41 protein-coding genes and 1 pseudogene (1 of these 42 running past the window's edge) are annotated in these 57,671 nt (G+C 57.2%); 16 read left to right on the plus strand and 26 right to left on the minus strand.

The annotated features are described in order from the left end of the window. Positions 1-300 precede the first annotated feature (300 nt). The 11 genes from AO242_RS15365 to AO242_RS15415 all read right to left on the minus strand — a co-directional run bounded on the left by AO242_RS15365 (position 301) and on the right by AO242_RS15415 (position 14,907). A complete protein-coding gene (locus AO242_RS15365; protein ID WP_099269402.1) occupies positions 301-1,386 on the minus strand; it encodes an ABC transporter ATP-binding protein in 1,086 nt (361 codons plus the stop codon). 130 nt (positions 1,387-1,516) lie between these two features. Further along, the gene (locus AO242_RS15370) at positions 1,517-2,977 is read right to left on the minus strand and encodes an NAD-dependent succinate-semialdehyde dehydrogenase (RefSeq protein WP_099269403.1); all 1,461 of its coding nucleotides are present in this window, start codon (positions 2,975-2,977) and stop codon (positions 1,517-1,519) included. Positions 2,978-3,203: 226 nt separating this feature from the next. Then, on the minus strand, positions 3,204-4,001 hold the full coding sequence (locus tag AO242_RS15375; RefSeq protein ID WP_099269404.1) for an ABC transporter permease: 798 nt from the start codon (positions 3,999-4,001) through the stop codon (positions 3,204-3,206). Continuing rightward, on the minus strand, positions 4,002-4,931 hold the full coding sequence (locus AO242_RS15380; protein ID WP_099269405.1) for an ABC transporter permease: 930 nt from the start codon (positions 4,929-4,931) through the stop codon (positions 4,002-4,004). Positions 4,932-5,972: 1,041 nt separating this feature from the next. Continuing rightward, complete coding sequence (locus tag AO242_RS15385; protein WP_027900148.1) at positions 5,973-7,025, minus strand: ABC transporter substrate-binding protein; 1,053 nt, start codon at positions 7,023-7,025, stop codon at positions 5,973-5,975. A gap of 378 nt (positions 7,026-7,403) precedes the next feature. Then, the gene (locus tag AO242_RS15390) at positions 7,404-8,192 is read right to left on the minus strand and encodes an ABC transporter ATP-binding protein (protein ID WP_099269406.1); all 789 of its coding nucleotides are present in this window, start codon (positions 8,190-8,192) and stop codon (positions 7,404-7,406) included. After that, entirely contained in the window at positions 8,189-9,274 is a 1,086-nt protein-coding gene (locus AO242_RS15395) for a FecCD family ABC transporter permease (RefSeq protein ID WP_099269407.1), read from the minus strand. The genes AO242_RS15390 and AO242_RS15395 overlap by 4 nt, the downstream gene beginning before the upstream one ends. A 9-nt stretch (positions 9,275-9,283) precedes the next feature. Continuing rightward, complete coding sequence (locus AO242_RS15400) at positions 9,284-10,429, minus strand: ABC transporter substrate-binding protein (protein WP_099269408.1); 1,146 nt, start codon at positions 10,427-10,429, stop codon at positions 9,284-9,286. A gap of 319 nt (positions 10,430-10,748) precedes the next feature. After that, the gene (locus AO242_RS15405; protein ID WP_099269409.1) at positions 10,749-12,545 is read right to left on the minus strand and encodes a methyl-accepting chemotaxis protein; all 1,797 of its coding nucleotides are present in this window, start codon (positions 12,543-12,545) and stop codon (positions 10,749-10,751) included. Positions 12,546-12,687: 142 nt separating this feature from the next. Further along, positions 12,688-14,382 carry a sensor domain-containing diguanylate cyclase gene (locus AO242_RS15410; RefSeq protein ID WP_099269410.1) on the minus strand — a complete coding sequence of 565 codons (1,695 nt, stop codon included), beginning with the start codon at positions 14,380-14,382 and terminating at the stop codon, positions 12,688-12,690. 69 nt (positions 14,383-14,451) lie between these two features. After that, on the minus strand, positions 14,452-14,907 hold the full coding sequence (locus AO242_RS15415) for an NUDIX hydrolase (RefSeq protein WP_099269411.1): 456 nt from the start codon (positions 14,905-14,907) through the stop codon (positions 14,452-14,454). A gap of 479 nt (positions 14,908-15,386) precedes the next feature. On the opposite strand from AO242_RS15415, the gene AO242_RS15420 reads away from it, so the two are divergent. The 4 genes from AO242_RS15420 to AO242_RS15435 all read left to right on the plus strand — a co-directional run bounded on the left by AO242_RS15420 (position 15,387) and on the right by AO242_RS15435 (position 19,695). Continuing rightward, entirely contained in the window at positions 15,387-15,950 is a 564-nt protein-coding gene (locus tag AO242_RS15420) for a TRAP transporter small permease (RefSeq protein ID WP_099269412.1), read from the plus strand. After that, entirely contained in the window at positions 15,947-17,227 is a 1,281-nt protein-coding gene (locus AO242_RS15425; RefSeq protein WP_099269413.1) for a TRAP transporter large permease subunit, read from the plus strand. The genes AO242_RS15420 and AO242_RS15425 overlap by 4 nt, the downstream gene beginning before the upstream one ends. 51 nt (positions 17,228-17,278) lie before the next feature. Beyond that, on the plus strand, positions 17,279-18,304 hold the full coding sequence (locus AO242_RS15430; protein WP_099269414.1) for a TRAP transporter substrate-binding protein: 1,026 nt from the start codon (positions 17,279-17,281) through the stop codon (positions 18,302-18,304). A gap of 137 nt (positions 18,305-18,441) precedes the next feature. Further along, positions 18,442-19,695, plus strand: a complete 1,254-nt coding sequence (locus AO242_RS15435) for an OprD family porin (RefSeq protein ID WP_099269415.1) — start codon at positions 18,442-18,444, stop codon at positions 19,693-19,695. Between the two features lie 1,020 nt (positions 19,696-20,715). On the opposite strand, the gene AO242_RS15440 is transcribed toward AO242_RS15435, so the two are convergent. Genes AO242_RS15440 through wecB form a run of 7 tightly spaced genes read right to left on the minus strand, consistent with a single transcriptional unit; the run spans position 20,716 to position 31,407 of the window. Next, on the minus strand, positions 20,716-21,519 hold the full coding sequence (locus AO242_RS15440; protein WP_373562226.1) for a hypothetical protein: 804 nt from the start codon (positions 21,517-21,519) through the stop codon (positions 20,716-20,718). Positions 21,520-21,575: 56 nt separating this feature from the next. Continuing rightward, entirely contained in the window at positions 21,576-22,568 is a 993-nt protein-coding gene (locus tag AO242_RS15445) for an alginate O-acetyltransferase AlgX-related protein (protein WP_099269416.1), read from the minus strand. Between the two features lie 8 nt (positions 22,569-22,576). Next, positions 22,577-23,230 carry an alginate O-acetyltransferase AlgF gene (locus AO242_RS15450; RefSeq protein WP_099269417.1) on the minus strand — a complete coding sequence of 218 codons (654 nt, stop codon included), beginning with the start codon at positions 23,228-23,230 and terminating at the stop codon, positions 22,577-22,579. An 8-nt stretch (positions 23,231-23,238) separates the two neighbouring features. Continuing rightward, on the minus strand, positions 23,239-25,806 hold the full coding sequence (locus AO242_RS15455; protein ID WP_099269418.1) for an NfrA family protein: 2,568 nt from the start codon (positions 25,804-25,806) through the stop codon (positions 23,239-23,241). After that, complete coding sequence (locus AO242_RS15460; protein WP_099269419.1) at positions 25,803-27,917, minus strand: glycosyl transferase family protein; 2,115 nt, start codon at positions 27,915-27,917, stop codon at positions 25,803-25,805. Before AO242_RS15460 ends, AO242_RS15455 begins: the two co-directional genes overlap by 4 nt. Positions 27,918-27,929: 12 nt before the next feature. After that, positions 27,930-30,140 (minus strand): cellulose biosynthesis cyclic di-GMP-binding regulatory protein BcsB, encoded by a 2,211-nt coding sequence (locus AO242_RS15465; RefSeq protein ID WP_099269420.1) that lies wholly within the window; start codon positions 30,138-30,140, stop codon positions 27,930-27,932. A 34-nt stretch (positions 30,141-30,174) separates the two neighbouring features. Further along, positions 30,175-31,407, minus strand: a complete 1,233-nt coding sequence (gene wecB, locus AO242_RS15470) for a non-hydrolyzing UDP-N-acetylglucosamine 2-epimerase (RefSeq protein WP_099269437.1) — start codon at positions 31,405-31,407, stop codon at positions 30,175-30,177. A 939-nt stretch (positions 31,408-32,346) separates the two neighbouring features. On the opposite strand from wecB, the gene AO242_RS15475 reads away from it, so the two are divergent. The 11 genes and pseudogenes from AO242_RS15475 to AO242_RS15515 all read left to right on the plus strand — a co-directional run bounded on the left by AO242_RS15475 (position 32,347) and on the right by AO242_RS15515 (position 46,572). Continuing rightward, positions 32,347-33,990: a ShlB/FhaC/HecB family hemolysin secretion/activation protein gene (locus tag AO242_RS15475; RefSeq protein ID WP_099269438.1), complete on the plus strand. Its 1,644-nt coding sequence runs from the start codon at positions 32,347-32,349 to the stop codon at positions 33,988-33,990. A 23-nt stretch (positions 33,991-34,013) separates the two neighbouring features. After that, positions 34,014-41,024, plus strand: coding sequence for a two-partner secretion domain-containing protein (locus AO242_RS15480; RefSeq protein ID WP_099269421.1), 7,011 nt, complete (start codon positions 34,014-34,016; stop codon positions 41,022-41,024). Positions 41,025-41,032: 8 nt separating this feature from the next. Next, on the plus strand, positions 41,033-41,401 hold the full coding sequence (locus AO242_RS15485; RefSeq protein WP_257153447.1) for a hypothetical protein: 369 nt from the start codon (positions 41,033-41,035) through the stop codon (positions 41,399-41,401). A 288-nt stretch (positions 41,402-41,689) separates the two neighbouring features. Then, positions 41,690-41,866 (plus strand): annotated as a pseudogene (locus AO242_RS30200) (deaminase domain-containing protein); the annotation flags it as partial. A 39-nt stretch (positions 41,867-41,905) separates the two neighbouring features. Further along, positions 41,906-42,367 carry an SMI1/KNR4 family protein gene (locus tag AO242_RS29740; protein ID WP_141562221.1) on the plus strand — a complete coding sequence of 154 codons (462 nt, stop codon included), beginning with the start codon at positions 41,906-41,908 and terminating at the stop codon, positions 42,365-42,367. A gap of 325 nt (positions 42,368-42,692) precedes the next feature. Further along, positions 42,693-43,559 (plus strand): PoNe immunity protein domain-containing protein, encoded by an 867-nt coding sequence (locus AO242_RS15495; RefSeq protein ID WP_099269424.1) that lies wholly within the window; start codon positions 42,693-42,695, stop codon positions 43,557-43,559. 223 nt (positions 43,560-43,782) lie between these two features. Beyond that, entirely contained in the window at positions 43,783-44,187 is a 405-nt protein-coding gene (locus AO242_RS15500; RefSeq protein ID WP_099269425.1) for a hypothetical protein, read from the plus strand. A 254-nt stretch (positions 44,188-44,441) separates the two neighbouring features. Beyond that, positions 44,442-44,774 carry a hypothetical protein gene (locus AO242_RS15505; RefSeq protein ID WP_099269426.1) on the plus strand — a complete coding sequence of 111 codons (333 nt, stop codon included), beginning with the start codon at positions 44,442-44,444 and terminating at the stop codon, positions 44,772-44,774. A 211-nt stretch (positions 44,775-44,985) separates the two neighbouring features. Then, the gene (locus AO242_RS29315) at positions 44,986-45,369 is read left to right on the plus strand and encodes a hypothetical protein (RefSeq protein ID WP_141562222.1); all 384 of its coding nucleotides are present in this window, start codon (positions 44,986-44,988) and stop codon (positions 45,367-45,369) included. A 61-nt stretch (positions 45,370-45,430) separates the two neighbouring features. Beyond that, positions 45,431-45,841, plus strand: coding sequence for a contact-dependent growth inhibition system immunity protein (locus AO242_RS15510; RefSeq protein ID WP_176560637.1), 411 nt, complete (start codon positions 45,431-45,433; stop codon positions 45,839-45,841). Between the two features lie 488 nt (positions 45,842-46,329). Next, positions 46,330-46,572: a DUF6124 family protein gene (locus AO242_RS15515; protein ID WP_095102120.1), complete on the plus strand. Its 243-nt coding sequence runs from the start codon at positions 46,330-46,332 to the stop codon at positions 46,570-46,572. Between the two features lie 340 nt (positions 46,573-46,912). Here AO242_RS15515 and AO242_RS15520 read toward each other — a convergent pair whose 3' ends face one another. After that, the gene (locus AO242_RS15520; RefSeq protein WP_099269428.1) at positions 46,913-49,336 is read right to left on the minus strand and encodes a glucose/quinate/shikimate family membrane-bound PQQ-dependent dehydrogenase; all 2,424 of its coding nucleotides are present in this window, start codon (positions 49,334-49,336) and stop codon (positions 46,913-46,915) included. A 448-nt stretch (positions 49,337-49,784) separates the two neighbouring features. Here AO242_RS15520 and AO242_RS15525 point away from each other — a divergent pair, with 448 nt between their 5' ends. Continuing rightward, positions 49,785-50,510 carry an ABC transporter substrate-binding protein gene (locus AO242_RS15525; RefSeq protein WP_099269429.1) on the plus strand — a complete coding sequence of 242 codons (726 nt, stop codon included), beginning with the start codon at positions 49,785-49,787 and terminating at the stop codon, positions 50,508-50,510. Positions 50,511-50,640: 130 nt separating this feature from the next. Here AO242_RS15525 and AO242_RS15530 read toward each other — a convergent pair whose 3' ends face one another. The 7 genes from AO242_RS15530 to AO242_RS15555 all read right to left on the minus strand — a co-directional run. Next, positions 50,641-51,966, minus strand: a complete 1,326-nt coding sequence (locus AO242_RS15530; RefSeq protein ID WP_257153449.1) for an NTP/NDP exchange transporter — start codon at positions 51,964-51,966, stop codon at positions 50,641-50,643. 23 nt (positions 51,967-51,989) lie between these two features. Then, complete coding sequence (locus tag AO242_RS15535; RefSeq protein WP_099269430.1) at positions 51,990-52,916, minus strand: aldo/keto reductase; 927 nt, start codon at positions 52,914-52,916, stop codon at positions 51,990-51,992. A gap of 360 nt (positions 52,917-53,276) precedes the next feature. Beyond that, positions 53,277-53,408, minus strand: coding sequence for a hypothetical protein (locus AO242_RS29745; protein ID WP_257153450.1), 132 nt, complete (start codon positions 53,406-53,408; stop codon positions 53,277-53,279). 151 nt (positions 53,409-53,559) lie between these two features. After that, positions 53,560-55,200, minus strand: a complete 1,641-nt coding sequence (locus AO242_RS15540) for a dipeptide ABC transporter ATP-binding protein (protein WP_099269431.1) — start codon at positions 55,198-55,200, stop codon at positions 53,560-53,562. Further along, positions 55,197-56,114, minus strand: coding sequence for an ABC transporter permease (locus tag AO242_RS15545; RefSeq protein WP_099269432.1), 918 nt, complete (start codon positions 56,112-56,114; stop codon positions 55,197-55,199). Before AO242_RS15545 ends, AO242_RS15540 begins: the two co-directional genes overlap by 4 nt. A gap of 4 nt (positions 56,115-56,118) precedes the next feature. Next, positions 56,119-57,069 carry an ABC transporter permease gene (locus tag AO242_RS15550; protein WP_099269433.1) on the minus strand — a complete coding sequence of 317 codons (951 nt, stop codon included), beginning with the start codon at positions 57,067-57,069 and terminating at the stop codon, positions 56,119-56,121. Then, positions 57,066-57,671: the end of an ABC transporter substrate-binding protein gene (locus AO242_RS15555; protein ID WP_099269434.1), read on the minus strand. It continues 1,026 nt past the right edge of the window; the window shows 606 of its 1,632 coding nt (coding positions 1,027-1,632); its start codon lies off the right edge, out of view — the gene reads right to left on this strand; it ends in the stop codon at positions 57,066-57,068. The genes AO242_RS15550 and AO242_RS15555 overlap by 4 nt, the downstream gene beginning before the upstream one ends.

Raw genomic sequence — 57,671 nt, forward strand, 5'->3', positions numbered from 1 at the left:
CGCCCCGGTGTCCCTGACACCACGCTGTCGCGCAGCAAACACGGACCCTGTAGGAGTGAGCTTGCTCGCGATTCGGCCTGTCAGTCGATGAATATATCGCCTCTACTGGAGCTATCGCGAGCAAGCTCACTCCTACAGTAAAAAGCATTCCAAATCAGATAGTTATATTTTGTTTGATAGNGCTTGCTCGCGATAAGGCTGGATGCAGTTCACTTTAAACCGCGACGTTCTTATCGCGAGCAAGCTCTGCTCCCACAGGGGAATAGCATTTGAAATGGGTAGATGTTTTTGGTTGATCAGTCAAACCACTGCCCGCGGCACAACAATGGTGTCTTCCGGGTGCAAGCGCATCAGCAGCGGAGAGCCAATGGGCGGCAGGCTAAGGTTACCTTCGTGATGGCTTGGCTGACGCAGGCTGACGGTCGGGCCGCCTTCCAGATCGACGAATACCTTGAGGCTTTCACCCTGGAACACGATGTCCGAAACCCGTCCGCGCAGATGATTCCACTCGGGGCCTGAACTGTCGTTGTCCAGCAACAGCTTTTCCGACTGTAACGCGAGGAACACATCCCCCGACGGCGGGATTGGACGGGTTGTACGTAGCGCCGTCGCGCCCAGGTTCAGGCCGCTTTCACTGCGTTGCAACGGAATCAGCGTGCTTTCGCCAATGAAGCTGGCGACGAAGTCATCGGATGGATGATCGTGCAAGCGACGCGGCGTATCGACTTGTACCAACTGGCCGCCACGCATGATCGCGATACGGTCGCTCATGGTCAGTGCTTCACGCTGGTCGTGGGTGACGTAAATCATTGTTGCGCCGAGGCGTTTGTGCAGGGCGCGCAGCTCAATCTGCATGGTTTCGCGCAGTTGTTTATCGAGCGCGGAAAGAGGTTCGTCCATCAGGATCAATTTGGGTTCGAAGACAATCGCCCGGGCCAGTGCCACCCGTTGTCGCTGGCCGCCGGAAAGCGCTGCGATGGAGCGGTTTTCGTAGCCGCTCAATTCAACCGTTGCCAGCGCCTGTTTCACGCGGCCGAGGCTTTTGGCGGCGCTCTCACCTCTGGCGCGCAGAGGGAAAGCAACGTTTTCGCCCACCGTCATGTGCGGGAACAGCGCGTAGTTCTGAAAGACCACACCGATTTCGCGTTTGTGCGGTGGCATCAGCGTGACGTCGCGCTCGCCAAACAGGATGTTGCCGGAGCTGACCCGGATAAAGCCGCCCAGAATGCTTAGCAATGTGGTTTTGCCCGACCCGGAAGGGCCTAGCAGGGACATGAATTCTCCCGCTTCCACCTTGAGGTTCACGTTGTTTAGCGCCTTCAAACTGCCGTAGTCCTTGCAAACCTGATTGACGCTGACTGATTCAAAACCTTCGGTGAAATTCATGAAGCGTCCTCCTGTGCAGAGCGGGTGTCTGCATCCATCTGAACACAGGCGCTGGCCGTGTTCGTGCCGTTTTGAGCCGCCGGGAAGACAGGATCTGCTGCCCGGCGGTATCCGTGTCCAATGCTGGCCGTCAGTCCAGACCGCCGATATGCCAGGCCTTCACTTCGAGGAATTCGTCCAGGCCGTACTTCGAGCCTTCACGGCCGGTGCCTGACTGCTTCATGCCGCCAAAGGGGGCGACTTCCATGGAAATGATCCCGGTATTCAGACCCACCATGCCGAACTCCAGTCGCTCACCTACGCGCCAGGCACGACGCATGTCCTGAGTGAAGTAATACGCACCGAGGCCATACGGCGTCGCGTTGGCCAGCGCCAACGCCTCGGCCTCGTCCTTGAAACGGAACAGCGGCGCAACAGGGCCGAACGTTTCTTCGCTGGCCAGCAGCATGTCGGCTTTGGCGTCGCGCAACACGGTGGGCTGGACGTAAAGGCCATTTCCCTGAGGCGCGCCGCCAATGACTACGCTGGCACCTTTTTCTAGCGCATCGCCGATATGGCGGGCTACTTTGTCGACGGCGGCGGCATTGATCAGCGGGCCAATCGTGACGCCGGTTTCCAGGCCGTCACCGACTTTAAGATTGGCGACTGCAGCACTCAGGCGCTCGGCAAAACGGTCATAAATACCGTCCTGAACCAGAATCCGGTTGGCGCAGACGCAGGTTTGCCCGGCGTTGCGGAATTTGCTTTGCATGACCCCGGCAATGGCCAGGTCCAGGTCAGCGTCGTCGAAGACGATAAATGGCGCATTGCCGCCCAGCTCCAGGCTCAGACGTTTGATGGTGCTTGCACACTGACTCATCAACAATTGGCCGACCCGGGTCGAGCCTGTGAATGACAGCTTGCGTACTGCCGGATTGCTGGTCATTTCACCACCGACCCCGGCAGGCAAACCGGTCAACACGTTGAACACGCCGGCCGGGATTCCGGCGCGCTCTGCCAGCACCGCCAGCGCCAGGGCTGACAGAGGCGTCATCTCCGAAGGCTTGACCAATACCGAGCAGCCGGCCGCAAGAGCCGGTGCGCATTTGCGGGTGATCATCGCGTTGGGGAAGTTCCACGGGGTGATCGCCGCGACGACACCGATCGGTTGTTTGAGTACGATGATCCGTCGATCAGCGACGGGTGAAGGAATGGTGTCGCCGTAGATCCGGCGGGCTTCTTCAGCGAACCATTTGACGAAGCTGGCGCCATAGGCGATTTCGCCACGTGACTCAGCGAGGGGCTTGCCTTGCTCGGCGGTCATGATCAGCGCCAGGTCTTCCTGGTTGTCCATGATCAGCTTGAACCAGACTTCAAGAAAACGCGCTCGCTCGGCCGCCGGGACTTCGCGCCAGGACACGAAGCGGGCTTCGGCTGCTTCGATGGCACGGCGGGTTTCAGCGGCTTGCAGGGCTGGCACACGAGCGATAACACTGCCATCGGCGGGGTTGGTCACGTCCAGCGTCGCGCCGTCATCGGCACTGATCCACTCGCCATTGACGTAGGCGCGCTCAACGAGAAGGGAAGGGTCACGCAGGGTATTTTTCAACATGATCAGGGTGCCTTGAGGGTCCGAACGATGGACTTATTTTAAGAATGTCTGCCCGGTGGCCGATGCCGAGATGGCCTCTGGAGCGGGTGGTAGATGCTGAATTTGCGCTGCTGGCGGCAGATTTTGCTATTCACCATTACCCTTGTAGGAGCTGCCGAAGGCTGCGAGGCGGTGTGTCAGACAAATTGCCTTCGCAGCCTTCGGCAGCTCCTACAAGATGGTGTTGTCAGCTCGGTTTATTGCGCCCTGCGATCACCACCAACAACAGCGACGCCAGAATCAGGATCGAGCTGATCGCCGCGATCGTCGGGTCGATTTCATCGCGCAGGGCGGTGAACATCCGTTTGGTCAGGGTCTGGTTGTCGCCGCCGGAAATGAACAGCGCCACCACGGTTTCATCCAGCGAAGTGATGAAGGCAAACAGCGTGGCCGAGACCAGGCTTGGCTTGATTTGCGGCAGTGTTACGGCCATGAACGCCCGGAAGCGGTTCATGCCCAGGCTGCGGGCGACCATCTCCTGTGACATGTCGAAATTACGCAAACCGGCCAGCAGGGCGATGATCACGTAGGGCAATGCCAGCATGATGTGCGCCAGAATCAGTCCGGTCATGGTGCTGATCAGGCCCACCCTGGCGTAGACAAAAAACACCCCGGCGGCGATCAGGATGATCGGCACCATCATCGGCAGCAGCAAAATGATTTGCAGGGTGCGCACCACCTTCAGGCTGGAGCTGTTGATGGCGTAAGCCGCAGCCATGCCGATGGGCAGGCTGACCAGCGTGGTCACGGCCGCGGTGATCAGGCTGACCCGTGCTGCCGACATCCATTCAGCACTCTCAAAGAACGCCGCATACCAGCGCAGCGACCACTCCTTGGGCGGGAATTGCAGGAAGCGTGCTTCCGAGAACGACATCGGCACCACGATCAGAACCGGCAGGATCAGGTAGAGCAGAATGGCGGCTACCAACACGGTGAAAAGCAAATGGGAGACGCGGAGCTGACGCAGATAGGCAACCAGTTTCATTTAGCGCGCTCCCAGAATGCGTTCGATAGGGATGAACTTGTTGATACCCCAGAAAATCAGGAACACCACCAACAGCAGCACCAGACCGACCGCACTTGCGGCGCCCCAGGCGTGATAAAGCTCAACGTTGCGCTGGACCAGCATCGATACCAGGATTGTGCGACCACCACCCAGCAGTTCAGGGGTGATAAAGAAGCCCAGGCAGATGACAAAGACCAGAATTGACCCTGCCATGATTCCGGGAGCGGCCATCGGCAGGAACACCCGGCGGAAGGTGTAAAAGGGTTTGGCCCCCAGGCTTTCCGAGGCTTGCATAAGGTCCTGCGGGATTTTTTTCATCACTGAATACAGCGGTAGAACCATGAACGGCAGCATGACGTGCAAGGTGCCGATCACCGTGCCGGTGGTGTTGTGCATCAGGTTCAGCGGTTGATTGATGATGCCCATGTCAATCAACGTCTGGTTGACCAGCCCACGGCGTTGCAGCAGGACCAGCCAGGCGTAGGAGCGCACCAGTACGCTGGTCCAGAACGGGATAATCACGCAGATCAGAATCAGGTTCGCCCAGAAGCCATGCAGGCGCGACGCGGCATAGGCGATGGGGAAGCCGAGGAAAATCGACAGCACGGTGACGATGAGGCTGATCTTGAAAGTCAGGACAAAGGTGTCCCAATAAATTCGCTCTTCGAAAATGCGGACATAGTTGGCCAGGGAGAAGCCTTCTTCGGTCTGCACCGACTGAAATGCCAGCCAGCACATCGGCAGGATCAGCAGCACCACCACCATGACCAGCGCCGGGGTGAGCAGCAACATCATCGATGTGTTTTCCTTGCGCTCTTCGCGGGCAAGGGCATCGCTATTGGTCAGCGGCGGTTGCTGCTTGTGATTGTCGGATTCGGGCAGGGACTTGGCGAGATAAGCATTGGACATGTTTGTCTCCCGTCACTGGATCTGGCTGAAGCGCTGGAAGGCGCTCTGCTTGAGTGTTGGCATATGAACGACTCCCGAAAAGTGGGGGCAGATGCTGAAAGCGAGTGTGTTGCTGTTCCGGTCGCTCTGCGGGACCGTGCAATTTCCAATGTACCCATATGTCGCCAACGGAAGCCGCTGAAATGCCCTGCGCCAAAGTGCTTTATTGCGTAATGAGGTGGGTAGACGGCATGTCCTGCGTTGAGGCTTCTGGCACGGTATCCAGCCCCACCGCCGTGTCAGGTAGGAGGCAACTTGTTGGCGAGAGGGCTTGATGCGGTGAGTCAGTGCTGCCGCCTCGCGAACAAGTTCGCTCCTACCGGGATAGGCGTTCAGTTGTTGCTTCTTCTGCATAAACGACAACCAGCGTTCTTCGGCCTTGATGCCGTCTGCCGACGTCCATATTTCAGGTAGGAGGCAACTTGTTGGCGAGAGGGCTGATGCGGTGAGTCAGTGCTGCCGCCTCGCGAACAAGTTAGCTCCTACCGGGATAGGCGTTCAGTTGTTACTTCTTCTGCACAAACGACAGCCAGCGTTCTTCGGCCTTGATGCCGTCTGCCGACATCCATATTTCAGGTAGGAGGCAACTTGTTGGCGAGAGGGCTGATGCGGTGAGTCAGTGCTGCCGCCTCGCGAACAAGTTCGCTCCTACCGGGAGAGACGTTCAGTTGTTGCTTCTTCTGCATAAACGACAACCAGGTTTTTAGGCCTTGGTGCCGACGCCCATTTGGCGGCGATGTCAGGTAGGAGGCAACTTGTTGGCGAGAGGGCTGATGCGGTGAGTCAGTGCTGCCGCCTCGCGAACAAGTTCGCTCCTACCGGGATAGGCGTTCAGTTGTTACTTCTTCTGCACAAACGACAGCCAGCGTTCTTCGGCCTTGGTGCTGTCTACCGACGTCCTTATTTCAGGTAGGAGGCAACTTGTTGGCGAGAGGGCTTGATGCGGTGAGTCAGTGCTGCCGCCTCGCGAACAAGTTCGCTCCTACCGGGATAGGCGTTCAGTTACTTCTTCTGCACAAACGACAGCCAGCGTTCTTCTGCCTTGATGCCGTCTGCCGATGCCCACCATTTGGCCGACAGCAATGCTTGGCGAGAGATGTTTTCTGGCGCTGAAGGCAGCTTGGCAGCACGTTCGGCCGGAATCGTGCCGGTCTTGAACGCTTCCGGATTCAGCGGGCCGTAATCGATGATCATCGGCAGCGCGGCCTGCAGTTTTGCGTCGATGGCTTCGTTGACGAATTTCATGGCCGCGACTTTGTGTGGCGAGCCTTTGAGCACGCAAAGGGAATTGGTTTCCAGCACGCCCTGGTTGTAATCGAAGGCGACCGGTGCGCCGTCGGCCTGCACCGCTGTAATGCGGCCGTTCCACGCCTGAATCATGTCCACTTCGCCGTCGCTGATCAGTTGTGCTGACTGGCCGCCCGATGTCCACCAGGTCGCGATGTGCGGTTTGATTTCTTCCAGTTTCTTGAAGGCGCGTTCTACATCCAGCGGGTAGAGCTTGTCGGGGGCTACGCCGTCAGCCAGCAGGGCGATTTCCAGGGTTGGACGCGGCAGGTTGCGCAATGAACGCTGACCCGGGAATTTCTTCGTGTCCCAGAAATCCGCCCAGGTCTTCGGCGCCTTGTCGTCTTTGAATGCATCGGTGCGGTAAGCCAGCACGGTGGAGTAGCTGATGTAGCCAACGCTGTAATCATCCTTGAGGTCCGCAGGCAATTGCGCTGCGTTGGGGATCAGCGCCAGGTCGAGCTTTTCGAACAAGCCTTCCTGCTGGCCGCGAACGCAGTCGCCGGTGGGCAGGTCCACCACATCCCAGGTGACTTTGCCGCTTTCGACCTGGGTCTTGATGATGGGGTAGGCTTTGGGCGAACTGTCCTGTTTCAGCGTAAGGCCGAGTTTCTTCGCGGCAGGCTCGAGGATCGCCTTGCTTTGCGCTTCCTGATAAGCGCCGCCTTGGGACACAAATGTGATGTCTTCAGCAAACGCCATATTGGCGCAGCCGGTAAGGATTGCCAGACTCGCCAGTTTGAAGCTGCGGATACTCGATGCTGTCATATGAAGGTCTCCCCGATGGTTGGCAGATTTCTTGAGCGAACTGGAGATTTTTGCTGTCGGTCGCTCTGCGGGACCGTGCCTTAATTTACTGGCATGTCGGGAAATGAAGCGGGCACAAATGCGCGGCGCAGAAGCGCTTTATTGCGAAAAGGGGAGGAGGGACGGCATGTCGTGCGCTTGAGGGGCTTGACCATACAGCCCCAAAGGTTGGCCCCGTCTTTGTAGGCGAGGCCTTGGTGTCCATAGCACCGCGGTATCTTGCTGCAGACATTGGACCTGTAGGAGTGAGCTTGCTCGCGATAGCGGTCGATCAGTTACAGAACATTTGACTGGCAAGACCGCTATCGCGAGCAAGCTCACTCCTACAAAAGTGGTGTGTCAGACTGCCGCTTTAAGCACCGACACCGGATAAATCGCGGTGAAAGCCCCGTCGTCGACGCTGATCGCCCGGCAGTCCACGCCATACACATGGGCAAGGTTTTCCGGGGTCAATGTGCTGCGCGTCGGGCCGCTGCAGTGAACGTGGCCGTGATGCAGCATCAACGTGTCATCGGCGTAGCGGCTGGCCAGATTCATGTCGTGGAAGATCGCCAGAGTGACGATGTTTTCCTTGCGGGTATAAGCGCTGACCGCGTCGAGAATCTGCAATTGATTGGCCAGGTCCAGCGCGGAAGTGGGTTCGTCGAGCAGCAACAGGCGCGGGCTGCGGACCAAAGCCAGTGCCAGGGAAATCATCTGCCGCTCGCCCCCGGACAACTGCCCCGGCTGGCATTCGGCAAAACGCTGCAAACCCAGTAGCTCAAGCATTTCACTGGCTTTGCGCTGCGCATCCTTGCCGGTTGCCCAACCGCGTGCGCTGCCGTGCTGAGCGAGCAGCAGCAGTTCATAGGTGGAAAGACGTACGTCCAGATGCGCCAGATCCTGAGCCACGTAGCCAATCAGTTTGGCGCGTACCGCTGCAGATGACCCCAGCAGGTCGATGCCGTCGATGGTGGCCGAACCTTGCGCTTTGGTCAGCCCGCACAGGCCTTTCATGAACGTTGATTTGCCCGCGCCGTTGGCACCCAGCAGCGCCAGGGTACGGCCTGCTTCGGCTTTCACCGCCAGCCCGTCGAGGATGGTGCGGCCGTGGATCGTGACGCGATAGTCAGCAGTGGAGAAGCTCATCGGGAAGTCAGTCTCCGGTCGCGCAGGATAAGAATGATGAAGAATGGCAAGCCGATCAGTGAAGTCACCATGCCGATGGGCAGCACTGCGCCCGGCACGATCAACTTGCTGGCCAGCGAAGCGAGGGTGACGAAGATGATGCCGCAGGCAATGGTCACACCGATGGTGAAGCGTTGATCTTCGCCCACCAGCAAGCGCGCAACGTGGGGTGCAACCAGACCGACAAAGCCGATGATGCCGACTACGGAGGTCACCGCACCGGCCAGCAACGCAGCCAGCATCAGCATCACAGTCCGAATACGTCGCACCGGAATACCAAACACCACCGCCTGTTCACCAAAACTGCGCAGTGCGGTCAGCGCCCAGGCCTGAACCAGCACCACCGGAATGGCAATTGCCGCGATAATCGCGCACAGCGTGACCTTGTTCCAGGTCGCGTGCAGCAGCGAACCCATGAGCCAGAACACGATGCTTTGCAGTTGATCGACGCTGGCCACGTATTGCACCAGACCCAGCAACGAACTGAACACGAAGTGCACGGCGATCCCCAGCAGGGTAATCGCTTGCAGGCCTACATGGCCGCGGGTCAGCAGCAGAATGATGCCCACGGTCAGCAACGAGAACAGAAAGGCGTTGCCGGTGACCAACAGGTCGGCACCGAACCCCGGCAGGGCATTGCCGAGGGAAAAGTTGAAAGCCAATGCCAGCGATGCGCCAAAGCCCGCCGCCGAGGAAATCCCCAACGTAAAGGGTTCGGCCAACGGGTTGTCGAGTACCGTCTGCATCATCAGCCCGGCCAGCGCCAGACAGGTGCCCGCAAGCACCGCCATGAGCGTCATGGGCATGCGCAGCTCCCAGAGGATCACACGGGTGCTGGCGTCGACGCTGTCAGGCTGCAACAGTCCGCTCATGGCCTGACCGAACGTCAGCGTCCCTGAACCGACGATCAGGTCGGCAATGAAAGCCACCACTGCGATCACTAGCAGGCTGATCAGCAACACCGTGCGCTTCCACACGGTGTGGGTGTAGCGGGTCTGGTAGCTGCTGGTGTCAGATGAAGCGTTACCGATAGAGGTCGTCATGGTTGCGGGTCATTTACCGGTAGCAGGTGCAGGGGCGTACAGAATCGCAGGAACTGCCTTGATACCGGTCAGGGCGAACAGCGCCTTGAGGCTGGCGTCGGCATCCAGTTGTCTGGCACTGTCCGGATAGAACGCCTGACTGAGGTTTTCCACTGCCAGAATGTTCCAGCTGCTGGCGTAGAACTGATGGTAGACACCGTAAACACGACCGTTCTGGCTGGCCTTGAGTTGAGCGAAGCCCGGACGTTGCTCCAGCAACTTCAACTGACGCTGGATGGCGTCGAGTTTGACGCTGTCACCGAAGCCAAATGGTGGCGAGACGGAGGTATTGCCCGGGAACTGGGTGCCCGTCATGACGTACACGTCCGGCTGTTTTCCCAATACGGTCTCCAGCGTGACATCGCCCGTCGCGCCTGGCAGCAGTTGCGAACCGAGGTTCACGCCACCTGCCGCTTGAACAAGCTTGCCCCAGTACACATCGCCGTGGGTAAAGCAGCAGGCCGATGCGCCGCCCTGGCCAGCTTTGGCTTCGACGAATACCAAGGGTTTCTTGTTGTGTTCCTGAGTGATGGCTTCGACTTTAGCCAGTCGGGATTTGTAGAAATCGATATAGGCCTTGGCTTCTTCTTCGCGGTTCAGCACCTGACCGAGCAGGGCTACGGTTTTCTGGCTGTTGACCACCGGCTCCAGATCGCTGTCGACGAACAGCACCGGGATTTTCAGCGCGGCCAGTTTCTGCGCCACACCGGCGTTTTCCAGCGAAGCGCGGGCGCGGGTCTGGAATACCAGCAGGTCCGGGCGAGCGGCCACGACGGCTTCGAGGTTGAGATCACCGTCGTCACCGAACTTCATGTCGGTGGCTTGGTTGGCGGTTTTTGGCCACTGGTTTTCGAAGACTTTCCAGGTGTTGGGATCGGAACGCTTGATGATGTTGTTCCACGCCACAACGCGCTGGAACGGATCGGCTCGGTCGAGCAGGGCCAGGGTGAACAGGTCGCGGCCGTCCTGCAAAACGATGCGTTTGGGTTCGGCGGGGATTTCAACCTGACGGTTGGCAACGTCGGTGACTGTGACTGGATAGGTGGTTGCGAAGGCCAGGGTCTGACCGGCTAGCAGCAGGCTGACGCCGACTGCGAGATGTGTGAACAGGCGCATTGAATTACCCATACCGAGAGATGAGGACGAATCGGCCGCAGGCAGCACGACATATCCGCCGTAAAAAAGTGCGCACAGGGTAACGGAATTGTTCTCATTCGTCAGTTTTTAGCATTTACACCGGGCAAGGTGCCTCTGACAATTTGAGATGTCATTGTGAGAACCGAGATTGGCCTGGGCGGCTGCCACGGAGGTCATGCGTTCCCGTAGGACCGGCTTTAGCCGGGAGAGCTTGGGTATGATCGCAAAATTTTCTTCGGCAGAAACTCCGCCCTCCCGGCTAAAGCCGGTCCTACGGGGTAGTTGCCGGGTAAGCCGGTCACTCCGCCAACAACACCGCCGCATCAAAGCCCATCCGCAGGTTGCCCCAGTGGCGGCCGTCGAAGAAGAAGGGCACGTCGATCTCGGTCATGATTTCGCCGGTGTCGCGCAGGTAGGTCTGAAGCAGGAAACGTTGGGTGTTGCCCGCCGCGCGCAGCCCGATCGGGTCGGAGAACATGCGTTTGTTGCGGCACACCGGCAGGTCGATGGCGCGGTCACCGGTCGGTGGTTTGGATACCCAGCTGTTGTTCACCGGGCAGTAACCCTTGGTGTCGACGATGAACGACACCTTGCCGCCTTTGGTGCCCTTGGTCAGCTTGTCGCACTCTTCCTGGCAGACCTGGGCGAAGCGTTCGGTGTAGCTGGTCAGGTACTGCTTGGGATCTGTGCCGGGGATCAGCTTGTAGCTTTGATCAAACAGGTTAAGCCCGCTGCGGTGCAATTCTGCCAGTCGTTCCTGCAGGATGTCCCGGCACTGGCTGGCGCGGGTAATGGCGGCATCCAGCGCGCCATGGCCCAGCACAAACTTGCCGAGCATGGTTTGCACACGTTCGGCAACGCCCGACAGATCACGGGTTGCCGTGGCCGAGTGCTGCATGCGTTGGTCAATGGACTGACTGTCGGCGTAAATCTGCGTTACCCGGTCGTTGATCCCGGTGTTACTTTCCGCGAACTGCAGGATGTGCTCGGCGATATCAGCAAGCTTGCCATTGGTGGATTCGAAGTCGCCGATCATGCTCTCGAAATGGCCCGAAGCGCGTTCAACGACTTTCTGGGTTTCCCGAGCGCTATCACTGATCTGCGTGGTTTGCTCGTGGGTAGAACTCACCTCTTTGAGCATGGCGTCGATGTTCTGCGAAATATCGTCAGTGGCCTTGCTGACGTTCTGCGCCAGGGTGCGGACCTCATCGGCGACCACCGCAAAGCCCCGGCCACTTTCCCCGGCGCGGGCTGCTTCGATGGCCGCATTGAGCGCCAGCAGATTGGTTTGCGAGGAAATCTGCTGGATCAGGCCCACGATGGACTTGATACTCGTCGAGCGCTGATTGAGCGCCGACACCAGAGTGCCGAATTCATTGAGGCTGCTGGATATTTCGCTGATGTTGCCGGTGACTTCCAGCAGTTCGGCGTAGGAGTCGCGGGCCATGCTCAGGTTCTGCGCGGTGGTGCTGGAGATGCCCTGGGTCTGCTGGGAAACCTCCTGGATATTGCCTACCGCCATGTTGCTCTGATCCATCACTTCCTTGGCAAAGCGTGCCTGATGGGTGGCGCTGTCGCTGGAGTCGCTGATGTTTTTCAGCGAGCGTGCCGATTCAACGGCGATGTGAACGGTCAGGGCCTGAACGTTGCTGATAATTTCCCGCTGCTTGCCCAGGAAACGGTTGCAGGTGCTGGCCAGCACGCGAATCTCGTCGTGGGTCAGCAGGGGCAGGTCTTTGGACAGATCGCCTTCACCGTTGGCGATCTCTGCAAGGGCATTGGTCATGTGCGTGACCGGGCGCACGATCAGGTGGCGAAAATACCAGACCATGAAACTGACCATGAACAGCGTAAACAGCGTGCTGAACAGGATGGCGTTGCTGAGCCCGTTCAGGCTGCCTTCAATCTGGCCGACTAGTGCAGCGTCCAGTTGTGCGCCGCGTAACTGCTGAACGATGTCTGCACGAATGCTCAAGGCAATCCAGTACAGCAATCCACTGACCGCAACCAGCAGAAAAAGGCTGGAGAGCTTTTTCGTCAGAGAATCGAAAAACTGCATTTCGATGGACTCATACAAGGCCTTGAACATCCCCATGCCGCTGCTCCTCGGAAAACTTATTAATTATTCTTTAATGGGTAATCTTCGACCGCTGAGGCCAAAGCTTTAACCTGAACGGTCGTAGGCAGCTGTAAACAGAAGCGAACCCGCCAGATTGTCAGCGATCTGACGGATATTTTTATAGGTCCAAGGTGGCGTTGCTCGCCACTCTGTTCCGGCCTGAGGCCTTGGCATAATAAAGTTGCTGATCGGCCCGCTTGATCAGCGCAGTTGTATTGGCATCTGCGGTATCGGCCAGGCCAATACCGATGCTCACGGTCACTTGCCCGACCAGGTCGAAGGTTGCATCGGCAACGGCCTTGCGAATTCTTTCTGCAACAACTTCCGGACTTTCCGCGCCTTCCGGCTCTGGCAGCAATACGGCGAACTCTTCACCGCCGTAACGGGCCACGAAGTCGGTGGCGCGGGTGTTTTCCTGAATGATCTGAGCCAGTTGATGCAGCACGTCGTCACCGGTGGCATGGCCGTAGGTGTCATTGACGTTTTTGAAGTGATCCGCGTCGATGAACAGCAGGGCGAAGGGGCGGCCGCTGCGTTCAAACAGCTGGTTGCATTCGGCAAGCTTTTCGTCAAAGCGGCGACGGTTGTAAACACCGGTCAAGGCGTCATGTGTCGCCATTTTCAACAGGTCGGCATTGGCCTGGGTGAGGGCAGCGGTGCGCTGCTCGACGGTGGCCTCAAGAGAGGCGTTGGTGTCTCGCAGTTCGCGTTCCTTGGTCAGCAGCGATTCGGTCATGCTCTGAATGGACTGGCCCAGTTGGGCGATCTCCCGGACCGAATGCGTTTGAGGGAAGTCAGCGCCGGGCTGTTTGGCCTCGACCTGTTTGGCAGCCTTGGCCAATTGCTCGATAGGGCGGCTCATGTGCTGCGCCAGGTAGTAAGCGACCAGGCCAAATGCCAGCGCGGCGACCACACCCAGTATCAACAGTTTATAAAACAGGATCCGTGCGGGCTGCAGCGCGGTATCAAGAGGCTGGCGAACCACGATGAACCAGGCCAGATTGGCGGACGGTGGCGTCGGGACCTTCAACACGCTGGACAGATAGTCGGCATTTTCTGTCCATTCTGGGGTGCCGGCTGGCTTCTCGCTGGTAGAAAGTCGCTGCGTTGCCAGCAACTCGGGTCGCTTTTGGCCGATCATCTGTTGTGGATACAGCACCACGCCATCGCCATTGACGATCAGCACTTCAAAATCAGCGGTCGCGCCTTCACGCAGAATGGCCGATTCGACAATTCGGGTCATCCAGCTCCAGTGCACGTGAGCGCTCAGCACGCCAACCACGGTGCCGTCTGCGGTGCGGATCGGCGCAGCAAAATCGATGAAACGCAGCAGTTCGCCACTGGCATTGGCGGGCAACAGCTTGGCGAGCAGTACCGCTTCATGAGGGTCGCCGGTATACGGTCCTTGCAATCCTGCCTTGAACCATGGGCGTTCCAGCACGGACTGGTTGACCAGCAGGCCATGCACCGCCTGCCGAACGTTGCCTTTGATGTCAGCGACACCCATCCAGGCGTACTCGGAGTGAGACTGGGTGCGCAACTCCATCGACGGCAGAATGTCCGGGTCATCCAGGTTGCCACGTACCAGATGTGGCTCCCGGCTCAGTAGGAATATCTCAAGCTGACGCTCGCGTAACTGAGTGCCCAGCATCATTGCCGCTGACTTGGCGGTGCTCAGCAGCGAACTGCCACTGGCTTGTTTGATTTGCTCGGTGGCGATATGGCCGACATAGAAACCCACGCTCAGCAGAGCGAGCAGCGACAACCCGGCGAACCAGAGTGTCAGGTGGCTGCGCAGGCTGGCTATTATCATGGGTGATATCTGGCTATGTGGAATCACGGCATGTTATGCGCAAGTCGTGCCAGCCGCCAGTGGCGTTTTTTAGTTACGTGCTGATGGTTCGGGGCCGTCACCAGAGCGGCTCGACAGATATTCCCTGAGCCGATGCTGAAAGTGCGTTATAGCGACGTTATTCGCCAGGAAAGCCTCTATGGTCGTGACAGCCCAGCGCTGGCCTTCGTTGCCGAAACGTATGTTGGTGAATGTTCCCGACGGAACCTGTGCCACGAAGAACCAGGTATCGAGGCCGCCCAGCCCCTGGCCCGGGTAAACCCGAGTCCAGACGATATGTTCAGGGGCAATGGTCAGCCCAAACTCCTCCTCGGTTTCACGCAGTGCGCACGCCAGCGGCGTTTCTTCGCCCTCGCGTCCACCACCGGGGAGGTCCCAGAGGCCAGGCCACGGAATAGAAGTTTTGTCATCGCGCAGGTAGCTCAATATCAAGCCTTCGCAAAGCAAGGCGATTTTTGCGCCGGAGAATGGCGGATGCTTGGGCATGTCTTGGGGCCTGGTGTGCGACTTCAGGGCGGACAAGCCGCTTTTAGTCGGATAAATAATCGATAATCGCACGCTTTTGTATTTCGTGAATCGTGCTACTGCGGCTATTTTGATCCGATTTTTCGAAGGAAATGTCTTCGCATAGGTTGTTTTTCGAGGAATTTCAAGAATATTCGATGCGCAGCTTTTCGGATTAAGGGTCGATAATCAACGTTTTTGGATATTGACCGAATTAACCGGTTAGTACATTTTCCATGTCATAAACCTTTGCCATCAGAGCGAAGGGACAATAAAAACAATGGAGCCACCCTCATGCGACCGCAATTGCTTGTTCTCGATCCCCCTCTCTGTGCTCGACTGTTATCCCCAAAGGTAATGGCTCGCGGCGTTTGCGCGTGCGCACCTCAGACCGGTTCAGCCCGGTAACAGCGACGCCGGGTTAATCGCGTCAGGTTCAGCGTTTCCGCGAGGCAATAATAATGAAAAGAATAGTCGACCTGTATTTCAAGCTGCTCAAGTTGCTCATCGTGCTCTGCATGATTGGCATGCTCGTGCTGGTTTTCGGCAACGTGGTGCTCCGTTACGCGTTCAACTCAGGTATCAGCGTCTCAGAAGAACTGTCGCGCTGGCTGTTCGTCTGGATGATCTTTCTTGGTTCGCTGGTAGCGCTTAAAGAACGTGCGCATATGGGCTTCGACAGTCTGGTACGTCGTTTGCCAGCGGGTGGCAAGCGTTTCTGTCTGGTGATCGGCCATGTGCTGATGCTCTACATCTGCTGGCTGATTTTCAGCGGAAGCTGGCAACAAGCGGTTATCAATCTGGATGTGGTCGCGCCCGCGTCGGGTCTGTCCATGGCTTTGTTCTACGCGGCCGGGCTGGTCTTCGGTGCCTGTGCTGCGGTCATTCTGTTGTATGACTTGTACCTGGTGTTGAGCGGCAAGCTGGCGGACGACGAGTTGGTGATGGTCACTGACAGCGATGCCGCCGAGGAGATCAAGCATATCCATACCCCGTCATCGACCACCGAGAGAACTCACCCATGACTCTGGTTATTTTTCTCGGTTCGCTGATCGCCACCATGGCGCTGGGCATTCCAATTGCTTTCGCCTTGTTGCTGGTGAGCGTGGCGTTGATGGTGCAGCTTGATCTGTTCGATGCGCAGATCATTGCGCAGAACCTGCTCAACGGTGCCGACAGTTTCCCGTTGATGGCCGTGCCGTTTTTCATGCTGGCTGGCGAAATCATGAACGCGGGCGGCCTGTCCAAACGCATCGTCAACATTGCCATGGCATTGGTGGGGCACAAGCGCGGTGGTTTGGGTTACGTGGCTATTCTGGCCTCGTGCCTGCTGGCCTCGCTGTCGGGTTCTGCCGTGGCCGATGCCGCTGCGCTCGCCGCACTGCTGGTGCCGATGATGGTGCGGGCCGGGCACAACCGGGCTCACTCGGCGGGCTTGATCGCAGCGGGGGGGATTATCGCCCCGGTCATCCCGCCAAGCATTGGGTTCATCGTGTTTGGTGTGGCGTCCGGCGTCTCGATTTCCAAGCTGTTTCTGGCCGGGATCGTCCCGGGGATTATGCTCGGCGCTTCGCTTGCAGTGGCCTGGTGGTACGTCTCTCGCAAGGAAAATGTCCAGCCGCCTCCCAAGCAGAGTGCTGCGCAAGTCATGCGCGTGTTGATCGAAGGCCTGTGGGCGCTGGGCTTGCCGCTAATCATCGTTTTCGGTCTGAAGTTCGGCATTTTCACGCCTACTGAGGCCGCAGTTGTCGCAGCGGTGTACTCGCTGTTTGTGGCATTGGTCATTTACAAGGAGTTGAAGATCAACCAACTGTACGACCTGATTCTTTCATCCGCGAAAACCACGTCGGTGGTGATGCTCCTGGTCGCTGCAGCCATGGTCTCCGGTTGGCTGGTAACGATCGCCGAGTTGCCTGAGCAACTGGCTGGCGTGCTTGAGCCGTTCATGGACAATCAGACGATTCTCCTGGTCGTGATCATGCTGCTGGTGATTGTGGTTGGCACCGCCATGGACATGACTCCGACGATTCTGCTGCTGACTCCCGTGTTGATGCCCGCGGTGGTCATGGCCGGTATCGATCCGGTGTATTTCGGCGTGCTGTTCATGATCAATTGCGCCATCGGCCTGATCACGCCGCCGGTGGGCACGGTGCTGAACGTGGTGTGCGGCGTGTCCAGAATCAGCATGGATGAAATCATCCGCGGTGTCTGGCCGTTCATGCTGGCGCAGTTTGTGGTCCTGTTTCTGCTGGTGTTGTTCCCTTCGCTGGTGCTTGTACCGCTGAAGTTTTTCACCGGCTGATGTCGGTGGGCATTTCCGTAACTCGACTCTAAAAACAATATGGAGAGTGACATGCAAAAACTGATGAAAACCCTGCTGGCAGGTGCCTGCGCCACAGGCCTTCTACTGGGCAGCATGGCCAGCCACGCGGCGGAAATTCGCGAGCGAACCCTGCGTTTCGCGTTCCAGAATGTGCAGGAGCATCCTCAGGGGCAGGCCGCACAGAAGTTCGCCGAACTGCTGGCCAAAAGCAGTGGCGGCAAGATCAAGGTCAAACTGTTTCCGGGTGGCACGCTGGGTGGCGACGTCGTCACCGTTTCCGCGTTGCAAGGTGGCACCCTGGACCTGACCGTACTCAACTCCGGCATCCTTGCGGCTCAAGCGCCGGACTTTGCCATGCTGGACTTCCCGTTCCTGTTCAACAACGTCGAAGAGGCTCATGCCGTTATCGACGGCCCGGTTGGACAGAAGCTTGCCGCACAACTGGACAGCAAAGGGCTGGTCAGCCTGGGTTATTGGGATCTGGGGTTCCGTAACGTGACCAACAGCAAGCACCCGATCAACAAACTGGAAGACATGCAGGGCCTGAAAATCCGCGTGATCCAGTCGCCGATCTATCTGGACACCTTCAATGCGCTGGGAGCCAACCCGGTGGCAATGGCATTCCCTGAGGTCTATACCGGCCTGGAGCAGGGCGTAATCGACGGCCAGGAAAACCCGCTCACGGTGATTCAGGGCAGCAAGTTCTACGAGGTGCAGAAGTACATTTCAACCACCGGTCACATCTTCAATCCACAGTCTTTCATCATTGGCCAGAAGACCTGGAACAAGCTTAATGATGATGAGAAAAAGCTGGTTAAAGAGGCCGCTGTAGAGGCTCAGAAGTATCAGCGAGAAGTCACCGCGAGCAGTATGGCGAGTGCACGTGGTTATCTTGAACAGCAGAAAAACGTTGCCGTGAACGATATTTCTGCCGAAGAGAAAGACCGTTTCCGCGAACGCGTTCAGCCTGTGATCAAGAAGTACTCGGAAAAACTGGATGGCAGTCTGGTGAAGCTGATGTACGACGAAATCGCCAAGGTGCGTGCCGGGCAGTAAGCCTTTACGACCAGCGCCAGTCGCTAAGCCGTCCTGGAATGCCTTGACGGCTGGCAGATAACTTTTCATCGGCGATGCGAGCCTTTTCAAGGGCGCGCATGGCTGTGCTCGTCCAAATGAAAGTGGGGATAACAAAAATGGCTAAATTAAATACCCTTGCAGCAAGCGTTCTTGGCTTCAGCACCACCGCACTGGGCCTTTCGCTGATTGCGCCGGGGGCGGCAACGGCTGCCGGTTTTGTCGAAGACGCCAAGGTCAATCTGGGCCTGCGCAATTTCTATATCAATCGCAACTTCGTCGATCCGTCCAACCCGCAGAGCAAGGCGGAGGAATGGACTCAGAGTTTCATTCTGGATGCGAAGTCCGGCTTCACCCAAGGCGTGGTGGGTTTTGGTGTTGATGTGCTGGGCATGTGGTCGGTGAAGCTGGACGGCGGTGGCGGTACTTACGGCACTGCTTTGTTGCCACGCCACAGCGACGGACGTCCGGCGGATGACTTCGGTCGATTGGCGGTGGCGGGCAAGGCGCGTATTTCCAAAACCGAGTTGAAGGTGGGGGAGTGGATGCCGGTATTGCCGATCCTGCGTTCCGATGACGGTCGCTCGTTGCCCCAGACCTTTCAGGGCGCGCAGATTACCTCCAATGAAATCGACGGCCTGACCCTGTATGGCGGCCAGTTTCAGGGCAATAGCCCGCGTAACGATGCCAGCATGGAAGACATGAACTTCGGTGGCGGCGTGTCTGACCGGTTCAACTTCGTCGGCGGTGAATACAAGTTCAACCAGAACCGCACCATGGTCGGCCTGTGGGGAGCGGAACTCAAAGACGTTTACAACCAGCAGTATCTGCAACTGGTTCACAGCCAGCCGCTGGGTGACTGGACGCTGGGCGCGAATCTGGGCTTCTTCAAAGGCGGGGAGGACGGGCGAGAGCTGGCCGGTAAGCTGGATAACAAGACGTACTCGGGGCTGTTCTCGGCCAAGTATGGAGCTCATGTGTTCTACGTGGGTTTGCAGAAAGTCAGTGGCGACACGTGGATGCGGGTTAACGGCACCAGTGGCGGTACCCTGGCCAACGACAGCTATAACGCCAGCTTCGACAACGCGGAGGAACGTTCATGGCAACTGCGTCACGATTATGATTTCGCCGCGCTGGGCGTCCCGGGTCTGACCCTGATGAACCGCTACATCAGCGGTGACAACGTCAGAACATCGGCCACCAACGATGGCAAGGAGTGGGCACGGGAAACCGAACTGGCCTACACCATCCAGAGCGGTGTGCTGAAAAAGCTCAACCTGAAGTGGCGCAACTCCACCATGCGTCGTGATTTCAGCAACAACGAGTTCGATGAAAACCGCCTGATCATCAACTACCCGTTGTCGATTTTGTAAGGCTAAAAATGTCAGGTTGGAATGCCATTCCCTTGCAGGAGCGGGCGGACGGCATTCCCACTTGCCCACGATAAACGATAACGTGGTCTGTCTTGAAACTACAACACATGCATCGCGGGCAAGCCTCGCTCCCACATGAAATTGCGCTATTCCGTAGGACCGGCTTTAGCCGGGAGGGCGTCGGGACATTCACCAATCTTTTTCGTCAGAAATACCCCCCTCCCGGCTAAAGCCGGTCCTACGGGATTGCAGGTGAACATAGAATCTCCCACAGGGTTCTGCGTCTTGCCTGGGTTACCGGTAGGAGCGAATTCATTCGCGAAGAGGCCAGTACAGACGCCGCCCATGTTTGGTCTGAAACACCGCCTTCCCGAATGAATTCGGTCCTACCGGGTTCTGCGTCTTGCCTGGGCTACCGGTAGGAGCGAATTCATTCGCGAAGAGGCCAGTACAGACGCCGCCTGTGTTTTGCCTGAAACACCGCCTCCCGAATGAATTCGGTCCTACCGGGTTCTGCGTCTTGCCTGGGTTACCGGTAGGAGCGAATTCATTCGCGAAGAGGCCAGTACAGACGCCGCCTGTGTTTGGCCTGAAACACCGCCTTCCCGAATGAATTCGGTCCCACCGGTTTTGCATCTGGCCTGAGTTATCGGTAGGAGCGAATTCATTCGCGAAGAGGCCAGTACAGACGCCGCCTATGTTTGCCCTGAAACACCGCCTCCCGAATGAATTCGGTCCTACCGGGTTCTGCGTCTTGCCTGGGCTACCGGTAGGAGCGAATTCATTCGCGAAGGGGCCGGTACAGACGCAGCCTGTGTTTGACCTGAAACACCGCCTCCCGAATGAATTCGGTCCCACCGGTTTTGCATCTGGCCTGGGTTACCGGTAGGAGCGAATTCATTCGCGAAGAGGCCGGTACAGACGCCGCCTATGTTTGGCCTGAAACACCGCCTTCCCGAATGAATTCGGTCCTACCGGGTTCTGCGTCTGGCTCAAGAGGCGGTTGTGCACCCGCCAGCCTTACTTCAACAGCTGTTTCACCAACTCCGGTGTCACGTAATGCGGGCCGTCGAACAGGTACAGCGGGTAGCCGTCATACGCTTCCAGTTGCGGTTTCAGCTCTTCGGCAGTGGCGGAGCGGAAACCGCCGCCGTATTGCGGTCTAAACGCTTCGGCAATGATTCTGACGCGATCCTTGCCCAGTCGGTCGCGCATGGCATCGGCGTAAGTGCGAGCCACCGGAGCGGTGCGGGCATAGACGCCGACGCCGTCCTGAAAGAACACACCAATGTCATCCGGCAACCATTGCTTGAGCCAGTCAGCGGTAGCAGCAGGGCCGATATTGGCACCGTCGTAAACACTGATCCAGAGTGGTCTAGGCAGCTTGGCCAGCAAGGCGGGCAGGTCTTTGGCCTTGGTCCAGCTTGGATCGACTTCAGCCGGGAAGTAATAACCCGTGACATGCAACGGCAAAGACAGCCTGGCAATGCTCTCCGAAAGTTTCGCCAATTGCTCGACGTTGTCCCGAGAGCGATTTTCGCTGAAATACCCGGCCAGACCGATGATGACGTCTTTGGCCCAAGGCTCTTTGCCGATGCGTGCCCAGTCCGGCATCACCGGTACGGCAGGCAGGCCGGTACCGGGAATGAACGCTTGATCATCGACCACCGTCCACTGCACCAGCAGTTCCCGCGCGCCGAGTTTGTGCCAGTCTCCCTTGATGCCAACCGTGGCATTGTCCGGTTGCCAGACCATCCCGACGATGCCGGGTTTCAATGGTTTTACTGCGTTGGTAATCAACATGGCGATCCCTGTCCCTATCATGGCTGCAAGCAGCAGAGCGGTCAGAGTCGCACGGTTAAGGGGCCTTCCCAAAATCCTCAAGGGAGTGCCTGCTTGATGCGCTGATGCCACTGGCTCAACGACACTACGCCTTTGGCGTTCCAGTTGGCTGACGCATCAGGGCCTTGATGGAACTGCCCCTCGTTGAATTGCCAGACGATGACTTGAGGTTTGTGCTGGGCAAAATCCGGGGATTGCAGATATTGCAGCAGGGTAGCCCAAGGGCCGACATCACCCGGGTTCCAGGTCAGCGTGACGGGACGATCCAGCGCGTTGGACAGCTTCTGAGTGAAGCCCAGATAAGGCTGCACAAAGCTGTTGCCGATAACCTGCACAGGCGCTGGAGCATCATCGATCAGCAGGTCTTTTTCCACCTGATGCCGCACGGTGTAAATGTCGCGGCCAATGGCTTTACGTTTGATGGCTGGCAGGAAGTTACTTGCCAGGTCACCAAAGGCGCGTTTGTCGAACCACTCACCCAACACTGCGCCGCCACCAGGTTCGCCTTGCAGCTTATAGCGCTGGTTTATGAGCCGGGCCGTCGCATCAGCGGTGTTTTCGGCGCTCCAGGCGGTCCAGTGATAGTCGGCCCGGTAGAACGCAGTGTGATCACCTTGTTCGGTCTGTTGCAGAATCGGCTTGATGTTCAGCGTGGTCAGGCCCGCTTTGCTCATCGCGCCTTGCAGCTGATCGTAGCGCTGGGCAACGGCCGGGCTCAGTGGCTGGTCAGCCGGCAGGCGTTGCGCATAAAACGGCGCTTTCATCGGCACCACCAACACAACCAGAGCGATCTTGTTGCGCTCCAGTTGTTGTTGCAGGTCCTTGATCAAGGCGATGCTGCGAGTCGTACCGGCATTGTCGACCTTGGTCAGGCTTTCCCATGCCGGAAATAACCAGCCGTCCTTGCCGGTGATCACTGCCGAGGCTGCCTGTGCGGGCTGGCTGGAAACGCCCAGCAGCATCGCGGCGAACATGGCCGATAACGGCAGACGACGAGAGGGGCGGGCGTTCGTCACGGCTACTGCTTTCATAAGCTTGATCATGGCGCAGTCTGATCGACGAGGCCCACCAGACGCGGGGTCTGACCAGAGCCGATCAGGAACAGGCTGTAGCGATCACCGGCCTTGAACGGTTCAAGTTTGAACGGCAGGCTGGCGCTCTGACCACAACTGGCAATCAGGGTCGCCTGCACCGGATTGATGGTGCGCTGCGCCTGACCTTTCAACGGCAATTGGCTGAATACACTCGAGCCGTTGGCCAGTTTGATGTCGGCCTTGTCACAGCCATTGCTCAGGTTGTAAATGTTCAGCTCGGCGCGCAAATCCTTGCCACGCACGGGCGGATCAATCACCACGCGCGGCGCAGCAGCAGGGTTGCTGTCGAGGATCAGGGTGACAAAAGCATTGGCCGGAGCCTTGAGGTCTTTTATCTCCCGACCATTCACCGTCAGGCGCAAAGGCTGACGGCCATCGACTACCTGAAACGGGCTTGCCAGCGCTGACTGGGCAGACAGATTGAAGCTCGTGCCCTGATCAATGCGGACCTGCATCGTGGAGTCGGTTGGATTGACCACCCGAACCCAGGCCGAGCCTTCCGGTAATTTGGATTCGTACAACTGAGCAATTTCAGATGCGGCGTGGGCTGTTGTGGCGGCCAGGCTCAAGCCCAGCCACACGCAGATTCGAGGGTACATATCAGTCCTCAGTAAGAGTAAGTCAGTCGGGCAAACACGCCTTTGGCGCTATCATCGCCAGACACTTTCACTCGATATTGCAGAGAAAAATCCACGTAAGAGCGTGGCGCGTTGTACGCGTCTTCACGGAACCAGTAGCGCACGTTATTACCCACACCAACGCCCGCGGCATGGCCTGAAGAGTAATCCGCGCGGCCATTGGAGCCGGTTTCGCTGTTCATTTTCGAGTCGTAATCGTAAGCCGCCACGACATGCGGGAAGGTGACCCAGCGCGAGCCCGTGCCACCGATGGCGTAGCTGCGGCCGCCTTGCCATTCGCTGTTGAAGTAGTTGCGCGAATCATTGACGTAGTGCCCGGCCTCGGCGAACAGTTGCGAAGTCCACCAGCTAGGTGTATCGACACGCAGATCGGTACCGATGCTGGAGCCATAGCCCAAGCGCAGCAGCCAGTCGCCGTCGACATTGGACGACCCCAGCGGGAAGGTACGCTCTGCTGCCGCCATGACGTTCAGTGACGAGAACGGTTTGATCCGTACGCCCAATGCGCCCTGGAGCGCGTCCATGCCGGTGTCGGCGTCGCTGTTCTTGGCCCACAGCGTGTCGGTGATCCGCCCGTAAAGCTCAACGAAGCGTGCGTTGCGATAACCCAGCGGACGCCACGACAGTTCAGTACTGTTTTGCAGGCTGTCGTTGCTGCTGCCGCCACTTCCGCCGTTGCCATTGCTGCCGGTGCTCGGCGCAGAACTCAAGCCGCTGCTGGAGCTGTTACCGCGATAACTGGTGGTGCTGATCAGGCCCCAGGTGCGCGATACATCGGCAACTGCGCGACGGGTATCGAACAGCTGCTGCGCAGGCATGTCCAGGGCACCGGCATTCTGTGCATCGATCACCCGCTTGAAGTAGCCCACGGCCTGCTCGTCATCGTTGACGCGCATGGCGTTGTAAGCCGCATCCTGGGTAGCCGTTGGCGGCAGCGGGGCTTCGGCGTCAGCCTTGCGAAAGGATTCATGCGCCGCGTCGTCGTCACCGGCCTGTACCGACAGATATGCAACCTGAAGGTTGCTCATGCCTTCCAGCTCACCGGCATCGCGCGATTGCTGCAAGCGTTCGCGTGCGGTCTTGCGTTGGCCCAATGCAGCGTAAAGGCTGGCTTCTTCGTACGTGGGCAGGCTGCCCAGTGCCAAGGCCTGGGTGAAGTCTTTGCGTGCTCCGGCATCATCTCCGGTTTGTTGGCGCAGACGACCGCGTTGAGCCAGCAGGCGAGCGTCGTCGCCATTGGCGGCGATGCCTTCACTTGCTGCATCGATGGCTTCCGGGAGACGCTTCTGCTCGGTCAGCGCACTGACCAGAAGGCTGCGATAAGCCGGATTTTGCGGTGCACGACGAATCGCTTCCTGGGCGAGGGTCGCAGCTGAAGCAGCGTCCTTGCGCGCCAGTGCGGCATAGGCCTGCACCGCGGTGTCGGTCCCGGCATCGCGCTGGTTACCCGGCCAGATATCACAGATCAGGCCGAAGGCGCTTTCCTGGCAGTTCAACGCGGGGGCAGGGAAGCGAACTGCTGTTTTCAGGCCATTGCTTTTTTGTCGCGCCACGACTTGCGCAGCGGCACGACGACGGGCAACTTCGCCGCCTTCGTCTGGCTTCAGTTGTTGCAGCTGGTCGAGTGCTTGTTGCGGGTTGCCGTTGGCCAGGGCCAGGTCGGCTGCGAAGAAGCGAATCTCGCGTTCTTCGGAATCCAGCAAACCCTCGATGGCCAGGGCCCGATTCAGGTCGGCCTGGGCGGCCTGGGTTTTGCCCTGGCGATCCAGTGCGTAGCTGCGCAGGATCCAGGGTGCAATCTCACCGTCGTCCTGAGCCAGCGCGGCGGTAGCGGCTTTTTCTGCTGCCGGATAGTCCTTGGAGGCGAGGAGGGCGCTGATCAGCAGTTGCTGATTTGCACCGATTTCCGGCGCCCAGCCGACAGCCCTGCGGGCCTGTTCAACTGCCAAAGGCAGGTTGTTCTGTTCCAGCGCACGATAACCGGCGATGGACAGCGGTGCGGCAATCTGACGGCGAATGGCTTCGCGGCGCATCAACAGTGCGTCGTCATCCGGGAACACCCGCAGCGCTTCGGTCGTCGCCTGATCGGCTTCGACCAATTGCTGTTGGCGTTGCAAGGACTCGATCAGCAACAGCCGGTAATCCATGCGCTTTGGGGCCAGGGCAATGGCTTTACGAGCGGACTGCGCGGCGAGGCCGAAGTCGTCGCGGTCGTAGGCTTTAAACGCCTGAGAGGCAACGCTGAAACCCGGAGCGGGCTTCGCCTGCGGATAACGACGAGGGTTATCACGCGCCTCTTTATCGCGCTGCGCCAGTTCGATCAGCCGATTCAAGCGGGTCACGTCTGCGCGCTGACGCAAAGCCTCGCGGGCTTTGGCAATCGCCAGGTCGTAATCCTTGCGCTCGTAGGCGCTGTAGGCTTCGTTCGCCGCTTGATAGGCGGGGCCGGTCAGCGGCAGCGGCAGTGCTTCGGCGTAGCTTAACGCTGGCAGCAGGCTTGCACCGGCGATTACAAGGCTCAGCAGTGAGCGTTTCATAATGCCGGCTCCGGCTGATAATGGCTGTGCTGACGGGCAACCGCCTGTTCGATGGTTGCGCGAGGCAGCACGCCGATATCCACGAGGTAATCACCGATACGACCATGTTGCTGTGGTTTGTAATGCAGCATCGCATCGTTAAACACGTTGCGATCCAGCAGACCCATTTCGATCAGCAGGTCACCCAGCAGTGGTGCGCTGGCATGCGGCAAGGCGCGATCATCCGGTGCATCAAGCTGACGCAACTGATTGATGATTTCGCTTTCCCGAGCGATCAACTGCACAGGCTCGCTGCCCAGTTGCGCGCTGACCTGCTCCAGCCCTTCGGCTGACAATGGGCTGGCCACGGCAATTTGCTGACGGCCCTCAGGGCTCAGGCCAACAGGCACTGCCCGCCAGCGCAAGGCAAATTCGTCGGCCAGCGCAGGCTCTGCACGCTCAGCCTTGCCGGCCACGTCGAACACCCGCGGCAAGTCGTTCTGGAAGGCAATGGCTTCGGCCAGGGTTTCATCGTCCAGCCAGCCGTTATTGAGCAAAATGCGCCCCAACGGCAGTTGGCGAGTCTGTTGTTCGGCCAGTGCGCTTTCCAGATTGGTGTCGTTGATCGCTTGCCATGACAGCAGCACGCTGCCCAGCTTGCGCGGGGCAACCGCTACCAGGTCAGTGGACGGGAAGTCATGCATGGTTTTGTCCCAGACCAGCTTGCGGTTCATCACCTTGCCAACGATAAACATCTTCCAGGCACGGGAAGCGGCCATGAAGTTGACGAAGTTGCCAACGACCATGCGTGGGATAGACAGCAGCGCATGCTGCCAGCCGTACAACACACCGGTGAAGTAGCAGCGGTGAATGACGCGCCAGGCCAATGCAATACCGTTGGCCAGCAACAGGTATTTGATCCAGCCGTTGGCTTCAAACGGGGTAGGGAAGCTCACATCCCACACGCCGCTTTGACGCAGGATGATCAAGACCAGCAGTTGCACCAGAATCAGGTACGCAATGATGCTGACGAAAGCCGTCACAACACCTTTGCGGTCACGGAACAGCAAATAACGGTTGGCCAGCGAACCGGTCCAGCCCATCTGCTCCCAGCCTTGCAGGCCGATACCCAGTGTCCAGCGGGCTTTCTGACGAAATGCGGTGCGGAACGTATCGGGGAAGAATTCCCGTACGCACAACGGCATTTTCAGTGTCGATTCGTAAGGCTTTCTGAACCACGATTTACGCAGCACCCGGTATTCCACCGGGAAACGCACGAAGATCGCGTTCATGCCGACTTTGGACAGGCGAGCGCCTACATCATAGTCCTCGGTCAGGCTGTCGGTGTTGAACGGCATGTTCTGGGTTTCCCCGGCCAGCACCTGCAATGCCCGATGGGAGAAGCAGGTGCCAACACCGGCGGAAGGCACGGTGTCGCTCATGCTTTCGCGCACCACAAGGTCCTTGCCGTGCCATTCGGCAAACTCATCCATGTAAGTGCCCGCAACCCATTCGTACCAGTTGCGTTCCAGCGAAACCACCGGCAGCTGGATCATGTCCTTGCGCGGCAACAGGTAGTTGAACAGACGCAATTCCAGCGGGTGCAGCACGTCTTCACTGTCATGCAGGACCACGCCAGCGAAGGTCATGCCGTGGGTTTTTTCGTGAAGGAAGATCGCCTGAATCACCCAGTTAAGGCAGTCAGCCTTGCAGGTCGGCCCGTCGTGCGGGACTTCTACACGGTGCAACTGCTTGTAACGGCGACGCATGCGTTCGACTTCGTCGATGGTGCGCTGATCGTTGATGTAGGTGCCGACGAAAACCACGTAGTTCTGGTAATCCAGCGTCGACACCATGTTCTCGATCATCGGTGCGATGACGTCGTATTCCAGCCATGCCGGAACCATGATCGCCAGGGGTTGCTCATCCCGGGCGAGCAGTTGGTCGGCGGTCAGGGGCCGGTATTTGCGCCCTGCGGTGAAACTGCGGAATATCCGGCGAGACCAGTACCACAGGTCGATGAACAGATCGTCCAGGCTGGAAATCAGGATCAGCACCGCGATCACGATCGTGGCGACTTCCAGAACGCTGTAGTAGTGGGCCAGCCAGTAAGGCCAATAAAGCGACGTCATCTCAGGTTCCCGTTATTGACGATTGCGACGGGCGCTACGGCCAGCCAGCAACAACACGAGGAACAACAGAATGCCACCCGGAATCAGCCACAGCAGGGAAGGCGTGCGCCATGCATCCAGACCTTTAGGCTCGTCGTCATCAATCATGCGGCTGCCGTTCGGGTCTTTGCTGTCCAGTGTGGTCAACACACCGTTGTTGCCCAGCACGCTGGTATCGCCGCGGGTCAACAGGATTGGTTTGGCGAATTGCGGAGCATCGCTGCCCAGAGCCTGATAGATCAGACCACGCTGACTGCCGGACTCAACCACTTGCAGCGAGGCAAGGTTGTTCAGCTGGGTGACATCCAGCAAGACTTTATCTTTGTCGTTGATGCGCAGGCGGCCCTGGTCATCGACTTGCAGCGCTTGCTTGCTGTCGGCGACTGGCAGTGCGAAAGCCAGGAAGGATTTTTCCGGCTTGACCGCGGTTTTCGGGTCAGCGCTGACTTTCAATTGCGCGCGCAGTGGCGAAACACCGGTGGCGCTGGCGACTGAAATCACTTGCGGCAAGCTGCTGGCCGGGTGATCAAGCCAGGTTTGCGGGACCAATACCTGAGTATCAACCGCGAAGCGTGCAGCCATGCCTGCGAAGTCATCACTTGGCGTGGTTTTTTCGAGGACGATGTGGCTGGTCGGGCGTACCGAAACCGGGAACGCCTGTGGCGTTTCCAGGCAACGATCACTGACCGGCTGACGCTGGAAGGATACACGCAGGACGTTGGTCGAACCCAATGCGTAACGCGGGATGCGCGCTTCGATGCGTTGCTTCTCGCCCGTGGTATCAAGCTGCTGCGCGCCGATCAGGTAATCATTGAGGAACACCGAAGCGACCGGAGCCGTGTCCGATGCGCCAGGTGCGGCAGCGATATCAATCACCGCTTTGACCGGCAGACGCCCGTCATAAGCCACGGCGCCCAACGGGAACGAGGCGCTCCAGTCAGCCTTGGCCAACACGTCGATAGTGCCCGGCTGGCCGCCCAGTCGCGACAGCGCTACACGGCCATCGGTGTCCAGCGGAGCCTGAGCTTCGCTGATGGACAACTGGCGGGTGCGGGCCAGTTTGTTCCAGGCCGAGCTGAACATGGTCAGCGCTTTGGTCGTAGCGTCCGGTGCAATCATCAGCATCGGGCGGCTGCCCAGCAATGCCAGACGCACGTTTTCCTTACCGGTTTTCTGGCCGGCGTTGATGTGACGCTCACGCCATTGGTTAAACGCGTCTACCGCAGTCGCGTCGCGACCTTGAATCTGCGCTTGCAAGGCATCCAGCGAATCGTTGATTGCTTTCAGCAACTGCGGATCATTGATTGCCAGGTCAGCCTGTACGTTTGGCGTCTGGCCCAGTACCAACAAGGCACCGATCTGTGCCGGGTCGCTCAGGGTTTGCGTGCCTTTGCCATTAAGGCTGGCGAAGGCCGGGATGTTCAGCAGCTCGGCCGGGATACGCAAAGCGCTCAGGTCGACGCTGTCCTGCAAAGCAGGGAAGGGCAGGATCCGCGCGTGTTTGCCGATGCGCTCCAGAGCCACACCGAGACGCCATGCGGCGTCGTAGCTTTCAGCAGACAGGCTGCCCGGAGCAACCATGATGCCTGGCTTGCCAGGGAGTGCATTCCACGCCGCGCCGATGTCCTGCAGATCATTGGCATCGTAGCTGTAGGTCAGACGGGTCGCCGGATCGATGCGCAACACATTGCCGATCACGCGTTCATCTTCGCACAGTACGCGGGAAACGATCGACGACCAGGCGACGCCCAATCGCACCGAACCGCTGTCGCGGGCTGCCTTGTCAACGCCCAGGGTAGTGCTGGCATTGCCTTGCGGCTCGGTCAGGCCTTCGGCGCGTACCGGGAAACCGTCCAGCGACAGCAACATGGTGTTGCGTCCGCCTTCGCCGTTCAGGTAGCTGGCGTCGAATTGCAGGGTTGCGTCAGTCAGCGGTACACCGGCCGGAACCGGAAGATACAGCTCGCGGCGCGAGTCAGTGGAGCCGAGGATGATCGGCGCATCGATACCCAGATCGCTGAGACGGATCTCGCGCTGCTGTTGGGTATCAGTGTTCAGCCGGTTGATTGCCTGAGTGAGCGGGCTGTCCGCGGCCAGGGCGAAATTCGGCATGAGCGCGAGCAGGCTCACGCCACAGGCTAGGGCGCTGAGCGCGCCCGATTGGGTGGCAACGGAAGACTTCATTCAGGCAGATCTCGGGCTGTTAAGGGGCGAATGTTTATTGAAATGTGGAAACTGGCCGGGTGAATTCCGGGTTCGGAATCATCAGGGGCAGTTCAATGTCTCGCGGCGATTTGCCCACCACGAACTCATGCATGGGTCTGCCCAGCAGAACGTCGACAATCCGAGAGCTGGCCTTGCCATCACCATACGGGTTGGCCGCCTGGGAGGCGCGACGCCACAGCAGGTCATCGTCGTACAGGGCCGCAACGCCACTGATGATGGATTCTGGCGAAGTACCTACCAGTCGAACGGTGCCAGCCGCGACAGCTTCAGGGCGTTCGGTGACGTCACGCATCACCAGCACTGGCTTGCCGAGGGAAGGGGCTTCTTCCTGCACGCCGCCCGAGTCGGTGAGGATCACGTGGGCACGCTGCATCAGGCGCACAAAGGCCAGATAGTCCAGTGGTTCGATCAGATGTACGTTATCCAGACCGCCCAGATGCTCGTTGACCGGGCCTTGAACGTTAGGGTTCAAGTGCACGGGGTACACGATCTGGATGTCTTTACGGCTGGCCAACTGACGCAGCGCCTTGCAGATATCAAGGAAGCCGTCGCCAAAGTTCTCACGGCGGTGGCCTGTGACCAGCAACACCTTGCGGCCTGGCTTGATGAACGCAAACTGGCTATCAAGACTGTCACGCAGTGCGTGGTCCTGATCAATACGGCTGGCCGTCATTTGCAGCGCGTCAATAACCGTGTTGCCAGTGACAAACGAGCGACCTTGCAGACGCTCACTCAACAAGTTGGTGCGGGACTCGAAGGTCGGCGCAAACAACAGGTCGGCACCCAGGTCGATGCAGCGACGGTTCATCTCTTCCGGCCACGGCGAACGAATATCACCGGTGCGCAGGCCAGCTTCAACATGGCCTACCGGAATACGACGGTGGAACGCTGCCATCGCGGCAACCATGGCCGAGGTGGTGTCGCCATGCACCAGAACGCGGTCCGGCTGGAGCATTTCCAGTATCGGATCAATCGCGCCATAAAGAGCAGACGTCAGCGTATTGAGAGTCTGATTGGGCCTCATCACGTCGAGACTGAAATCAGGCGTGAGGTCGAACAGATCCATCACCTGCTTCAGCATGCTTTGATGCTGGCCGGTGACGCAGATCTGGGAGTGGACGCCAGATTCCGCCGCCAGTGCTTTAACCAGCGGAGCCATTTTTATGGCTTCGGGACGCGTGCCGAAGATCGATAGGACCTTAATCCTTGATTCACTGCGAGCGATGATGCCCTCCTCGCGCAATTTTCTTGCGCCGCACAAGTAGACAGCTCAAAGCCTGATGGCATTTTGAGCAAACTACCGAATAGTTTTTAGGCCGGGGTTAAATCGGAAGGAAGCTGATTATTCACTTCGTGTGAGATGGCGCATTGCCTTGCTCCCCGGAACTGGGCCGATTATTAGCAGCATTCGCGGTGGGCGCAAAGTTATAAATGATGTTTTTAAGAATAATTTCAGAGGGCGAAACTTTTACATTTGTAACGAGTCTTTAACAGGTTTTGTGCGGTGTTGTTGCGAGGAGGGTAAGGGCGTCTTACTTTTGTTAACTGTTTGTTTTTACTGGTTTTTATTATTTCAATCAGCCATTCGTCAATTGCGATTGAATCTTTTCAGTGGTGCGGTGTCGGCCTGAATTCGTGTATGAATTCCAAGTCGTTTGGCTGACGCCTGTATATTGTCGTTAGTGGAGAGTGTCCGACAATATCGAAAGAACCACAAGTAAAGTTTAATAATGGTTTGAACGGCTCTGATAAATGCCGGTCGGCCCACGCTCATAATGAGGTGGTCACTCAAACGAGGGTAATGACAGGACGGCTTGCATAGCAAACGAATGTTCTCCGAGTGGCGAAACTTTCAGTTGGAAATGTGGTGCGAGTCGCATCACTGCCTATCGCTGTTCATGAGTTTCAGACTCACCCAAGGGTACTGGACCGTGGGTTGATCACTCTTTTTTCAGCTCCAAATACCGTCGTAACCCGCGAGATAGAGCCTGTATCGCTGCTGATACAAACCCGACATACGGGCATGCGTGAATATTGACGTCAAGATGATGGCTATCTAATATCGCCGCCTTTTTGCGATATCACTGCGCCACCACAAGGATGTCCCGTGTACCTTACTGCTCACCGAATTGCAGCGCTATTGGCGCTCGCTGTCCTGCCTTTCATGGCGTATGGCGCCCCCACGCCGGGTGAGCAAGACGTTATTCGTGACCGTCAGGACCGCCTGCTCGAAGAACAGCGCCGCCGCCTTGAAGAGCTCAAGGATTTGCCTGGCAGCCAGAAGGCACCATCCGCCCCCGCGGCTCCGGTCGATACACGCTGCTTCCCGATTAAAACCATCCAGCTCAAAGGAGCTGATTCGTTATCAATTCGCGAGCGTGACGCGCTGCTTGAGCCTTTCGTTGGGCAATGTCTGGGCGTTGCTCAGCTCAATGGCGTGCTCAAGGCCATCACGGATCATTACCTCGCCAAAGGGCTGGTAACCACCCGCGCTTACTTGCCGCAGCAGGATTTGTCCCAAGGCACGCTTGAAGTGCTGGTCGTGGAAGGCAAGCTGGAAAGCCTCAAGGGCGAAGCGGGCAGTGGCCTCTCGGAGCGGGAACTGGCGATGGCCTTTCCAGGGCGGGAAGGGCAAGAGCTGAACCTGCGCGAGATTGAGCAGTTGCTCGACCAACTCAACCGCTTGCCGTCCAATCAGGCGCAGATGGAGTTGGCTCCCGGCAATGCGGTGGGCGGCAGCACTGTGTTGGTGAAAAACACCCCGCAAAAGCCATGGCGCGCGTCCTTGGCGCGGCACAACGACGGCCAGAAAAGCACCGGCGAACAGCAGTGGGGCGTAGGGCTGGATTGGGACAGCCCGCTGGGGCTGGCTGATCAGTTGAACCTGAGGGGTGGGCATGACGCGGTCAGCGACCATAAGCGCACTTATCAAAGCAACATGCTCAATTACAACCTGCCGTGGGGCTGGTGGAACTTCAGTTACTCCTACAGCGACAGCGAATACCGCACCCTTGGCCAAGGCGCTGGCTTCGACTTCAAATACACCGGCGAAAGCCAGACCCACCAGTTGCGCGCCGAGCGCGTGATCCATCGTGATGCCAAGAGCAAGACGGCCTTGAGTGCAGGCCTCAGCCACTTGCGTACCCGCAACTTCATCGAAGACAGCGAACTGGCCAACGGCAGTCAACGCATCACTGAAGCACAGTTCGGTGTCAGTCACGGTCGTGTGGTGGGCAGCGCATTCGCCAACCTTGAGCTGGGCATGCAGCAGGGCGTTGGTGCCTTGGATGCCATGGGCGAGGGGCGCCGCGCCAATAACGAACCCACTGCTCGCTACCGTAAATACACCGCCACCCTCAGCTACCTGCATCCGTTCCAGATCGGTGAAGAGCGCTTCACTTTCAGCAGCCTCGCCACCGGTCAGCGCAGCGAAGACATGCTCTACAACAGCCAGCGTTTCAGCGTCAGCGGTCAGTCAGCCGTACGTGGCTACAAGGAGCAGTTTCTTTCCGGTGACAGCGGTGGCTACTGGCGCAACGACTTGCGCTGGACTCGGCCCGTCACCCTCGACTGGTTGCAACCGGTGCTGCAGCAATACGGCGTCGGGGTCGGCTATGACCAGGGCGTCATTCGCCGTGATGACAACAGCGGCGGGCAGAACGGTCGGGTGTCCAGCAACTCTCTGGAACTGTTCGCCCGCGGCAAACACGTGTCCGCCAGCGTGACGTTCGCTCACTCACTGGAGCGACCTGTGGCCCTGAGTGAGCGTGAAGCTCCGATCTATTTCCGCCTCGAACTTCTTCTCTGATCCCGCGCCAAGGAACCCTCTACATGGACGTTAAACAGCTGGCCTTCCTGGCGCGTCAACCTTCGGCCGCGCTGAATTCGCGTGAAAGCTTCTGGGGCATGCCCAAACGCGGCATTGCGCTGATCCTCGCCAACGCGATGTTCTGGCAGCCGCTGATGGTCCAGGCCGAGGGCATCGCTGTCAGTGGCGGCGGGACCAGTCTGACCACCGCAGGCAACGGTGTTCAGGTCATCAACATCGCCAAGCCCAATGGCACGGGGCTGTCCCATAACACGTTCGATCAGTACAACGTCGGCAGCCAGGGCGTCATCCTCAACAACGCCACGTCCCAGACCCTGAGCACCCAGCTGGGCGGCATCATCATCGGCAACAGCAACCTGCAGGGCACTGCCGCCACCACCATTCTCAACGAAGTCACCGGCAACAACCGCACTCAGCTCAAGGGCTATACGGAAGTGGCGGGGCAAGCCGCGCGGGTCATCATCGCCAACCCATATGGCATCACCTGCAACGGCTGCGGTTTCATCAATACCCCGCAGGCAACTCTAACCACCGGCAAGCCGGTTCTGGATCAAGGTCGTCTGGATCACTTCCAGGTCGATGGTGGCGATATCAGCCTTGAAGGCGCTGGTCTCAACGCCAGCAACATCGAACAGTTCGACCTGATTACCCGTTCGGCAACACTCAACGCCAAGCTCTACGCGAAGAAACTCAACGTCGTCACCGGGCGTAACAAGGTTGACGCGAAGACTCTGGATGCAACAGCCCTGGCCGACGACGGCAGCGTCAAACCTGAATTGGCCATCGACAGCAGTGCGCTGGGCGGTATGTACGCGGGTTCGATCAAGCTGGTGGGCACTGAGCAAGGCGTGGGTGTGAGGCTCAACGGCGAGCTTGCCGCCAGTGCTGGTGATATTCAGCTTGATGCCAATGGCAACCTGCGAATGGCTCAGGCTTCAGCCAACGGCGTCGTCAAGGTCAAGGCTGACAGCCTGGATATGCAGGGGGTGGTGTCCGGCAATAGCGTCGATCTGCAAACCACGCAGGCGCTCAACGTCCAGCAAAACATCGTGGCGCGGGATAAGGTCACCCTCACCAGTGGTGGGCAACTGACCAACAACGCGGTCATCGAGTCCGGGGTGGATGCTGACAATAGTCGCAACACCACAGGCGATATCAGCCTGACCGCAAAAGACCTGCGTAACGTCGGCAGTGTGGTCGCCAGCCGGGACTTGAAAGTCAAAACCACCCAAGACCTCAATAACGACGCCGGAACACTGGCCAGTAACGCCGCACTTGAACTGGAAGTTGACGGCCTGCTGTCCAACCAGAACGACGGTCTGATCTACAGCCGCAACGCCAACACGAAAATAAAGGCAGGCTCACTCGACAACAGCAAGGGCACGCTGCTCGCCGCACAAGGTCTGGATGTCAACGTCACTGGCGATATCGCCAATCGCAACGGGCGAGTCATTGCCCGGGACGGTGTACTCAGTGTCAAGGCCGCCAACCTGAATAACGCCGGTCAGCTCACAGGCAAATCCGTTGATCTTGCTGTGACCAATGCGCTGAACAATCGCGATGGCTCCATTGAAAGTGACACCACGCTGACCGTCAGTGCTGCCAGCGTCGATAACCAGAACGGCACTTTACGTGCGGTGGGCACCAGTGGCCTGACGCGCTTTAGTATCGGCGGCGCTTTCGATAACAGCGACGGTACCGTAGAGACTGCGAACAACGCGCTCGAATTGTCTGTTGGCAGCCTGATCAACACCGGTGGCAGCGTGCTACACATCGGCCGTGGCGATTTTGGCCTATCAACCCGCACCGTCATGCGCGCCGGCGGCAGCCTTGTCACACACGGCGATCTGACCCTTAACGCCGACAGCTGGATCAACAGCAGCGTGATCCAGGCCGGGCGGCTGATCGTCAATGTCGACCACTTCAACCAGACCGCCGACGGCCAACTACTGGCCTCCACCGAGCTACAAGGCAGCGGAGTCGACTGGACCAACAACGGTTTGATTGCCAGTGACGGCGATCTCATGATTGACCTCAGCGGTGAATACGCCGGAGCCGGGCAAGCCACTAGCCAGGGTGATCTGTGGCTCGATGCGGGCAGCCTGAAGCTGGCCGAGGCGGGGCGAATCACCGGCGGCGGTACAACGGACGTCTACGTCAGTGGCGCGCTCAATAACGCCGGGCGCATCAGCGCCAGTCAGGACCTGCTGATCAATGCAGGATCTCTCGAAAACCGAGGCACTCTCAGCGCTGCTGAATACGTCACGATCAACACCGGAGAACTGCTGAACGAAGGCGGTTTGATCTTCAGCGGCGCGGACATGGAACTGCGCGGCACCAAGGTCACCAACCGTTTTGGTGATATCTACAGCATGGGTGATCTGACCATCGCCAAAAACGCCGCAGGCGACCGTGCGCAGGTCATCGAAAACATTTCCGGCACACTCGAAAGCGCCGGTGACATGAGCCTTTCCGCTGACGCCGTCACTAACCGCAAGGATGTCCTGACCCTCGCCAATAAGCGAGTCAATGCCTACATCACCCACAGCTGTGCGCACTGCTCGGATGAGTGGAACGTCTGGTACTACGTCAACGAAATCTACGAGCGCACCGTTACAGAGGATTCAGCGTCCGCGTTCATGACCATTGGCGGCAACCTTACCGTTACTGGTACCAGCTTCCTCAACCAGTACAGCTCGGTATCGGCGGTCAAAGACATCGACATCACCGTCGATGATTTCAAGAACGAAGGCACCACGTTAGCGACCATCACCTACCGCGCTCACTACCGAAACCCCGCTGACCAGGAGCCGGGCAGCATCTATCTTGGGCTGATTGATCCGGGTGGTGCGGTCAACGAATTCAACAAGTACAGCGCCAAATACGTGCCGTTGTACCGACGTGCTGATGGCAGTTATTTCTACCAGCAGGAGAGCGGCTTAAGTACCACGCTCAACCCTGATTACGACCCTACCAAAAACATGCCGGTGCCCACCGCCGTGACCCGGTATGGCGTGTTTTCCGCAACCCAGGTGACCACACCGGGCAAAAGCATCGATGCCGTGATTCAGTCCGGTGGCGACACCACCATCGTCGCTGACGACGAGTTCAACAACAGCATCCAGAAAGTCAGCGCCCCCATCGTCACCAGCGACAGCCAGGTCGATGCCTCCGGCACACTGCAGGCCACCACACCTTTTATTGCCCAGCTCAACACCCAGCTTCCGGCAGACCTGGCTCAACAGCAGGTCGACCCGCTCACGTTGCCGGGCTTTGTGATCCCCGACAGCGACAATGGCTTGTTCCGGCTCAGCAGTGGGCCCACTAGCCAGAACATTCCCGATGCCAACGGCCAGGTCACCCCGCACAAATACCTGATCGAAACCAACTCAGCACTCACCGACCTCAAGCAATTCATGAGCTCGGATTACCTGCTGGATAAGCTGGGTTATGACCCCGCACTCAGCGCCAAACGCCTGGGTGACGGCCTCTACGAACAGCGTCTGATCCAGCAAGCCATCGTCGCCCGCACCGGTCAGCGTTTCATCGACGGCCAGACCTCGGACGAAGCGCAGTTCAAATACCTGATGAACAACGCTGCTGCCAGCAAAGATGCGCTGAATCTGTCCGTGGGCGTGACCCTGACAGCAGAGCAAGTCGCGGCCCTGACCGATGACATCGTCTGGATGGAAGAGCGTGAAGTACAGGGCGAAAAAGTGTTGGTGCCTGTGCTCTATCTGGCTCAGGCCGACAACCGTCTGGCCCCGACCGGCGCGCTGATTGCGGGCAACAATGTTTCGCTGACTTCCGGTGCCAATCTGGAAAACGCCGGAACGCTGCGTGCCAGTAACAACCTGTCCGCCCTGTCGGGCAAAGACTTGATCAACAGCGGCCTGATGCAGGCGAACGCCCGCCTGGACGCCTTGGCTACAAACAACATCGCCAACCAGGCGGGCGGCATCATCAAGGGCAACGACGTATCGATCACCTCGCTTTTTGGCAGCGTGCTCAACGAACGTACCGTCACCACCTATGCGGGCAGCAACACCAGTGGCAAAGGCAACTGGAACTGGTCCCAGGACTTCGTCGACAACGCCGCCCGCATCGAAGCGGGCAACACGCTGGGTATCAATGCCGCAGGTGATTTCACCAGCGTCGGCAGCGTGCTCAGCAGCGGCGCAGACATGAAGATCGACGCAGGCGGCAGCGTCAACATCCTCTCGACCCAACAAAACAACCGCATCGCCGACGGCGAGTCCCACGACGACTCCACGATCCGTCAGCACGCCTCGCAAGTCATTGCAGGCGGGGCTCTAACCGTAAACGCCGACAACGACATCACCGCCGTCGCCAGCCAGATCGAAGCCAAAACCGACGTCACCCTGACCGCTGGCAAGAACCTGACCCTGGCCTCAGCCGCTGACGAAGATCACACGTACACCAAAGGTTCGAGCATCACCCGGCAGGAAGATCATGTTCGCCAGGTTGCAGCGACCGTGAAGGCGGGTGGGGATGTGAAGCTGAGTGCGACTGAAGACTTGACGATGATTGCCAGCCGGATTGCGGCGGGTGACGAAGCCAGTCTGATCGCAGGTAAAGACCTCAACATCCTCGCCGCGCAAAACAGCGACTACACGCTGTTCGACATGAAAAAAGAGGGCGGTTTCGGCAGCAAGGAAACCCAGCGTGATGAAGTCACGCAAATCACCCATGTCGGCAGCGAGATCACCACGGGTGGCAACCTGACCCTCAAGAGTACTGGGGACCAGCTGTATCAGGCGGCCAAGCTCGACAGTGGAAAAGACCTGACGATTGATAGTGGTGGGGCGATCACGTTTGAGGGTGTGAAGGATCTGCATCAGGAGAGTCACGAGAAGAGCAAGAACAGCCTTGCGTGGACCTCGATGTCAGGCAAGGGCAACACCGACGAGACCTTGCGCCAGACCCAGATGATTGCCAAGGGAGAACTGGCGATCAGGGCTGTTGATGGCTTGAAAATCGACATCAAGGAAGTCAACAAACAAACGGTCAGCCAAACCATTGATGCGATGGTCAAGGCCGATCCTCAGTTGGCGTGGCTGAAGGAAGCCGAGAATCGTGGGGATGTGGATTGGCAACTGATCAAAGAGACACACGACGCCTATAAGTACAGCCACTCGAGCCTGGGCCAGGGCGCGATGTTGGCGATCATTATCATTGTGACCATCGTCACTGCGGGAACTGGCACTGCTGCGACAGTTGGGGTCGCTGCCAGTGACGCTATGGTGGCAGCAGGGTTTGCAGGCGCTGCAACTGCTGCAAGTGCCGCGGCTGTTGCGAGTTTTTCTGCCGCAGTTGCACAAGCTGCCGTCAGCGTAGTGAACAATAAAGGTGACTTGGGCGCGGCGTTTAAGGATGTTACGTCTGCGGACGCGATGAAAGGCTACCTGATCAGCGGGCTCGCGGCTGGTTTCGCAGCCGGGGTACTCGACAAGTCATTTGGCGTTAAAACTGCGGATTTATCTAAGGCTACCCACGGTTTCGAACTTGGAACCATGGATGGTTTTACCAAATTTGCAGGCTATACCGCTGCTCAGGGAGGCTTTAACGCGGTTGCAAATACCGCAATCAATGGCGGGAGTCTCAAGGATAACCTGGCTCAAGTCGCAATCAGCTCTGCAGCCGATGTATTGACGGCAGGTATCTACAACAAACTTGGGTCCCAGCTGGTGTTCTCCGGACTTACAGCGAAAGTAGGTGCGCATGCTCTGGTTGGCGGGTTGATTGCAGAGTTGGCGGGAGGGGATTTCCGGACCGGAGCATTGGCCGCAGGGGCAAACGAGGCATTTGTTGCTTCGGTAGGCGACAAGATATTTGCCGAAAACTCTCGCGACCAACTGCTGGCGATGACCTCTCAACTGATTGGGCTAACGGTCGCTGCGGCTGCGGGAGGGTCTGATAAGGATCAGGCTGTTGCGTCGTGGGTTGCTTCACAGGCAACGAAGTTCAACAGTCTTGATCACCCGACGGCCGAGAGACTACTTGATCAGTTGAAAGCGTGCAGCGCTAACCGCTGTAGCGCAGATGAGCAGCGCAACCTGATTGCAAAGTTCGAGAAAATCTCGGCCGACCGTTCAGCCTTGCTGGCGGCTTGTCCTACTGCTGAATGTAGGGAAAATATTCGAGCCAATACGATAGCGATGGATGATCCCGTCGCCCAAGAGTTGGTGGCTTGGTATCGGGAGCGTGTTTCGTACGACATGGTCGGTCTGCTGACTGGAGACCCGAGCAAGATTGCCATGCCAGCGCAAGGGTATGATCCTTGGGGGGCAAAATATGTAACAGATGACCAAATAATACTGGCATTGAATATTCAGCAGAATACGCTGACCCCTGCTCAGCAGGCTTACCTGGACTCGTGGAATAAAGAAACGGGCTGGATGGACCGGGCCGTAGGGCGAGTATTGACGGTTGCTGAAAAAGCAGAAATGCTTGTATCGCTTGGCAACGCTATGCTGACGGAGGGCTGGGGGAAAGCCTCGAGTGGTAATAGCGCTTCTGGAAATGGAGTTGTTCAAGGTGGAACCGGTGCTGGTCCAAAAGTAACAGTAGGTCCTGCAAAAGTTGAACAAGCGCCAAGCTTTTCAAATCAATTTCCAGATCACGCAATAGGTGCACCAACACTTATCTCGGATACGAAATTGACGCAGGGAGCGGGCAAGTATAATTATGTTGTTCTTGAGGGCGGTGAGCTCTTGGTTGGTCGTAGGAGTAAGGATGTTGGTGGTGGTCATATCGATCTCGCAAACGGTAAGCCGGTCATAGCAGCAGGAGAGGTGAAGATTTTGAATGGGAAGGTTAAATATATTGATAATACGTCTGGGCACTATGAGCCGTCTGGTCCCGCTGCTCAGGCTGCGGCCGAAAAAGCTTTTTCCCAGAAAGGCCTTGATGTAAACGGGACGTACATAGAAAAAATCTGGTTGCCAAATCCGAGTAAACCTAGCTCGGGTGCTTGGGTGCCCAAAAAATGAGTGACGTCATGGAACAGTTTGACGAACTTTGCGACGCGGCAATGGCTGCTTTCGGCGAGGAGCTAGGAACGTCGTATGAGTCGTCTTTGTTGAGGGTGTTAGAGTTTGTTAAGAGTAATTTGGAGTTTAGGAAAGAATTCATACCCAAATTTGAAGCTATATTAATGTCGAACAACTCCCCCTTCGAGGTCGTGGCATTTTGTATGCGCGAGCTTCAGTGGCCGGAAATAAAAGACTTTGTAATTTTGGAGATGGACCTCTCGCAAGATCCTAGAAGCGAAGTTTTGCGAGATGTCCTCACGGCATATGATGAGTTTTGGCCCGATGCAGACTTGTATAAATATTATGATGATGATGAGGATGATGGTCCTAAGTGATTTACGAGGGGCGCGCCAACCAGAGAAAACGAGGAAAAACGGGGTCAGACCACGATTGTTTTATTCAATCTTTAATAGTTTTGTTTTTTAAATGATTAGGTTGTACTTAATCGTGGTCTGACCCCAGTTTCTCCTGAGCGGGCGGTGCCAGTACGTTCGGAGCTGAATATTGGTAGCGGTAGGAATATTGCTGTTGCTGAATATTCAATTGATGGTCGAGGCGCTGAGCTTGTGGGAGTAAGCGGGCTAGCGAAGCGTCCTGGAACGGTCGATGTCCCTGAAAAGCAGGTGTTCGAAACAATACAAACTGGTAACAATCCAAGGACAATGGACTCAGAGTATAAAACATTGTCTCATTTGGCAGATAAACTAACCCCATCGTCGCGAGGAGTCGTGAATATTTACTCAGAACTCCCAGTCCGCGTTTCATGCAGTGGACTTATAAGTCAGTTTCAACAGAGGTTCCCCCGGTGTGATTGTCAAAGTAGAAACAGGAAGGCCGAGATGAAAAGCGTTCGTGATATTTTTCATGAGTTAGTCCTGAAAGGAGTGATTTTAGAGTCTGCTCTTGTTGGTTGCACTAACGCAGATATTGCAGCAGCCGAGCAATATTTTGGTTGTACACTTCCGTTGGCATATCGTGACTTCTTGATGGTTGCGGGGCGTTCAGCGGGTGAGGTTTTTTGTGGCGTAGATATATTTTTTCCAAGATTACTTAGCCTGAGGCTTGAAGCAGAAGAGTTGCTTGATGAATTAAGCTTAGCTGGTTTGCTGCCCACAGATGCTAAGGTGTTCTGCATGCATCAAGGATATGAAATTAATTATTTTCTAGCGTTCTCTGAAGATCCACCAGTATTTCAGTTTTTTGAGGGTCAGAGTTCGATGACTAAAGCTTGGGATAGCTTTTCAAGTTTCTTAATTACATCAGTGGAAAACCATCTTTTACAATGGCCGGACTTGAATTGACACGGTTCGGGGTCAGATCACGAATGTTTTATTCGTTCTTTAATAGTTCGGTATTTCTGGAGTGATTGGTTTTTGCTTAATCGTGGTCTGACCCCGGTTTCTGAAAGCTGGACACTGGGATCCGGGCGGCTTGAGAAGGCAGTGGGGTTAGACTCTGCTCGAGACATCGCAAGCGCGATTAAGACTGGACGCACCGAGATCTGGGTTGTAAGGACGGGGCAAATGGGTCGACTGAAATCCAAGTGCTTGATTCTTTAGGTAAGCCCAAGGCCATTGATACGTCGAAGATACTTTCCACCAATACAAATCTTGCTGGAGCAGAACCATGATCCGAGATTCCATAGCTGACGTTAATTACTGGCGTGAGCGGGTTGCTAAGGATGTGCTCTGGATAGAGAAATCGGGAGAACTATTGTCTCGACCTTCACAGAATCCTGTTTACGACCCCCAGTTTTCGTTTGATCTATCAAAAGATATCTTACGTCTAATGCTTAGACGATACTCCCAAGGCGATCCGATATCTGAAATAGTTTTATCTTTCTCAGAGTTATTGGATGCTTGGGAATTGTCGAATGACTTGGCCAAGCAAGTGTGTGCTGAGCACAATCTGCAAACTTGTCGTGATTGGGTGTTTGATGTTTCTAATCTCAACCATTATATCTGGTGTTTTTGGTTGGTCGGGTTGGCGCTCGCATTAGGTATTCCCGACGAGCAGTGGAACCGATTGTTGATGCTCATAGCTCAAGAAGGCAAAGACACTTTGTTGGATCGCATAATTGCTAGTCGCCAAACTTCACGCATTATTGGTGATGTTCTTTTGCATGCCAAACCTTATGCTCGACTGCTGAAAGCCATTGATGCGTCCGAAGATCAGCAGGCATTTCTGCTGCATGATTTTGTTGATGCTTGGTATCCGGAGCTCTACCGACGCGGCAAACAGCAGCCTTGGTGGTACCACTACGGTGATCCTGAAAAAAATCCGCTTGAGATGGGCAGCTATTTCGGTCGTTGGTGCATTGAGGCGATCGCTGCCGTCGAAGCTTTCAAGCTGGATGACAGCCGATGTGTTGGGCATCCGCACTATCCCGGCGACCTACTTTGTCCTGAGGTGGCTGGCACTCACGGACCGCAGAAGGAAGGCAAAAAAATCCGAAGTCTGCGGGAGGCCTTTGGACGTCGGTTCACGAGGTAGTAGAGTTGTGTGACGGAAAAACGGGGTCCGGAAAAACGGGGTCAGACCCCGATTGGTTTTAATAATTTGGTTGTTTTTAAGTTGGTAGGTTTTACTTAATCGTGGCCTGACCCCAATTTCCATTGGCTGTCCAAAAAAGTAGACGTATAGCTTTTATTTTTTAATCGTGGTCTGACATCAATTTCCCCCGTTTTCTAGGGTTTAAATGCTGTGAGGATAAAATGTGAGTGATGCTAATGTTATTGATTGTTGCTCTGTTTTGTTGGCTGATCTTGGGTTTGGAAATGAAACTCTAGAATCGCTCATTATGAAGTGGCGCTTTCTTGTTGGGCAGTGCCGTGAAGGATATGAGTGGGACTATTCAGAGTATAAAAATGAAATTAGAGCTAGGTGTCTGATAAATGAATTACAGAATTATCCTGGTATTTATGGCTCGATTGAACTGAAGGGTTTTTTTAACGATGTGGCTTTGCTGGATGAAGAGTTCAAGAGTTTGTTGCAGCCGGGTGTGGATGTGAATGAGGGGGGCAGTTGGTGGGAGAGGGGCGTTTTGTCGCGTGCTGGAGATGAGTACCGCTGTTACATGGCCAATGCCCACCGAGTCTCGGTTGAGCGTATTAAGGATTAAAAAAATCGGGTCAGGACACGATTTATTATTAACAATATGATAGTTGGGTTTATAGAGTAATTAGGATATGCTTAATCGTGGTCTGGCCCCAATTTTTTTAGAAGGGTTTATATTAGTACCTGAGGTTGAACTCATGATGACTAAAAGCTATTCGTGAAGCTCTTAGTTTTTCAGCGAAGCAGCCTTAGAGTTATTATCTGCTTGGTCGTGGTCTGATCCCAATTATTTGCTACAGCTCCAATGAGGGTGTTCTAATGTCGCTGACAAATGAAGAAGAATTTGCACTGCAGATGCTTTTCTCCGGGCAGGACAAAATAAGTGTCGCGGTTCGAGTTCAACTTAAGAGTTGTGCGGTCAAAGCGCGTAAGCATACGGGTGTTGGTTTCTTTACTAGCATTGCTCTGGCGGTGACGTTGCCTGTAACTGTTCAACGTCACTGGGATTGTAATTTTGAGCATCGAGAGCTAAGTCATGGCGGATCATTTATGTGCTGGATTGAGAATTCAAGCTTTCTAGAGTTAGAGGCTGTAGCTTATAATGGCGAGTGGCCGAAAAAATTCAATTCTTCAGATTTTAAGCTTGCCTAGTTGGCGGTAAGGAATAAGTGGGGTCTGAAACGAAATGGTTTTCAAACGATTAGGTTGCGCCAAACCCAGATGGTTGGCTAGGGCGTAAGCTTGTTCTGTGTACTTAATGATGGTTTGTCCCCAACTCTTGAAAAATCTACATCAACGACGCTTTCCTTCAGCTCCCCAAGTACAAGGGAGGCATTGATGAACTTTCTGAAAGGTATAGGGAATGAAAATCAGAAGAACTGTTGAGATAAGGATGCGAGATCTAGAGAGCTCCGGGCGAGGGTCTTTCTATGAGGGGGCGAAAGTGGGACAGGTATTGTTCTCAACTCCATTAGAACAGGGTCGGCTGTACTTTTATATAGATGGTTTTGGTCTCAGTGATAATGCGTTTATTGATAGGGTGTCTTTTGATGAAGTATTAAATGTCAGAAGTCATCTGAATGTGCAGCTTTTTTCAAGTGCTAGCCAATCAGGGTGTTTGGTTTTTTATCTTCCTTTGGATATTGAGTGTGGCGCTAGAGATTTGTCGCTGTCTCTACCCTTTTTGAGTTACTCTCGTGTTATGAATATTTTAGTAGGGCTGAAGGATGACTGGGTAAATAGATAACGCTTGGTTGGTGGGAGTCAATTAATCAGTCGTATTGAGTCAGCATAAATGGGGCAGGCATATGACGTTTAGAGCGCTGGAGAAGAGATATTCGGTTGTGTGGTCTCCGGGATCCAGTATTTCATCTTTGAGTGAATGGTATATGGATGTTCGCGACACCCCACTACCTCAGTTGGAGTTGGGGTCTATATGTCGTGCGCTTCGGCAGAATTTATTTGTTGAGGAGCTGATACCTTTCGCTGAGTCCTTTCTTGAGCAAGATGTTCTGGCGGGAGAACGGTATGATGGTGAGTTAATTGCTGCTCTTGCTGGGCTCTATTCGAATTCTTGGGCGGCTAATTTATGCAGGCCATATAAGATAATCCAGGTGTTACGTGAAGTTTCTTTTTTAAGTACCGATGCGGGTGTACAGCGTGAAGCTTCATTTTTGATCGATTCAATTGAAAGTTTGAATAGTAAATCGCTGATATAGACACTTGAAGTCCGCCCCAGTTTGTAAGTAACCATGTTTCGCATGGTCATTAGATTTTTCGATGGAGGAAAAAACGGGCCAGGCCACTATTGTTTTGCTTCATCACGGTCCGCTCCCAATTCTTTGCAATTTGAGCGCTGTATTGAGAGCTTTACGTAGGTGCCTACACGCTAGAACTTCTTTATCTGTAGGACTCTTCCGAAAATTCCCTATATCCTCTCGTGCTTGTTGCTCCGCTTTCAGCTACGGAATAGTCTCCGCCCGTCGCTCTACCAGCGACCGGTTTTGACAGACCGTACCAATCGAGGCGCAACAATTGCCAACCAGCTCGCTGATCACTTGTCAGCAGGCTGTCCCATGGCGGCTGTACGAGGGGCACATTCGTGTGCGCCGGGTTCCTTGATTCCTGGTCTGTCAACCCGCGTACAGCTGCCACCTTTCTGATTGACAGCAGTGGGTGGTGGCGTAATCAATCAGGGATATTCCACATGATCAAATCCGCACCAAATTTCAGCCTCTTCACGGTAAAACCAGATGTCAGCGTTAATGACGCTCTGGTGCTCGCTTGCGAATACTTAACCTGCGCCGCAGCTACGGCTTACGAATCTGCAGATAACCATACGCCGGAGTTTCGGGCGTTGGCACGCTCGGTTGTGCATCAGCTGGAGGCGGCGCGTGCGCTGGTTGAGGCGTCGGTGATGGGGTTGGAGGGGCAGCGCAAGGCGATTTAGTTAGTTATCGGTAGGCCCGTTGAACCATAGCGCCTGTATTGAGGGCAAGCCTCGCACAGGTTGGTAGCACCTCAAGCTCATCCAGGACCGGTGGGAGCGACCGGGGTGGCGCTCCACTTCATTCGGGAAGATAGTATTTTAGTCGGTACAAAGGCGGCGGATGCACCGGCCTCTTCGCGAATGAATTCGCTCCCACAGGAGGGGGGGCGGGCCAATATAGAGTCTCTTACAGGAGCATCTCAATATTGGCGGCAGGTCGTGGGATAGGCTTTAACCGGAAAAAAGCCAATAAAAAACCCGCTGTCACTATTAGGTGGCAGCGGGTTTTTATTGTTATCGATTACTTGCTGTCAGGCAGCGCGTAAGCGATTACGTAGTCACCGCGATCCGGGGACTGACGGCCACCACCGGCGGTGATAACCACGTATTGCTTGCCGGTTTTCGGCGAAACAAAGGTCATCGGGCCGCCTTGGCTACCGACTGGCAGACGGGCTTTCCAGGCTTCTTCGCCGTTGGCGGAGTTGAAGGCGCGCAGGTAGTAGTCCTGCGTACCGGCGATGAAGATCAAGCCACCTTGGGTCGACAGGGTGCCACCCAGTGTCGGCATGCCGATTGGCAGCGGCAGGTGCATTTTGATGCCCAATGGGCCGGTGTCTTCAACGGTGCCGACCGGGACTTGCCAGGCGACTTTCTGGGTCTTCATGTCAATCGCGGTCAGGGTGCCGAACGGCGGGGCCTGGCACGGAATACCGGCAATCGACAGGAAGCGGTTTTTGTTCACGGCATAAGGCGTGCCTTTGAGCGGCACTGCGCCCATGCCGGTGTTCAGCGCTTCGCCACCGGAAGAAGCCTTGGCGTCTTTCTGCTGCGGCACCATCTGGACCCACAGGCCCAGACGCATGTCGTTGACGAAGATGAAGCCGTGGACCGGGTCAGTCGAGAGGCTGCCCCAGTTCATGCCACCCAGGGAGCCCGGGAAACTCAGCGACTTGTCGGTGCCCGGCGCGGTGTACAGGCCTTCGTAGCGCATTTGCTTGAACGAGATACGGCACAGCATCTGATCAAACGGCGTCGCGCCCCACATGTCCGATTCGGTCATGCGCTTGGTGCCGATCTGCGGCATGCCGCTCGACAGGGGTTGAGTCAGCGAGTACGGCTCGTTGGGGATGTTGCCAGCATTGACCGCTACATCTTCAACTTTGGTCAATGGCTTGCCGGTAGCGCGATCGAGCACAAAGATCTGACCGGCCTTGGTGCCGATCACCACGGCCGGCACTTTGCTGCCGTCGGCCTTGGTGAAGTCGATCAGGCTAGGCTGCATCGGCAGGTCGAAGTCCCACAGGTCATTGTGGACGGTCTGGTAGACCCACTTCTCTTCGCCGGTAGTCGCGTTCAGCGCCAGAATCGAAGCGCCGTATTTGTGGTCCAGCTCGGTACGTTCAACACCGTAGATGTCGGTGGACGAGCTGCCCATGGGCAGGAAGATGGTGTTCATCGCCGGGTCATAAGACATCGGCGCCCAGCTGTTTGGCGTACTGCGCACATACGTGGCGTCGCCCGCTGGTGCATTTTTGTCTTCCGGGTTGCCCGGGTCGAATGCCCAGCGCATCGCGCCGGTGATCACGTCAAAACCACGTATCACGCCGCCTGGCATGTCTGCCTGAACGTTGTCAGCCACACGACCGCCCACGACTACCGTGGAACCGGCCATCAGCGGTGCGGACGACAGTTGATAGTAGGAGTCCGGCACGTTACCCAGGCCAGCCTTCAGATCAACCTGACCATTGGTGCCGAAGCCCTGGCAGAACTCGCCAGTGTCAGCATCCACGGCAATCAGGCGCGCGTCGATGGTGTTGGTCAGCAGGCGACGCTGGCAGTTGGCACCCGCGGGTACCGAGACAGCAGTGGCGGGTGTGCTGCCGTCAACCGGCTGAGCCAGTGCGGCCGTCGAATCGAAATACGCCAGGCCACGGCAGCGCTGCCAGACCTTACTCTGGGCGTTGATTTCGTTCTTCCACAGCTGTTTGCCGGTGTCGGCATCCAGTGCGATGACGTTGTTGTGCGGGGTGCAGATGAACACCTTGTCGCCCACTTGCAGCGGGGTCATCTGGTCTTCGGCACCGTTGCCGTCGCTGATCGCCACGTCGCCGGTCTGGTAAGTCCAGGCGGGCACCAGGCTGCCGACGTTGCTGCGGTTGATCTGGTCCAGCGCCGCGAAACGGCTGCCGCCTTCATCGTTACCGTAATGGGCCCAGTCTTTCTGCGCTTTGGCAGGGTCGACTTTGGTCAGGCCCGGGCCTTCACCGGTCGGGGAGACCGACGCGTGCGGGATGAACATGCCCCATACGCCGCCAACGATGGCCAGTGCCAGCACGGCGCTCAGCGCGTAACCGCCGCGACCGCTCACAAGGCCATTGGCTTTGCGCAGTGTCGGATAGACCAGCGTAACCACGAGGCTCAATACGCCCAGTGCGAACAGGCGGGAGATTTGCGGCCAGAAGTTCAGACCGGCGTCAGCCAGGGCCCAGATGATGGACAGCACCATGACGACCGCGAACAGCCAGGCACCTGTCAGGCGCTGTTTGAAGAGCAGTACTGCCGAGACGAGCATACCGAGACCGGCAAGCAGGAAGTACCAACTGCCGCCAACCGTGACGAGAAAGCCGCCCAGTCCTGTGAACAGTAATCCAAATACCAGCACGCCGAGAGCCGCGACCCAGATGGGCCAGCGGCTGACGGATGCCGTAGGTTGAGACTTAGTCATGGTGCATGATCCTGATAACGCGTGAGCGTTTGTGTGAAAGGTTAAGCGTAGTGGAGGAAGCGGCCGGTGAAGCTGCTTCCGGGCAGTGGTCGCGAGCGAACTTTTCAGGCTCGACGCAGACGACACGGCTCAGTTCGATGGAACTCCGCAAACAATTAACTAACTGGTTACTTTTGCAACGATATCAAAAAAAGCCCTGCCTGCGACAAATTGTCATTCCGCGTTTAGGGAAAACACTGTTGCGGTATTGGTAATAATTGCGAATTATTGAGCTGCTTGAGGGCGTTATTTCAAACGCATTGTTCTAGGCTGAACTGGATCCTGTAGGAGTGAGCTTGCTCGCGATTCCATTTTGCTATGGAAAAATTATCGCCTGAACTGACGCTATCGCGAGCAAGCTCGCTCCTACAGTTGCAATTTGCCGTGCCTAAAATAACCAGGAGAAGACATGAGCGAAATATCCCCGGCGGTACTGGCTGACCTGGCGCCTGACGGCGTTCTGCGCGCTGCCATCAATTTTGGCAATCCGGTGCTCGCGCAGCAGGCGGCCGATGGCAGCCCCCAAGGCGTTTCTGTACAGCTGGCGAAAGCACTGGCTGAGGAATTGGGTGTGCGTCTGGAAATGGTTACGTTCGATGCGGCAGGCAAGGTGTTCGCCGCACTGGAGCAGGCTGCATGGAGCGTTGCATTTCTGGCCATCGAGCCCGTGCGTGCTGAGCAGATTGCGTTCAGTGATCCTTACGTAGCCATCGAAGGGACTTACCTTGTCGCCGCAGATTCTGCGTTCAGGGAAGTGGACGATCTGGATCGCAGTGGCCTGCGACTGGCGGTGGGTAAAGGCGCAGCTTACGACCTCTATCTGAGCAGAACACTGCAGCACGCCGAACTGCATCGCGCAGAAACCTCAGCTGCGGCAGTGGATTTGTTTCTGAAGCAGGGGCTGGACGCAGCAGCCGGGGTTCGCCAGCCACTGGAGAAATTCGCCGCTGCTCATTCAGGTTATCGGGTGCTGGAAGGGGCGTTCACCTCGATTCGCCAGGCGATTGCCGTCCCTCGCCAGCATGTTGCAGGTGCTGAGTTTGTGCAGCGCTTTATCGAACGGCAGAAAGCCAACGGGTTTGTACGCCAGGCGCTGGATGCTACGGGGCAGGGGGATGTTGCGGTTCCTGTTTGACAGGAGGCTCGGGCTACAGTGCGCTGTCGTGCGGCTAACATCGGCCCTGTAGGAGCTGCCGAAGGCTGCGATAGCGGTGTATCAGGATAAATGCTTCGCAGCCTTCGGCAGCTCCTACAGGAATCGCATTTCAATCCAGGTGATCAGTTTGTTTCACGCGCTCTTCGATCACGTCCCGATCCATCCGCCGCCCCAGATACCACCCCGTAACCGCCCAGAGCGCCGCGCAGATTGCGCCCACCAAGGCGACCAGCGCAGTGCCTTGACCCAGCATGTCCAGCAGGCTCTTGGCCCAGCCACTGATGGCGTCGCCGCCGCGATAGACCACGGTATCGATGAAGTTCTTGGCTTTGTATTTGGTCTCGGCATCCAGTGGCGCGAAAAGCATTTCCCGACCGGGACGAATAAACGCGTACTCACCGATGCGGCGCACGATCATCAGTCCGGCCAACATGGCGAAGGTCGGTGCCAGCGCCAGGCCGATGAAGCCGATGCAGACCAGCGCCGGAACGCCCGCCAGCAGCACCCGGATACCGAAGCGTTGAGCGATGCGTCCGGTGATGAACAGTTGCGAGACCAGGGCACCGGCCTGCACCGCAAAGTCGATCAGGCCAAATACGCGGATCTGCTCCTCACGTGTAGTAAACAGCTCGGCCACGAGACGCGCCTGTTCGAAATACAGAAAGGTGCTGGCAGTGGCGAGCAACACGACAAACAGGCACACGCCCAGTAGATATGGCGAACGCAGCACTCGCAGCATACCGCTGAACGGGTTGCCCGCCACTGGCCGACGCGGGTTTTCAGCGGGTGGTGCACCGGGCCGTCCTGCGCCGCCAGATTCGCGCCACGCCATGAGGTAGCGTTTGAGTGCCAATGCCAGCAGCAGCAATAACGCACTGAACAGCGCCAGTCCGCCTTGGCCTAGCACGTCAATCGAGAACGCACTGATCAGTGGCCCCACCAAGCCGCCCACACTGGCGCCCGCCGCGATAAACGCAAACAACCGCCGTGCCTGCGCGCCATCGAACGCGTCGGCCATGAGGCTCCAGGCCACTGACACCACGTACAGGTTGTAGACCGAGATCCACACGTAGAACGCTCGCGCCAGCCAGACGCTGTCGTCATGAAGGGCAAAGGTCAGGGCAAAAAACAGCAGGTTGATGGCAAAGAATCCGTACACCCAGTCGACGAACTGGACGCGTGGTACCACTGAGTTGAGCCAGCCAAGCAACGGTACGGCTATCAGCATGACCACGAATGTCGCGGTGAATAACCACTGCAGATTCTCGACGCCCGCCTGAATCCCCATCGCTTCACGAATCGGGCGCAGCATGAAATAGCCACAGAACAGGCAGAAGAAGAGCGCAAAGCCAGCTAGTGCCGGGCGCAATTCTTCCGGCTCGGCGTTGATGACACGGGCAGCGCGTTGGATCAGTGGGTGGTCAACAAAGGACACGGATACGCTCCCGGCTTGGGTGATCAGGCGAACTGTTCGGCGATCCGCTCACGCAACCTGGCGTCCGGCAATCGGCCCTGGCCTGCCAGAAGGTTGTCGGCAGCATAACGCGGGTTGCTGGTCGCCGGAATCACTGCGGTTAGGGCTGGGTTGGCGAGCACAAATTTGAGCATCAGTTGTGCCCATGAACTGGCGTCCAGTTCGGCAGATGCCCAATCCGGCAATGGCTTGCCTTTGACCTTGGCAAACAGTCGACCGGCCTCGAAGGTGCGGTTGGCCAGCACTGCGACGCCATTATCGGCGCACCAGGGCAATAGACGCTTTTCAGCGTTGCGGGCGCCAATGGAGTAGTTGACCTGAACGAAATCGACTTTCTCTTTCTGTAGCACCGCCAGCAGTTCATCGTGAGCCGATTCGACGTAATGCGTCACGCCGATGTAGCGAATACGGCCCTGTTGCTTGAGTTCGCGCAATGTCTGCAACTGAGTGGTTGTGTCTTGCAGGTTGTGCACCTGAATCAGGTCGATACGCTCGGTCTGCAGTTGTTTGAACGCTTGCTCTATTTGCTGCAAACCCGCTTCTCGCCCTGTTGACGAAACCTTGGTGGCGATAAAAGCCTGGCCATGGGCTTTGGCGCGGGTCAGCAATTCACCTGTGACGGCCTGTGAGTCGCCATAACTCGGCGCGGTGTCGATCAACTTTGCGCCGCCATTCAGTAGGGTCTTGAGTACTTCCAGCGCCGGATTCATCTCTTCTGAAGTCAGTGCAAAATTAAAGGTGCGCGCGGTGCCCAGGCCAATCACCGGCAAGTCTTCACCTGATGAGGGAATCTTGCGGGTCAACAGCGATGTCGCCGCAAATGCCGGAAGCAGGGGAGACAAGGCAGCCATTGCGGCCAGCGCTGAGCTTGCTTGAATGAAGTGACGGCGGCTTAACGAGTGGGCGGGCATGCGACGACTCCTTTCATTCTTGAATGTGTAACAGAGGTGTCATGGATAGAAACACATCCAAACCCCTTGAGAAGCGCGCCCGTCGGTGAGATGGTCGGTGATGTTTTACAAATCGTTACCCGGATTTGATCGGTTTTGCTGGCGCGCTTAGTCTCGGCCGTCTACCGATTGGCAGTGACCTCAGGCGAGTGATGGGCGGGTGGGACCGAATTCATTCGGGAAAGTGGTATTTCAGGCGAGACACAGGTTGCGGATGTACCGGCCCTTTCGCAAATTAATTCGCTCCCACGGGAACTGTGTTTGCAGGCCAACGTAGGCACTCCCACAGAACAGCTGCATTCCAAATCAAAAAAACACTACTCATACACCGGCTTCAAAAACCGCAACGTGATTTTCAGCGTCTAGCGCGTCAGTGATGTCCGTTGTCGCAGCCTGGCTGAGGGCCGGTGCGAGAAGCGAGGCGAGGGTCAAAGCCAGAATAGTGCGGGTCATGATTGTCCTTGTGGGATGGGTGGGTACAGTCTGGATAGCGAAGTTTTCTGTTGGAGCGAGGCTCGCCCGCGAAGAACGAATACGCGGAGTTCCTGAATTACCTCGTCGACTGTTTCGCGGGCAAGCCTCGCTCCAACAAACCGCGGTTTATTCAATACTGCGTTGCCACCTCCAACCTGCGCCCCGGTATCGCATCAATCAGCTCACGGGTATACGCCGCTTCCGGCTGGTGGAAAATTTCGCTGGCAGCGCCTTGTTCGACGGTCTTGCCTTGGCGCAATACCAGCACCTGATGAGCCACGCTGGCGACCACCGCGAGGTCATGGGAGACCAGCACGTAGGCGATGCCCAGTTCGCGTTGCAATTCCACCAGCAGATCAAGAATCTGCGCCTGTACCGACACGTCGAGGGCCGAGACCGGCTCGTCGAGCAGCAGCAAGTCCGGTTGCAACGCCAGCGCCCGGGCGATGGCGACTCGCTGTCGCTGGCCACCGGAAAGCTCCCGTGGCAAACGGTCGAGATAAGCCACCGGCAGATGCACCCGCTCGATCAGCTTGCGCGCCGCCTGTTCCAGGTCCCGGCCTTTGAGCAACCCGAACGACACCAGCGGTTCAATGATGCTCTCGAACAAGGTGAAGCGCGGATCGAGGGCGGCGAAGGGGTTTTGCTGGACCAGTTGCATGCGGCGCCGCAGCGGGCGGAAGTCACGCCAGCCGAGATGGGTGATGTCTTGGTCCTCGAACAACACGCGCCCCTGACTCGGCTTTTCCAGCCCTAACGCAATGCGCAACGCGGTGCTTTTACCCGAGCCGGACTCGCCCACAATGGCAAGCGTCTGTCCCGGATAGACCTTGAAATTGACGTCTTCAAGGGCCTGGAATTCAGCGTTTTCGCCTTTCACATAGGGCAACCGAAACGACTTGCCGACGTTCTCCAGCGTCAGAATAGGTGCCGCCCCCTTCGCCAGAGTGCGAGGTGCAACCGGCGTCTTGCGCTGGCCGAAAGCGGGCGCGGCGGCGATCAATGCCTGGGTGTAGGAGTGACTCGGGCTTATGAGAATCTGCTGCGGCGGACCTTGTTCGACCAGTTCACCGCTTTTCATCACCAATACCCGATCCGCGCGATCTGCAGCCACGCCCAGATCGTGGGTGATGATCAGCAGAGAAATACCACGCTCGGCCACCAGTCGTTGCAGGTGATCAAGAATCTTGCGTTGCACGGTCACGTCCAGCGCACTGGTGGGTTCGTCGGCGATGATCAGCCGAGGGTTTCCCGCCAGAGCAATCGCAATCAGCACCCGTTGGCGCATGCCACCCGACAGCTCGTGGGGATATTGCCGGGCGCGCAGCAATGGCTTGTCCAGACCCACCTGTTGCAGCAACTCCAGCACATCAGCATCCAATGCGGGATAACGACGGCCGTGAGCCTGAATCAGCGCCTCGCCGATTTGCTTGCCAATGCGCAGCGTCGGGTTCAAACCGACCATGGGATCCTGGGGCACCAAACCGATGGTGCTGCCACGAAGCTGGCGCTTCTGCCGTTCAGAGGCGTGGGTCAGGTCCGTGCCGTCAACCCACAGTTCGCCGCCGGTCACTATGGCGTTGTCTGGCAATAGCCCAAGAATGGCGTTGGCCATGGTGGACTTGCCGGAACCGGACTCACCGACAATGGCCAGGGTTTCCCCTTTGGCGACCTGAAAGGAAACGCCGCGCACAGCCTGATTGACCTGCCCGCCAAAACGGTAAGCAACAGCCAGTTGACGCACGTCAATCAATGCATCCGTGATGCTCATCGTTGAGTCTCCTCAAGGGTGCGGGCGATGTGGTTGAAGCTGAATACGACGGCGACGACGAACAGCCCCGGCAACAACGATACCCACGGCGCGGTCATCAGGAAGTGACGACCGTTGGCGATCAGCGTGCCCCATTCCGCAGCCGGCGGCTCCGCGCCGAAACCGAGAAAGCTCAGGCCCGCAGTCGCGAGAATCGCCGCGCCGAAATCCAGTGTCGCCAGCACGGCCACAGGGCCCCAAGCGTTGGGCAGGATGTGGCGCAGCAAGGTCCGGGTCCAGCTGGCGCCGCCCAGACGCGCCGCTTCAACGTAGGGCAGGGTTTTGATGCGCAGCACTTCGGCTCGCGTGGTGCGGGCGAAACCGGGGATGATTCCTACGCCCACGGCGATGGCCACCGGGATGGTGCCGAAGCCGATCGCGGTAACGATAGCCAGCGCGAGCAGCAGGCCTGGAAGGGCCAGCAGCACATCAATGAAACGCATGATCACGGCATCGATGCGCCCGCCAGCGAAACCGGAGACGATGCCCAGGCTCAAGCCACCCGCCAGCGCGATGCCCACGGCCAGCAATGCTGCCTGTACCGAGAGGCCCGATCCGTAAACCACGCGGGTGTAGAGGTCTCGGCCGAGTTCATCGGTGCCGAACCAATGCACACCATTGGGTGGAGTGAGTTTGTCGATGGGGGAGGTGGCGTAAGGCGCAAAGTCGGTGAGCAGGTTAGGCGCCACGGCGGACAACAACGCAAAGGCGATGATTGCCACCGCCAGCACGAAGCCTGGTCGGCGCAACAGCGGTTGGGTGGCCTCCAGTGCGCGGCTGAAACGACTGCGGCGGCGCCACAGCGCGGGCGGTGCCGGATCCGTTTTGGTGAAACTGCGGGCCAGACGTTCAAGGCGATTATCAAAAATAGTCATGGCGTCAGGAGACCTTTGGTGTGTGGGCGATACGTGGGTCGAGGGCGGGGTAGAGCAGGTCAACGATCAGATTGATCAGAACAAAGGCCGCCGCCGAAACTGCGACGATTGCCAGTACCACGGGGATGTCCTGGCGTAATACGGCTTCTTGCGCGAGGCGACCGACTCCAGAACGGGCGAAGATCGTCTCGACCAGTACGGCTCCGGAGACGGTATTGCCCACTTGCAGACCAATCAGGGTCAGCAACGGCAATGCCGCGTTCTTGAAGGCATGCCGGGCCTGAACCTGGGCACGGCTCAGGCCTTTGGCGTAGGCGGTAATGATGTAGGGTTCTTTCCAGACACCTTGGAAGCCGCGTTGCAACACCTGGGCATAAACCGCAGCGCTGGGAATCGCCAGGGTGACGGCGGGCAGGATCAGGCTGGAGAAACCCTGATTGCCGGTGGCCGGAAACCAGCCCAGGGTAAAGGCAAATAACTGAATCAGCAGAAGCCCCATCCAGAACACTGGCACCGAAAAGCCCAGCGAGGGCAATCGGGCCAGTGCGACCTTGAGCGGCTGCCAGCGTACATAAGCGGTGAGGTAGGCCAGACCGATGCCGCCAATCAATGAAAACACGATGGCCAGACCGGCCAGCGCCAGGGTCTGCGGCAAGCGCTCGACGAGCAATTCTGCCACCGGGCGGTTGAGGGTCAGCGAGCTGCCGAAATCACCCTGGACCGCGCCCCACAGCAAGTGAAAGTACTGCTGGAAAATCCCTCCATCCAGACCGTAATAGGCTTGTGCTTTGGCGATTTCTTCAGGCGACAGCGCGTCGATTTCGACACCCGACGCACTGAGCATGATCGACAGCGTGTCACCCGGCAGTAAATACAGGATGAGGTACGTCACGCTGTACGCGCCCCACAACACCAGCAGCGCCTGGCCAATCCGGCCGATCACGTAGCGGCTCATGGCGCTGCGATCTCGATGTCGTTGAGCAGGGCAAAGCCTTCGGCGGTCCAGTAGAAGTTATGGACTTTCTTGGCGGTCGCGGCCTGCCAGACGCGCTCGTAGATCGGGAATGCCGAGCCTTCTTCGATCAACAGATCCTGCAGATCGCCGTAAGCCTTGGCGCGTTGTTCGGCCTGTGTGGCAGTCAGGCCCGCATCAAACAGTTCCAGTGCCTTGGGCAGGGTTTCCGGTGCATACAGGTTGGTGGCCAGGGTCGAGCTGTTGGCCGAGCGTGGATCGATAATGGTTTGTAGAATGATCGGGTCGGCACGGGTCATGTAGGTGGAGGTCAGGTCATAGTTGCCCGAGGCGTTGGCGGCCGCCCATTCAGCGGTGGTCAGCACATTGAGCTTGAGTTCGATGCCTATCTTGCGCAGTTGGTCCTGAATCAGCACATCGCCTGCGGTTTCCGCTGGCGACAAGTTGTAGACCAGCTTGAGTCGTTTGCCGTCCTTGCTGCGATAGCCGTCCTGACCTTTTTGCCAGCCTGCATCATCCAGCAGCTTTTCCGCACCTTGCGGGTCGTAGGCCAACTGGTCGGACTTGTTTTTGTAATACGGCGT

This window comes from Pseudomonas sp. ICMP 561 (assembly GCF_002699985.1).
Taxonomy (GTDB): Bacteria; Pseudomonadota; Gammaproteobacteria; order Pseudomonadales; family Pseudomonadaceae; genus Aquipseudomonas; species Aquipseudomonas quasicaspiana.

Bases quoted from the DNA above. Each gene is read 5' to 3' on its own strand.
- AO242_RS15445 (WP_099269416.1), bottom strand. From the start codon at position 22,568: ATGAAAGCAGTAGCCGTGACGAACGCCCGCCCCTCTCGTCGTCTGCCG.
- AO242_RS15395 (WP_099269407.1), bottom strand. From the start codon at position 9,274: ATGACGACCTCTATCGGTAACGCTTCATCTGACACCAGCAGCTACCAG.
- AO242_RS15385 (WP_027900148.1), bottom strand. From the start codon at position 7,025: ATGACAGCATCGAGTATCCGCAGCTTCAAACTGGCGAGTCTGGCAATC.
- AO242_RS15505 (WP_099269426.1), top strand. From the start codon at position 44,442: ATGTCGCTGACAAATGAAGAAGAATTTGCACTGCAGATGCTTTTCTCC.
- AO242_RS29315 (WP_141562222.1), top strand. From the start codon at position 44,986: ATGAAAATCAGAAGAACTGTTGAGATAAGGATGCGAGATCTAGAGAGC.
- AO242_RS15440 (WP_373562226.1), bottom strand. From the start codon at position 21,519: ATGATAGGGACAGGGATCGCCATGTTGATTACCAACGCAGTAAAACCA.
- AO242_RS15510 (WP_176560637.1), top strand. From the start codon at position 45,431: ATGACGTTTAGAGCGCTGGAGAAGAGATATTCGGTTGTGTGGTCTCCG.
- AO242_RS15540 (WP_099269431.1), bottom strand. From the start codon at position 55,200: ATGAGCATCACGGATGCATTGATTGACGTGCGTCAACTGGCTGTTGCT.
- AO242_RS15455 (WP_099269418.1), bottom strand. From the start codon at position 25,806: ATGAAACGCTCACTGCTGAGCCTTGTAATCGCCGGTGCAAGCCTGCTG.
- AO242_RS15480 (WP_099269421.1), top strand. From the start codon at position 34,014: ATGGACGTTAAACAGCTGGCCTTCCTGGCGCGTCAACCTTCGGCCGCG.
- AO242_RS15375 (WP_099269404.1), bottom strand. From the start codon at position 4,001: ATGAAACTGGTTGCCTATCTGCGTCAGCTCCGCGTCTCCCATTTGCTT.
- AO242_RS15515 (WP_095102120.1), top strand. From the start codon at position 46,330: ATGATCAAATCCGCACCAAATTTCAGCCTCTTCACGGTAAAACCAGAT.
- AO242_RS15425 (WP_099269413.1), top strand. From the start codon at position 15,947: ATGACTCTGGTTATTTTTCTCGGTTCGCTGATCGCCACCATGGCGCTG.
- AO242_RS15475 (WP_099269438.1), top strand. From the start codon at position 32,347: ATGGCGTATGGCGCCCCCACGCCGGGTGAGCAAGACGTTATTCGTGAC.
- AO242_RS15460 (WP_099269419.1), bottom strand. From the start codon at position 27,917: ATGACGTCGCTTTATTGGCCTTACTGGCTGGCCCACTACTACAGCGTT.
- AO242_RS29745 (WP_257153450.1), bottom strand. From the start codon at position 53,408: ATGACCCGCACTATTCTGGCTTTGACCCTCGCCTCGCTTCTCGCACCG.
- AO242_RS15380 (WP_099269405.1), bottom strand. From the start codon at position 4,931: ATGTCCAATGCTTATCTCGCCAAGTCCCTGCCCGAATCCGACAATCAC.
- AO242_RS15535 (WP_099269430.1), bottom strand. From the start codon at position 52,916: ATGCCCGCCCACTCGTTAAGCCGCCGTCACTTCATTCAAGCAAGCTCA.
- AO242_RS15550 (WP_099269433.1), bottom strand. From the start codon at position 57,069: ATGAGCCGCTACGTGATCGGCCGGATTGGCCAGGCGCTGCTGGTGTTG.
- AO242_RS29740 (WP_141562221.1), top strand. From the start codon at position 41,906: ATGAAAAGCGTTCGTGATATTTTTCATGAGTTAGTCCTGAAAGGAGTG.
- AO242_RS15450 (WP_099269417.1), bottom strand. From the start codon at position 23,230: ATGTACCCTCGAATCTGCGTGTGGCTGGGCTTGAGCCTGGCCGCCACA.
- AO242_RS15390 (WP_099269406.1), bottom strand. From the start codon at position 8,192: ATGAGCTTCTCCACTGCTGACTATCGCGTCACGATCCACGGCCGCACC.
- AO242_RS15465 (WP_099269420.1), bottom strand. From the start codon at position 30,140: ATGAAGTCTTCCGTTGCCACCCAATCGGGCGCGCTCAGCGCCCTAGCC.
- AO242_RS15545 (WP_099269432.1), bottom strand. From the start codon at position 56,114: ATGACTATTTTTGATAATCGCCTTGAACGTCTGGCCCGCAGTTTCACC.
- AO242_RS15415 (WP_099269411.1), bottom strand. From the start codon at position 14,907: ATGCCCAAGCATCCGCCATTCTCCGGCGCAAAAATCGCCTTGCTTTGC.
- AO242_RS15370 (WP_099269403.1), bottom strand. From the start codon at position 2,977: ATGTTGAAAAATACCCTGCGTGACCCTTCCCTTCTCGTTGAGCGCGCC.
- AO242_RS15400 (WP_099269408.1), bottom strand. From the start codon at position 10,429: ATGCGCCTGTTCACACATCTCGCAGTCGGCGTCAGCCTGCTGCTAGCC.
- AO242_RS15520 (WP_099269428.1), bottom strand. From the start codon at position 49,336: ATGACTAAGTCTCAACCTACGGCATCCGTCAGCCGCTGGCCCATCTGG.
- AO242_RS15405 (WP_099269409.1), bottom strand. From the start codon at position 12,545: ATGGGGATGTTCAAGGCCTTGTATGAGTCCATCGAAATGCAGTTTTTC.
- AO242_RS15365 (WP_099269402.1), bottom strand. From the start codon at position 1,386: ATGAATTTCACCGAAGGTTTTGAATCAGTCAGCGTCAATCAGGTTTGC.
- AO242_RS15420 (WP_099269412.1), top strand. From the start codon at position 15,387: ATGAAAAGAATAGTCGACCTGTATTTCAAGCTGCTCAAGTTGCTCATC.
- AO242_RS15495 (WP_099269424.1), top strand. From the start codon at position 42,693: ATGATCCGAGATTCCATAGCTGACGTTAATTACTGGCGTGAGCGGGTT.
- AO242_RS15435 (WP_099269415.1), top strand. From the start codon at position 18,442: ATGGCTAAATTAAATACCCTTGCAGCAAGCGTTCTTGGCTTCAGCACC.
- AO242_RS15410 (WP_099269410.1), bottom strand. From the start codon at position 14,382: ATGATAATAGCCAGCCTGCGCAGCCACCTGACACTCTGGTTCGCCGGG.
- AO242_RS15485 (WP_257153447.1), top strand. From the start codon at position 41,033: ATGGAACAGTTTGACGAACTTTGCGACGCGGCAATGGCTGCTTTCGGC.
- AO242_RS15430 (WP_099269414.1), top strand. From the start codon at position 17,279: ATGCAAAAACTGATGAAAACCCTGCTGGCAGGTGCCTGCGCCACAGGC.
- AO242_RS15525 (WP_099269429.1), top strand. From the start codon at position 49,785: ATGAGCGAAATATCCCCGGCGGTACTGGCTGACCTGGCGCCTGACGGC.